The following is a 55,596-nucleotide window of genomic DNA, read 5'->3' as shown; positions in this document are numbered from 1 at the left end:
CACCGAATCACAGCGTGTGGCTGCGGTCACCATGGGCAAAACCCATGGCCTCCCAGACAGTCCCGTCAGGTATTTTTGCGAAGCCGACCACCTTGAACAGTTCGCCCATCTCGTGCTCGTGCACCAGTTTGGCGGCATGTGCTCGCTGTGCCGGCCCGCTGGCTTCCATCGCCGGACCCAGGCCGCAGTTGAACAGGAAATGCGCCTGCGGGGCGTAACCAAGGACTGCGAAACCCGCGTCCTGGCCCGCCACGGCGATGCCGGTGAAGTTGACATGTGCGGTGATGTCTTTCAGGCCCACCGCCGCAAGGGGGTCATCGTCCGCGCGGTGCAACTGGTGGCACATCACGGTGCCGCCACTGCGTTGCGGGTGGTAATACTCACTCTCGGGAAAGCCGTAGTCCAGGAAGAACGCCGCGCCCTGCGTCAGGCGCTCGGCCAGGGTCTTGATGAAAGCCTCTCCCTGGGGATGGATCTCGGTGATGTAATCGTGCGGGCCGTCGATGTCTACCGGCGGGCGCAGCGCCGTGGGGCGGTCTTGCCAGGCAAAAGCGCCATCCACGTTGACCGTCACACCGCGCTCAGACCACACGCCGTTTTGGCGCGCCAGCAATTGCACGGGCATGGCGTCGAGCACTTCATTACCCACCACCACACCTTGCATGCGGTCGGGCAAGGCATCGACCCAACGCACCTTGGGGGCAAACGCCGCCAGCTTTTCTTGCTGGCGCGCACGCAATGTGCCCGACAGATCGACGATGGTGTAGCGCTGCACAGCGTCACCCAGGGTCGTGAGCAATTGCAGCGCCAGCGCGCCAGAGCCCGCGCCAAACTCCCAGACTTCGGCTGTGCCGGTCTGCTCCATCGCCTCCTGCACTTGCGCCGCCAGGCAGTAGCCGAACAGCGGGCTGAGTTCGGGCGCGGTCACAAAGTCGCTGCCAGCCACACGTTCGCCGTTTTCCACGCTGTAGGGCATGGCGCCGAACTTGACGCTGCTGTTGGTGTAATAACCCAGCGCTGGGGTGTACAGCGCCAAGGCCATGAATTGGTCGAACCCTATCCAGCCGCCAGCCGCGTGGATGGTTTCCACGATGTGCGTATGCAGGGGGGTCGTTAAACTGTCGGTTGTTGTCGTCACCCCTCGATTGTCTCTGAATGCCGTCATCTGCAACGCGCTCCGCTGAGTCCTGTTCCTCGCTTGTAACTCCGGCGGGTGCGCCGCCACGCCGCACCGTGCTGGTCACGGGAGCGGGCAAGAGGCTGGGGCGCGAGATTGCCCTGGCCCTCGCGGCCGATGGCTGGCAAGTCGCTGTGCATTACCGTGCCTCGGCCGAAGACGCTCACAAAACAGTAGCTGATTGTGCAGCAATAGCGGGCAAAGATGGCAAATTCGACGGTTGTCGTTATGCCGCATTCCAGGCCAATCTGGAAGACGAACAAGCCATTCGCGCATTGCTGCCCCAGGTGGTGCAGAGCTTTGGCGCGGTCGACGCCGTGGTCAACAGCGCTGCGGCTTTCGAGAACGACACCGCTCAGAGCTTCAGCTTCGCCGGCATGGAACAGCACTGGCGCAGCAACACCGCCGCGCCCGTGTTGCTGGCCCAGGCGCTGCACCAGCACTTGCTGACCCGCCCCGCTGGCGCGGACGGCAGCCCGGCGCAAGGTGTTGTGGTCAATCTGCTGGACCAGAAGCTGTGGAACCTGAACCCCGATTTTTTCAGCTACACACTTTCCAAAGCGGCCTTGGAAACCGCTGGCACCATGCTCGCCATGGCGCTCGCGCCGCAGGTGCGCGTGGTGGGCGTGGCGCCCGGGTTGACGCTGACCAGCCACCTGATAGACGATGCCACCTTTGCCGAACGCCACCGCCTGTCGCCGCTGGGACGCTCTTCGACACCGGCCGATGTAGCGGCCACCGTTAAATTCGCGCTGGACAACCGCTCACTCACCGGCACCACGCTGGTGGTGGACGGCGGCCAGCACCTGATGAAGTTCGAGCGCGACTTCTCACTGATGTGATATCCCCATGATGCCGCCAAAACTGAGCGCGCTATGACCCAAGCCACCATGCAAAATTCTGCCGGCAGCCAAACACTGCACCTCACCGGGCTGCGTTTCGACGCCAACCTGGGCATTCTCGACTCCGAACGCAACGGCCCGCAGCCTATCCTGGTCAACGCCTCGCTGAACCTGGGCACCCAGCCGTTGCGCCCGCGTGACGATGACATCCACCATGTGCTGGACTACCGCAAGGTGCGCCAGATCATCATTGACGAATGCACGGCCGAGCACGTGAATCTGCTGGAAAGCCTGATAGGCAAACTGGCGCAGCGGCTGATGTTGTTGCCAGGCGTGCTGGGGGTACGCGTCAAGATCGCCAAACTCGAGATTTTTGACGACTGCGAGGTCGCCATCGAAATGGAAGCCGGGCAGTGGTAACAGCGCTTCCGCCGCACAAACTCGCGCGTCGCGCAGCGGCCGCACTGGTGTTCGGCACACTGCTCAGTACCGCCGGGGCAGCATTCGCGACGCCCGAAACCTCGGTGCGAGTGCTGACCGAAGAGTACCCGCCCTACAACTTCACCGTGGACGGCAAACTCACCGGCCTGAGCACCGAGGTTGTGCAAGCCGTGATCAAAGAGGTACAGAAAGAGACGCCACTCAAAGCGTCCTTCACCTCCATGCCCTGGGCCCGGGCCTATGAGATCGCGCAGATCGAAGAAAACGTGCTGATCTACTCGATGAACCGTGCCAAACATCGCGAGCAACTGTTCAAGTGGGTCGGTGTGGTGGCGCCCAGCGACTACTATCTCTACGCCCTGAAAAAGCGCCGACTGCAGGTGCGCAAGCTGGACGACGCCCAGACCCTGCAAGTGGGTACCGTGAACCAGGCTATAGGCGAGCAGTACCTGTTGCAGCGCGGCTTTATGCTCGGGCGCAATCTGCAGTCCAGCGCCAAATACGAACAAGGCTACGACAAGCTCAAGCTCGGGCGCATCGACCTGTGGATCATCAACGAACTTGGTGCGGCCCAAATCGCCCGCCAAGCCGGCGACAACCCGGATGAGTTGCTGGAAAAGGTGTTGTTTCTGCCGGAAGTGAGTGCCGGCAACTACCTGGCGTTCAGCCCGTCCACACCCGATGCACTGGTGGAACGTTTCAGAAAAGCGCTCGAAACCATCAAGAAAAACGGCACCTACGAAGCCATACAGAAAAAATGGCGTTAAATCGAGGCACCGCTCATTGCCCGCTTCTCACTTGGCATCACGCAAACGCTGAATCGCTTCGCTCTGCTTTATTTTGAGTTCCACAACGCCAGCCCCCGTCATCCAAGCCCCCAAAGCCTCCACCCTGGGTGTGCGGCTGGTGTTGGCGACCCTGCTGTTTTCACTGCTGTTCACCGTGGTGGTGGTGGCGGCCAGAACCTGGTCCACCTGGAAGAGCAATGTGGCCGCAATGGACGCCGAGCTGCATACCGTGGCGCAGATCTACCAGCGCACCCTGGCCAAGTCCATCTGGGACATGGACCACGAGGCGCTGGAGGCCCACTTGGCGGGCTTGTCGGAAGTGGCCTCGGTAGGCCGTGCCGTGATCACCTTCAAGGCCGGTACGCGCAAACAGGACAAACTGGAAAACACCCGCGCGGGCTGGGCCCCCTCCAGCCTGGCCCCCAGCCTGCAAATGCCTTTGATCTACGAGCCGTTTCCTGGCGGAAACGAAAAGGTGGGTGAATTTGCCCTGCTGGGCGATGAGCGCGTGTTATGGGTGCGCTTGCGCAGCGAACTTGCCGCCATGATCGTCACGCAGGTGGCGCAATCGCTGCTGCTGGCCAGCTTGATCATGCTGCTGTTTCACCGCTTGGTGACCGTTCATGTGCGCCACATTGCCAGCCATCTGGCGCAGCTGCGACCAAGCGCGCTGGGCCGCAAACTTGCGCTCAACCGCCGCATCCGGCGCCCCGATGAGCTGTCGGCCCTGGAAGCCGGCGTCAACCAGTTGCAGAGCAACGTGGCCGACTATCTGGAGCAGCAACAGCGCTTTGAAACCGAGCTGGCGGAACACCGCGACCGTCTGGCGCTGCTGGTCAACGAGCGCACGGCCGCCCTGCAGGCCAGCAACAACCGCCTGGAGAACGCCAATATTGCGCTGGAGAACCTGGTGCGCACCGATGCCCTCACGGGCCTGGCCAACCGGCGCCAGTTCGACGAAACCAAAGAAGTCGAACTGCGCCGCGCCCTGCGTACCGGCAGCCCTTTGACGCTGCTGGTCTGCGACATCGACAACTTCAAGCTCTACAACGACACCTACGGCCACGCCGTGGGCGACCACTGCCTGTGCGCCGTAGCCACCACCATTGGCAGCCACTTCGGCCGCGCGGGTGACCTGGTGGCGCGCATGGGCGGCGAGGAGTTCGTTGTGCTGCTGCCCGCCACAGAAGCGGCGCATGGCCTGCGCCTAGCCAACGAACTGCTGGCCGCCGTGGCGGCACTCGGCATCGAAAACCTCAACGCCCAGGCGGCAAAGTACATCACGCTAAGCATTGGTTTGGCCGAACTCGACCCACAGCGCGTGGACAGCGTAGACGTGTTGTTCAAGCAGGCCGATGCCGCGCTCTACCGCGCCAAATCGGCCGGACGCAACCGTGTGGCCGTACACGGGCAAGAGCTTTGAACATCGCGCCCCAAGGAAGCATCATGCCAATACCATCATTGCAACACCTCTTGTGGCGCGGGCTTTGGCTCTTGGCTGCGGGCCTGTGCCTGTTGCCCAAGCCCAGTGCGGCCCAAAACGTACATGCGGTCACGGAAACCTCCGTCTTTGTGCAGATCATCGACGGCAAGGCCGCAGGGCCGGCCACCGAAATCACCGAAAAAACCCTGCAGCTCGCTGGCCTCAAGGACTACCACATCAGCGTCTACCCCTGGGCACGCGCCTATGAAATCGCGCAAAACGAGCCCAACGTGTTGATCTACCTGCTGGCGCGCACCCCCGAGCGCGAGCCGCTGTTCCAATGGGTGGGCGAGTTTTCGCAAATTCGTTACAGCCTGTACAAACTGCGCGCCCGCACCGAGGTCAATGGCAGCACCATGGCCGCAGCGCGCAACCAGACCGTCGGTGTGATGCGCGAAGATCTGCGCCACCAGTATTTGCGTAAACAGGGCTTTACACGGCTGGTGGTGTCGTCCGTATCCTCGGAAAACTTTTCGCAGTTGATGAACAGCAAAGTGGACCTCATTCCCATGAGTGACGCTGGCGCCGCCAACCTGTGCCGTGAATTCAAGGTCGACTGCAACACCGTCCTGGAAAAACAGCTTACGCTGGACGACCTCAACATCGGCTTGTACATGGCCTACAGCAAAGGCACGGCGCCAGAGGTGGTAAGGCGCACCGCCACCGCTTTTGAGCACTTGCGCGCCAATGGCACGGTGCGCAAACTGATGGACAGTGCACCCTCAAGATAACCCGGCAAAACCCGCAAAACCGTGCAAACGGCCCTTCGCGGGATAATCGAGGTTTTCTGGACCCCGAAGAACACACCATGAGCGCCGTATGGAACGCTGACGAGGCTGCGCCCGTCACCCCTGACTTCAAGATCGAACGCGAAACCCACAAGCTGGAAAAACGCCTGTGCCGGGAGGTCGGCCGCGCCATTGTGGACTTCAACATGATTGAAGAAGGCGACAAGGTCATGGTCTGCATGAGCGGTGGCAAAGACAGCTACGGCATGCTCGACATCCTGCTCAAGCTCAAGGCCCGTGCGCCCATCCACTTCGACATCATTGCCGTCAACCTGGACCAGAAACAGCCCGGCTTTCCCGAGCACATCCTGCCCGAGTACCTGACCGCGCTGGGTGTGCCGTTCCACATTGAAAACCAGGACACCTACAGCATCGTCAAACGCGTCATTCCCGAAGGCAAGACCACCTGCGGCCTGTGCAGCCGTCTGCGCCGTGGCATCCTGTACCGCGTGGCCGACGAACTGGGTGCCACCAAGGTGGCGCTGGGCCATCACCGCGATGACATCCTGCAAACCTTCTTCCTCAACATGTTCTTCGGCGGCAAGCTCAAAAGCATGCCGCCCAAGCTGGTGAGCGACGACGGCCGCCACATCGTCATCCGCCCCATGGCCTATGTGGCCGAAAAAGACCTGGTGCGCTGGGCCGCCCACCGCCAGTTCCCCATCATTCCGTGCACCTTGTGCGGCAGCCAGGAAAACCTGCAACGCAAGCAGGTCGCCGAGATGCTGCGCGAATGGGAGAAGAAGTATCCGGGCCGGGTGGAGAACATGTTCGGCGCATTGCAAAACGTCGTGCCTTCACATTTGGCAGACGGAACCATCTACGACTTCAAGGGTCTGAAAGCGACCGGCGTGCCCGACGCTGATGGCGACAAAGCTTTTGATGGCGAATCCTTCAGCGCATCGGGTGTTGCGGGCATTCCCGGTTTGCAGGTCGTCACCCTCTAAGAGCCTGTTGACGATCTATTGGGGGCCACATATGTGGCCGCAACGGAGTCGAAAATGAAAACAGCATGCTTACTGGCTGGCGCGGCCGCCTTGCTCACCGGCTGTGCCACTGGTCCTGTGCTGGTGACCAGCGATGTGCAGAGTTTTTCCAGCCTCGCCACGCTCAGCATCCCCGCCACCTACCGCTTTGAACACCTGCCCTCACAACAGCTTGGCCAGGGTTCGGGCCAGCAACTGCTGGAGCAACTCGCCGAACCCGCACTCGCCAAGGTGGGCCTGCTGCGAGACGAGACCAAGGCCCAATACAACGTACAAGTCAGCGCCACACTCAAATCCGTGACGTTTGGCTCCGACTTCTACGCTTACCCCTACTGGGGCTATCCGCGTATGTCCATGTACTACGGTTATGGCGGCTGGTGGCCCGGTTATGGCTATGGCCCGGGCTGGGGCATGGGTGCCAACTGGGTCTACATGGACAGCTACCCGCGCGACGTTCAGCGCGAAGTCAGCGTGGTGCTGCGTGATGCAGCCTCCGGCAGCGTGGTCTATGAAACCCGCGCCAGCAACTATGGTCTTTATGGCGGTGATGGCACCGTGTTGCCGCTGATGTTCGAAGCCGCGCTCAGCGGCTTCCCGCAACCGCCGCAAGGCATTAGGCGTGTAACCGTGACACCACCACAAGCCGTGCAGCCAGCCGCGACGCCGGCACCACGCCCGGCCGCAGCCGCCTCTTCGCCGGCCTCCTAGAATCGGTGGCATGTTAGCCACCCGCATCATTGCCATTCGCCACGGCGAAACGGCCTGGAACGTGGATTCACGCATCCAGGGTCACCTCGACATTCCGCTCAACGACGTCGGGCGCGCGCAGGCCGCACGCGCCGCGGCCGCGTTGGCCGATGAGTCGGTGCAGGCGGTCTATGCCAGCGACTTGTTGCGCGCTTTTGAGACCGCTCAGGCCATCGCGCAAACCCTGGCACTGCCCGTGCAAATCGACAAAGGCCTGCGTGAACGTGAGTTCGGGGCTTTTCAGGGCCGCACCTTCGCCGAAATCGAAGCCGAAGCACCCGAGTTGGCCATGCGCTGGCGCAAACGCGAGCCCGATTTTTCGCCCGCCGGTGGCGAGTCGCTGAACCTGTTCCGCGACCGCATCCTGCAAACCGTCAATGCCCTGGCCGCGGCCCATCTGGGTGAACAAATCGTGCTGGTCGCCCACGGTGGCGTCATGGACGTGTTGTACCGCGCCGCCACCGGCCAGGGTGTGCAGGCGCCGCGCACCTGGCAGCTCAGCAACGCCGCCATCAACCGCCTGCTGTGGACACCCGACGGCCTCACCCTGGTGGGCTGGGCCGACACCCAGCACCTGGACGATCTCTCGTTAGACGAAAACGCCACCTGAACCCAAGCAATGCAAACCACTCCCCCCTGGCAAGCCGCACCGCCCGCTAGCGTAGGCCAAAACGTCTCCGAGATCGACACCCCTGCCCTTGTCGTCGATCTGGATGCCATGGAACGCAACCTCCAGCGCATGGCCAGCTTCGCCCAGCAGCACAAGATGCTGTGGCGGCCGCACGCCAAGATGCACAAAAGCGCCGCGCTGGCGCTGCAGTTGATGCAGGCCGGTGCCGTCGGTGTCTGTGTGCAGAAAACCGCCGAGGCCGAAGCCATGCTGGCCGGTGGCGTGCGCAACATCTTCATCAGCAATGAAGTTGTTTCGCTATCGAAATTGAAGCGTGTTGCGCATATTGCAGTGACGCTCGCGGCACAAAATGCTTCGAACCCACCGGGGCAACTGGCTTTGGCGGTAGACAACCCCGAAGCCCTGCGGCGCCTCGTGCAGGTGATGGCTGAAGCCCTGCCGCCAAGCGGCGCCGTGCTCGATGTCTTCATCGAGATCGACGTCGGCCAAGGCCGCTGCGGCGTAGGCTCTGCCGCCGCTGCATTGGCCCTGGCGCAAGAAATTGTGCGCCACCCGTTCCTGCGTTTTGCCGGGCTGCAGGCCTACCACGGCAAAGCACAACACCTGCGCAGCCTGGCCGAGCGCGAGGCGGCCATTGGCGCCGCCGTGCGTTTGGCCGTGGTCACACGTGCGTTGATCGAAGCCGCAGGCATTGTCGTGCCGCTGGTCACCGGTGCCGGCACCGGCACCATGGCGCTGGAAGCGACCAGCGGCGTGTATGGTGAATTACAAGCCGGCTCTTTCCTTTTCATGGACGCCGACTACGCCGCCAACGAGGCCGACCCCAGCGCGCCCACCTTTGAACACGCCTTGTTTGTCAAAAGCCAGATCGTCAGCACCAGCCCGACCCACGTGGTCTGCGACGCCGGCCACAAAAGCCATGCCATAGACTCCGGCCTGCCACGTATCTGGCCGCTGGGCCTGCCCGCGCCGCTGGACTACTTCAATGGCGGCGATGAACACGGCATCCTGCGCGCACAAACGCCCGGCGACGCCCTGCCCCAGCTAGGCGACACGGTGTGGCTGGTGCCCGGCCATTGCGACCCCACCGTCAACCTGCACGACCTGTTGGTCGGTGTGCGCGGCGGCTTGGTGAGCGGCACGGTCGAGAAGCTGATACGCGTGGATGCACGCGGCGCACTGCGCTGATGGCATCAGCCCCAGAACCACGCGTTGCCAACCCTGGCCTCGACTTGTGCGCGGCTCAGGCCTATGTCGCCTAGCTGCGCCTCCGACAAACGTGCCAAGACCTGTGTGCCACGCCTTTTCGGACGCAAGTGACGTAACCGGCGCAGGGCCCCATGCCCACATAGCGCCAGGCGGCGCAGCAGTCTTCGCACATATCCCAGCGCCAATCCTCGCGCCAGTGCACCAGGCAACCCGGCCTGCGTTGGGCTGCATTCACTCACATCTCGCGTCATCAAACCGGCTCCCTTTATCATCCAGCGCCACAGTGGCAGCGGGTGGACTTGATGATGGATTCACGCGTGCTCACGTGGAAGCCCATGTTCGTGATGCAAGTGATAAGGAATTCTTCTGGTGCTGAACCTGGACCAACTTGCCGCGTTCGTCAGCGTGGCCGATCTCGGCAGCTTTACCGCTGCGGGTGAACGGCTAGGGCTGACGCAACCGGCCGTCAGCCAACAAGTGAAGCTTCTTGAGCAGCGGCTGGCAGTGCGGCTAATCGAACGTGTGGGCCGCCGGGCGCGGCCGTCTGCGGCAGGTGTCGAGTTGCTGGCTTACGCCCGGCGCGTGCTGGCCGAATGTGCCGCGGCCGAAGAAGCGATGCAGCCCTACAAAGACGGTGCGGTCGGGCGCGTACGCATAGGCTGCGGCGGCACGGCCTCCATCCACCTGTTGCCGCGTGCGATTGCGGCAGCCAAAAAACGCATGCCTGGCCTGGAGATCATCGTGCGTGTCGGCAACACCGATGAGATGCTGCGCGAGCTGGAAAGCAATGCGCTGGATATCGCGGTAGTCACACTCCCAGCATCCGGCCGCGCACTCGAGGTTGAGCCGTTTCACGAGGACGCGTTTCTCGCGGTGGCGCCCGCTGGCAGTGTGTGGCCAGAAGGCGGCCCGGATGCGGCGTTCTTCCGAGACAAGGTGATGCTGCTTTATGAGGGCGGTAACACGCGGCGCGCCACGGACGAATGGCTTGGCACGGCGGGCCTGACAAGTGCACCCGCGATGGCGTTTGGCAGCGTAGAGGCCATCAAGGAGTTGGTGGCGGCGGGGCTGGGCTGGTCGCTGCTGCCGGCGCTGGCTTTGCAGAGCAACAGCGCCAGCCGACTCAGCACCTCGGCCCTGCAACCACCACTGGTGCGCCAGTTGGGCATGGTGCTGCGGCGCGACAAACACCTCACCAAGGGTTTGCAAGAAGTCATGTCTGCGCTGCGCGCGCAGCAGAACAGCAACAGGCGCTAAGGCGCTTCCAGCACCAGCCGAAAGCCGACCAGCGGGTAACGCGTCTGCATCGTGTTCCAGTTGCGGAACGCGGGCCGTGCGTAGAAAGCCCAGGTGTGCCAAGAGCCGCCACGGCGCACACGCACGTTGCCGTCGGCCGGGCCTTGCGGATCATCGACCGGAGATCTGGCGTAGTAGTCCTCGCCATACCAATCGGCGGTCCACTCCCAGGCGTTGCCAAGCATGTCGTACAGACCAAAAGTATTGGGCTTGAAGCTGGCCACCGGGGCGGTGAAGGCGTAGCCGTCTGACACCGGCAAGGCCTGCGCCGTCCACTTGGGCCAGTTCGGCGCGGCGCTGACATCAAAGGTATTGGCCACCTGCACCAGGGTTTTCGGGTCGTCGCCCAACGGGTAGCGGCTGCGGCTGCCGGCACGGGCGGCGTATTCCCATTCGGCCTCGGTGGGCAGGCGGTAACGACGGCCTTCGGCTTTGCTGAGCCACGCGGCCATGGCCACGGCGTCGTTCCAGCTCACGTTGACCACGGGGTGGTCGTCGCCCTGCGCAAAGCCGGGATTGCGCCACGAGTAACGTTTGTCGCGCCCTTCAAAGGCGTCGCCCGAAGCCGAGGTTTCGGCGTTGTACTGCGGGTTGTAGCCATAACCACCCGTGCCATCGGCTTCCGACTCCGGCTGGTAGCCCGAGGCCTGCAGGAAGCGCCGAAACTGGCCCACCGTGACCTCGGTCTGCCCCATGTAGAACGGCTTGGTGATGCGCACACGGTGCACCGGGCCCTCGTCGGCCAAATCGGTAAAACGCTTGGCCTCGAGTTGCGGAAAGGCTTGGGCCAGCGTGGCGGGGGTTTCGTCGCTGCCCATCAAAAACGCGCCGGCCGGCAAACGCACAAAGGGCATGCCCAGGCTGTTGTCCATCACCGGCAGCGGCCGTGTGGCACAGCCCCCCAGCGTCACGGCACACAACAGCACAACGACGGGGGCGAACTTCATGGACGCGTTCCTAATGTTTAGATCAGGGACTCTTTGTAGCAGGGTTTACCAACGCGGCGGGCGCGATCTCGGCCGCGCGCCACACGATGCGGCTGGCATGCAACGGATCGAAGCCTGGCGCACGGTTCAGCCGCACTTCGCCGCCGGGCACACGCCAGATGATCTGCGGCTGCGGTTCGTTTTCTGGACTGAGGGCATGCGCAGCCCCAAGGTCGCGCAGCAAGGCGCGCAGCGCCGTGTGGTGGCGCCACCAGGGCAGCAGCACCGTGGCTTCGCTCAAGTGACCGTCCGCCAGCAGCAAGCGCAGCTGCAGCGCCGAAACACCGTCCACCTGATCGGGTGTGGCCAGACACTCGGTTTGGCTGGGCTGGTGTTGCGCGGGCGCGCACCCCAATGGCAGGCCGTCGAAATGTGCCTTGAGTGCGGCCTCATCCATCTGCGCAGACAGTTGTGCGTATCGCATGGCGACAGGTTTCTCACCGTGGGTGAAGTGCCGGGCCACCAGAGCGACATCGTCCGCAGGTTCGGTGGGGTTCACCATGCCGCTGTGTTGCCAGACTTCAGCCCACAAGCCCAACAGCAACGCCAAGCCCAGGTAGCCCCACACGCCCAGGCGCAACAGCAGCGGGCGATTCCGCTTTGGGCTCATGGCTTCGCTCCGGCGGGCGGTGTGCTGCTTGGCGCGGTAGACCGCGCACGGGCTTGCAGCGCATTTAATTGCCGCGCAACCAGCTGCATTTCGGCGTTCAGGGCACGTAGCCGGGCAGAATCTTCGGGGTTCACCGCCAGGCTGCCATTGGCGCGGCGCAGTTGTATGTCGACGTTGGCCATCATCAGCACACACATGCGCTGCACAGCGCTAGCCAGTTGCCCCGCCGGCTCCCATTGCGGTGCGCGCAGGCGGCTCAACTGCTGCACCATGGCCTGGCATTGCGGCGTGACCACCTGGTGGGCGAAGCTCCAGTACTGCAAAGCCGTGAGTTGCCCCAGTCGGAAACGCTGGCCCTGCTGCTCCAGCGCTGCAAAGGTCTGCTGGAAACGCGGCATCACGCGGCGCAGCACCGCCTCGGCCTGCAAAGACTGCATGGGCCAAACCGCAGGCACCGGGGTGCTCAGCACCCCCATCACCAGCAGTGCGCCCGAAACCGTGGCGGCCCCCAGCGCGGCCTTGAAGCGCTGCACACGGCTCACCTGTTCGTCAAAGGGCGCAGACAAGCACAATCCCAGCAGCAGGCCGGCCACCAAACCACCGGCGTGAGCCGCGTTGTCCACACCGCTGTGCAACAAGCCCTGCATCAGCGAATACAGCACAAACAAACCCAGCCCCACCCAGATGCGCCGGTTCTCGGCCCCCGGCATACGGCGGCGGTACTGCCAACTCACGGTCAGGATGGCGCCCATCACGCCAAAAATCGCCCCCGAGGCACCGACCGACACCGCCGTTTGCGCCGAAACGTGCAGGCTGGTCACCGCACCTGCCAAACCAGCCGTGAGGTACAGCAGCAAGAACTGCAGATTGCCCAACAGGCGATTCAAAGGCCTGCCCGCCACGGCCAGCGCCAGCATGTTGAAGCCCAGGTGAGCCGCCCCGCCATGCAAGAACATCGCGCTGAACATGCGCCAGTAGTCGCCATCCACCACCACCGACGCCGCGGTATTACCGCCCCACTCGAGCAATTGCACGGTGGACGGGCGCATGGCGTTCACACCTTGGGTGAGTTGCAGCAGCCACACCCCGATGTTGGCGGCCAACATGGCAAACAAGGCCCAGGTGTGGGGTGTGATGCGGTACAAGGCATCGTCCAGCGCCACGGCGGCGCGTGCCCGGCCCACGCTGGGGGCTTCGCCAAGGCCGGCTGCGGCCCGGCGCGGTGCAATCTGCGCATGGATGGCACGCAGGGCATCACGCTGCTGGCGAACGTCGAGCAAATGCAGGCTGATCAGCGGCGTGCTTGGATTGCGCCCGGTCAAAAAAGAGCGCCGGTTGCGGCGTGTGGGCGAGGGCATCAGGTCCAGGCGCAGCACCTGGCCGAGCAACAAGCGGTCGGTTTCGGCGTCCAGCACATCGTTCCACGGCACCATTCCTTGAAATTGGGCGCCGCGAATGCCCTGGGCATCCAGCACCAGCACGGGCGCAGTGTTCAGCGCGTGGCGCACCAAAATCAGCACCGCCAAAGCCGAGGGCACCAGCACACAAACCATCACCACAAACATCCATGGGCTGTCGGTTTCACGCTGGCTCTCCAGCAGTGACCAGGTCATGGCCATACCAAACAGCGCCACCATCAACGCGCTGAACAGGCTGTTGCCGCGCAGGCGCGGCTCAAACATCAAAGCTGCGCCATCCGTGTCAGTGTCTGCGGGACGGGAAACCTCAACCATGCCGTGCTGCGGCGCAATCAACCGAACAAATCGTTGTCGGTCTTGGGCGGCGTCACGCCCAGGTGCCGGTAGGCCGCGAGAGTGGCGATACGGCCACGCGGCGTGCGCTGCAGGAAACCTTGCTGGATCAGGTAGGGCTCGATCACGTCCTCAATGGTGTCGCGCTCTTCGCCAATGCTGGCGGCGATGTTGTCCAGCCCCACCGGGCCACCGTCAAAACGCAGGATCACCGCTTCCAGAAACTTGCGGTCCATCAAGTCGAAACCTTGCGGGTCTACATCGAGCATGGCCAGCGCGCGGTTGGCCATGTCCAGCGTGATGGTGCCATTGCCTTTGACCTCGGCGTAGTCGCGCACACGGCGCAGCAGGCGGTTGGCGATGCGCGGCGTGCCACGCGAGCGCCGGGCGACTTCAAAGCCGCCATCGGCATCGATGGGCGCGTTCAACAAACCAGCACTGCGTTTGACAATGCGCGCCAGCTCCTCGGGGCTGTAGAACTCCAGCCGCGCCACGATGCCAAAACGGTCGCGCAGCGGGTTGGTCAACATGCCGGCACGGGTGGTGGCGCCCACCAGGGTGAAGGGCTGCAGGTCGAGTTTGATGCTACGTGCCGCCGGGCCTTCGCCAATCATGATGTCGATCTGGTAGTCCTCCAGCGCGGGGTAGAGGATTTCTTCGACCACCGGGCTCAGGCGGTGGATTTCGTCTATGAACAAGACGTCGTTCTTTTCCAGGTTGGTCAGCAGCGCCGCCAGGTCCTTGGGTTTTTCCAGCACCGGGCCGCTGGTCTGGCGCAGGTTCACGCCGAGTTCGTGGGCGATGATGTGGCTCAGCGTGGTTTTGCCCAGGCCGGGCGGGCCGAACAACAACACGTGGTCCAGCGCTTCTTCGCGCTTCTTGGCCGCGCCAATAAAGATTTCCAGCTGCTCGCGCGCCTTGGTCTGGCCCACATATTCGTCAAACAGCTTGGGGCGCAGCGCGCGCTCTATCGCCTCTTCGGCAGGCGACACCGGCGCGGCGGAAACCACGCGTTTGGCAGGGGGCGGAGCAAAATCGTCAGTCTGGATGGACACGGCAGAACCCGAAACCGGGCGCAAAAATAAGGGAACAAATGGCTGCCGTACGGATCCGTACGGCATGCGCCATCGACTATAGCCGTAAGGACCCTCGTCACAAATCAACACGCTACATGCCGCACGGACTCGGGCGGTCTGCGGCGTTGCGTTTCTGGCCAATAGCAAGGCTATTGGCCAGAAACGCGCCTAGCAGCCCATCCCGATCCGTACGTCCTGCCCTCGCGCTGATTTGTGCCGAGGATCCTCAAGTCTTACGCGCGGATGCCGATACAGAGTCGTAACCGGCGTCAGGGTGGCTTTGCCGCCCCATGCTTTTGGTCGGCCTTGCTTGCTGCCCCAACGTCTTTCAGAGCCCAAGCCCGCATGAAACCAACTTCTCTGCCCCTCTCCGCAAAACCGCTGCCCATCTGGCGGGCCGTGGCCTGGCTGGGTGCATCGCTGGTGGTCAGCAGCGCGGCCATGGCCGCAGACGCACCCGCCAGCGCGCCAGCACCGGCGAGCCGCATTCCCTCACCCGCCAAGCCTGTGACCGCGCCCCCCACCAGCGCCCGCAGCCAAGTCGCGGCGCCGACGGCTGCGGCCGGCACTGAAAAACCCATGTCGATTGCCGACCAGGTGCGTGCCGCGGTCGAGGAGATCAACGCCACACCACAAACGCCACCGCCCCGCAGATCGGCCATGCAAAGCCCACGGCACCGCGCCACCAACCCAGTGCCGCGCGCGCCGTCATTGGCGGTGTCGCCCTCGCCCAGCATCCAGACCACTGCAGCCGCGCCGGCACGCCCCGCAACGGGCGGCAAAAGCGCGGTACAGCCTACCCCTGTGAGCACACGCTCCAGCGTCGATGACCCAGCGCAGCAGCAGTATTTGCGTGCACGCGCCGCGGCCTTGGGCTCATTTGCCGGCACCGCCGGCGCAGCGGCGGCGGTAGGCCAACGCAGCGGCACACCGGCCATGCGCGGCAACAAACAAGAACAGGCACCGGAACTCCCCTGGGCCTACAGCGGCGACGCCGGCCCGCAAGCCTGGGCCAAGCTGAAACCCGAATTTGCCACCTGTGGCGCAGGCCAGCGCCAGTCGCCGATTGCCATCGATGACAGCACCGCCCTGGCCGGCCCGGCCGAGCCGCTGACATTGAACTACAAGGCCAGCAATGGCTCGGTGGTGCACACCGGCCGCACACTACAGGTCGATGTGCAAGGGGAGAACTTCCTGACCGTGCGCGGCACGCGTTACCGGCTGGTCAGCATGGACTTTCAGCAGCCAGCCGAAGAAATCATCAATGGCAAAAGCTTCGCCATGGGGGTGCACCTGCTGCACCGCAGTGAAGACGGCCAACAAGCCATGCTGGCGGTGCTGCTGGAGCCTGGCGAAGCCAATGCCATGATCGACCAGGTGTGGACTTATGTGCCGCTGGATGTGGCCGATCGTGTGGCCTTCCCGGCCGGCGGCCTCAACGTGGCCTCGTTGCTGCCGCAAGATCCGCGTTATTACCAGTTCTTCGGCTCGCTCACCGCCCCGCCTTGCACCGAAGGTGTGTTGTGGATGGTGATGCGCCAGCCCACCAGCTTGAGCGCCAGCCAGTTGCGCCTGTTCACGCAGTTGTTCCCGAACAATGCGCGCCCTGTGCAGCCCGTGAATGCGCGTGTGGTGCGCGCGGCGCAGTAGATTTGGCACACCCCCAGGCTACACACTGCGTGTTTTCGCCAACCCCCTTGCAGGGGGCGATGCTGGCGGCCCGGCAAGCCGGTTCCGTCGCATCCCCCAAGGGAAGCTTCGGCGCTCGTCACCGGCCTTCCAGGTCGCCAACTCTGGCAACGTGTTTACTTGGCTAATGCCTTCAAGGCGAGCTTGATGCCGTCGCTCACCCCCACATCGGCGGGCAGCGCCTTCAGCGCCAGCGCGGCTTCTTTGTCGCTATAACCCAGCGCCATCAAGGCCTGCAGGATGTCGGCCTGGGCGTCGCTGGCCGCGCCTGCATGGACGCCGATGTCTGCCCCGAGCTTGCCTTTGAGCTCCAGCAGCAGACGCTCGGCCGTCTTCTTGCCAATGCCGGGCACTTTGATCAGCCGGCCGGGCTCCTGCGTGGTGATGGCCTGGGCCAGGTCGCTCACGCCCATGCCGGACAACACACTCAAGGCCGTGCGCGGCCCCACGCCGGAGATTTTGATGAGTTGCCGAAACGCATCGCGCTCCGCGGCCGTGCCGAAGCCATACAGAATCTGCGCGTCTTCACGCACCACAAAGTGCGTCAGCAAAGTGACGCGTTCACCCACGCCGGGCAGGTTGTAGAAAGTGCTCATGGGCACATCCACCTGGTAGCCCACGCCGTTGCAGTCGATGAGCAGTTGGGGTGGATTTTTTTCGGCCAAAAGGCCTTGCAGACGTCCGATCATGGGATCCTGAGAGATGAAGATTTGGGGCAGCGGCGACAATAAGCGATAACCGGCACAGCCCATGATCGTACGACACACCTTCTCCCCCCCCAACAACAACCGCCTGGACAACCTCTGCGGCCCGATGGACAGCCATTTGCGCACCGTCGAAACGGCGCTTCAAGTGAGCATTGCGCACCGCCACGAGCAGTTCAAGATCGACGGCTCCAAGTCCCGCACCAAACAAGCCCTGGAGGTATTGCAGGCGCTGTATGAGATGGCGGTGCGCCCTATCAACCCCGAAACCGTGCAACTGATGCTCGCAGGCGACGGCGCCGGCCAAGAGGCCGACACGCCCGGCCTGCAGTCGCGCCGCGGCGAGGTGCGCGCCCGCACCAGCAACCAGGCTTCCTACCTGGATAGCATTCAGCAGCACGACATCACCTTCGGCATTGGCCCGGCCGGCACCGGCAAAACCTACTTGGCCGTGGCTTGTGCGGTCGACGCCCTGGAGCGCAGCGCCGTGCAACGCATTGTGCTCACACGCCCCGCCGTCGAGGCCGGTGAGCGTCTGGGCTTTTTGCCCGGCGACCTGAACCAGAAGATAGACCCCTATCTGCGCCCACTGTACGACGCCTTGTACGACCTGATGGGCTTTGACAAAGTGCAAAAGGCCTTTGAACGCAATGCATTGGAAGTGGCGCCCCTGGCCTTTATGCGCGGACGCACGCTGAACAACGCCTTCGTCATCCTGGATGAAGCGCAAAACACCACGCCCGAACAAATGAAGATGTTCCTCACGCGGCTGGGCTTTGGTGCCAAGGCGGTGATCACCGGCGATGTGAGCCAGATCGACCTGCCCAAAGACCAACTCAGCGGCCTGATAGACGCCGAGCGCGTGCTCAAACGCACCAAGGGCATCGCCATTTGCCGCCTGACCAGCGCGGACGTGGTGCGCCACCCACTGGTGGCGCGTATTGTGGATGCGTATGACACACGTGGCCGATCCGACCTGGAGGCCCGCGACCGCGAACTCGCCCTGGACGAGTCCGCTGTGCCGCGCCCACGCAGCCGGCGCAGCGCCACCTAAACCTATTTTGATAGCTGCCTACGCATACAAGGCAAGCACGGGAGGCTCATTTGGCATCTAAAAAATCACCGCAAAAACAGCCATCTCTGCCACAGCTGCAACTGTCGCTTCAGTTTGGCAAGTTGGCTGATGCTGCGCTACACCGCGCGGCGCTGCCGCGCACGCAAGTGGCGCGCTGGATCCGCCACGCGCTGCAGGCGAACGCAGAAATCACCGTGCGCATCGTCGACACCGAAGAAGGCCAGATGCTGAACCGCGACTACCGGCAAAAAGACTACGCCACCAATGTGCTCACCTTCGACTACAGCCAAACCCCCGTGGTCTGCGCCGACCTGGTGTTGTGCGCGCCGGTGATCGCCCGCGAAGCCGCAGAAAACGACAAGCCCTTGCAAGCCCACTACGCCCACATGCTGGTGCATGGCGCGCTGCACGCCCAGGGCTACGACCATGAAACCGGCGAAGCCGATGCCCAGGAAATGGAGGCACTGGAAATCGCCATCCTGGCCCGGCTGGGATTTGCCAATCCCTACGAAAGCCCCTGATCCGGCCCAATGGAGCAGCAATTGTTTCCATGAAAAAACATCGCAAACAATGCACCTGACATTTTTCAACGCCATGCAAAGCCACATCAGCCAATTTTTCGCAGGCGCATTGATCGCCATCAGTGCACTGGCAGCGCATGCGCAAACCCAGGCGGAAAACACCCGCGCAGGTACGGTCAAGCTGGTCAAAGGGCTGGTGCAGCTGGAGAACACCCAGGGCAGCAAGGCTTTGCTGCCAGGTGATGCCGTCAACGTTGCCGATGTGCTGACCACGGGTGCCGATGGCGCCACCAGCCTGGTTTTGCGCGACGGCAGCACTCTCATCGTCGGCCCCAGCAGCAGGCTCGAACTCAAGCGTTTCGCCTTTGACGCCACCACCCAGGACGGCAATCTGCTGGTCTCTGTGCTGCGTGGCACGCTGCGCATGATCACCGGCCTGATTGGCAAGACCCGCCCCGAGGCGGTGGAAGTCCACACGCCCACCACCATCATCGGCGTCCTGGGTACGGACTTCATCGTGCAGGCCGAGGGCGAGGTCAAGCCATGATCCGCGCCGCCGGCAAACCCAGCCCCACACAAGTCGGCATTCCTTATGCCCTCGCCGCGCTCCTAGTGCTGACACTGGTCGGCTGTGCCGCCCCGCCCACCACGGGCGTGGTGTTATTGCCGCAGGACAACGGCAGCCCCTCGGCGCTGCGCGTGACGTCTGCAGGCCAAACCCAAAAGCTCGCTCAACCCTATGCGCGGGCCACAGCGGTTCAAGGTTCGGCCATAGGCGTGGACATGACCACGGCCGAAGCCGTGGAAAAGGCTTATCCGGAGGTGTTTGCGCTGCGCCCGCCCAAGCCCCAGCGTTTTGTCATCTACTTTGCCGCCGGCGCCACCGAATTGACCCCGCAAGCGCAGCAAACCTTGCGCGAAGCGCTGGCCCTGGCGCAAAGCCGCCCTGGGGCGGACATCGTGCTCACCGGCCACAGCGACACGGTGGGCGAAGCCGCCAAAAACGATCAGTTGTCCTTGCAGCGCGCCCAGCAAATACGCGCCTTGCTGCTGCAGGGTGATCTGTTCAAGCAGTATCCGCTGGCCGCCGAGCGCATTGAAGCCACCGGCCGGGGCGAGCGTGAACTGGCCATACCCACGCCCGACAACGTGGCAGAACCGCGCAACCGGCGCGTGGAAATTCTGGTGCGTTGAGCCGCTGGCGTGCTGGCCGCACGCAGGCAAGCGGCCGCTGCCCGGCACCCGGCACCCGGTCTGAGGCCCTAGCCGGCTGAAGCCGGGCTCATCTGCATCGGAATGGTGACCGGCCCGTCGTTGACCAGATGCACCCGCATGTCGGCCGCAAACTGGCCCGTCGCCACCGTCGGGTGCGTGGCTTGGGCCTGGCGCACAAAATAATCGTATAGACGGCGCCCTTCATCCGGCACGGCCGCGCCGGTAAAACTCGGTCGGTTGCCGCCTGAACAATCCGCCGCCAAGGTGAACTGGCTGACAATCAACAGCCCACCCGCAACATCCTGCAGGCTCAAATTCATCTTGCCCGCCGCGTCGCTGAAGATGCGCAGCTTGACGATTTTGGCGAGCATCTTGTCGGCCAGCGCTTCATCGTCACCACGCTCGGCACACACCAGCGCCAGCAGGCCGGGACCAATGGCGCCCACGGTTTCACCGGCAATGTCCACACGGGCTTCCAGCACCCGCTGCAAAACAACTTTCATCTCAACTAGGGCCTGTTAACACTATGGATGGGAGACGCGTTGCGAGTCCAAAGGGCCAGCGGCGAGGCGCAAAACGCAGCCGGGGTGAACCCCGGCCAGGCTTTGCAACGATGCGGCTGGTCTTTTGGGCCGCAGCCCGAAGGGAACGTGCTTAAAAAACCGCCACTCCGCGTTGCTCTCCTAGACCAGGCGGACGCCTGGCCTTCGTCCCGCGCCTTGATTGGCGGTTTTTTAATCACGTTCGCGCTCCCATCCATAGTGTTAACAGGCCCTCGTCTCGCGTCATCAGGATGCCGCTGCGGGTGCATCCTCGTTGGTTTCTAAATAGGCTTCCACATTGGTGGGCAGCAACTGGATGGTGGCGCGCAGGCCGGGCACGTCGTGCATCAGCGCTTGCTCTACGTCCGAGCGCAACGCGGCGGCCTGGCCCAGCGTCAGGTCGGCTGGCATATGCATGTGCAAATCGACAAAACGACGCTGGCCGGACCTGCGCGTGGTCACGTGGTCGAAGCGCAGCTTGGGGCCGGCAAATCGGGCCAGCGTTTGCTGGATCTGCGCCTGCACTTCAGGCTCCAGCGCCTCGTCCATCAAGCCCTGCGACGAGCGCCACACCAGGTGCGCACCTTCACGCATGATGTTGATGGCCACGGCAATCGCCACCACCGGGTCCAGCCACAGCCAGCCAGTCCAGGCCACCATTGCAATGCCCAGCACCACGCCAGCCGAAGTCCAGACGTCGGAGAACAAATGCCGGGCATCGGCCTCGAGTGCAATCGAGCGGTGTTGGCGCGAGGCCTGCAGCATCACCCAGCCCAATACACCGTTCAGCACTGAGCTGCCCACCGACAGCGCCAGGCCCAGACCCACCTGCTCAATCGGCTGCGGCGACGCCAGGCGGTGGCTCGCCGCCCAGATGATGCCCAGCGCGGCGGCGATGATCAAAATGCCCTCGAAGCCCGACGAAAAATACTCGGCCTTGTGGTGGCCGTAAGGGTGGTCTTCATCGGCCGGGCGCTTGGCGATGGTCACCATCACCAGCGCAAAAATCGCGCTAGCCAGGTTGACAAAAGACTCCATCGCGTCAGACAACAAACCCACGGAGCCTGTGAGTTTCCAGGCCCAGGTCTTGAGCGTGATGGTCATCAGCGCCACCACCACCGAAGCCCAGAGCAGGCGCTGCGGGGTGAACCAGGAAGAAGATTTGGTGAACATCAGCAGATTGTCGCCCACCATGCACAATGCGCCCCTATGTCGAATGCATGGAAAGCAATTCAAAGCCGTGGTGGCTGGCTGCTGGCCTGGGCCGTGCTCGCCGCACTGGGCAGCGTGGCGCTGGCGCGGCAGGAGCTGGCACGTCAGCGTGAAGACTTTGAAGCCAACGCCCGCATCGCCCACCGCCTGCTGAGCCAACGTGCGGTGCAGCAGGACGCGGTGCTGGCCACACTTGCCTTGCTGCAACCGGCCAGCAGCAGCAGCGACCCTGGCGCCCAGCCCGAAAAACGTTTGTCTTCGGTGTACCCGCAGATTCTGGACGTGCAGCGCCGCGCGCCCGATCAAGCCTGGGCACAGCCTTTCTTGACCGATGCCGAGGCCAGTTCGCGCAAGGCCGGGCGTGTGGCGTTGGCATCGTCCCATCTCGACCAGGGGCGCTACTGGCTGGTGCTGGGTGCCGACCCCATCAGCTACGCCCTGCAAATCGACCTGGGCACGATGTTGCCGTGGACCGAATGGCCCATGGAGCGCGACACCAGCCCAGTACGTGTGACGCTGGAGCAAGAGCACCAGATCTACGAAGTGCAGCCCGGACACATCGGCTCGGGCGCCTTCAGCGGATGGCGCTTTGAATTCCACAAACACCTGGCCAGTGACAGCCAACCGTTTGACGTGTTTGCGCTGCGCCAGGTGGGCTGGGGCGAACTGCCCTGGGGCTGGATGCTGGGCTGGACCGCCGCCGTGACCGTGCTGTTGCTTGCGCTGCAAAACGCCATGCGCCAACGCGTCGAACGCAAGCGTGCCGAAGAGCTGCTGCGCCTGGGCCAGGTGGCGCGCCTGAACACGCTGGGCGAACTCGCCGCCGGCATGGCGCATGAGCTCAACCAACCACTGACCGCCGTGTTGGCCAACACCCAGGCCGCCAGCCGCCTGTTGAACGACGACCCGCCCGAACTAGACACCGTGCGCAGCGCCATGGCCCAAGCCATCGAACAAGCGCGGCGCGCCGCAAGCGTGGTGGGCCGGCTGCGCCGCGCGGTGGAGCGCCCCGACCTCTCGGGCCAGTTGCAACCCGTGAAGCTGCAAGACGCCGTGCGCGAAGTGCTGTATTTGCTGGAGCCCGAATGCACCCGCCGTGGCGTCACACCACAAGTGCAAAGCCCGGCTGCCGATGTGCACGTGCTGGCCGACCGCGTGGCGCTGGAGCAGATCGCCCACAACCTGCTGATGAACGCGCTGCAGGCGCTGGAGCAAACACCGGCAAGCGAGCGCACGCTCAGCGTGACCATCGCCGCCACCGAAGGCCAAGGCACGCTCAGCGTGCAAGACAGTGGCCCCGGCATTCCGGCCGACGTGTTGCCGCGCATCTTTGAGCCGTTTTTCTCCACCCGCAGTGGCGGCCTGGGCCTGGGACTGAACCTGTGTGAAAGCCTGGCCGGCAATATGGGCGGCACGCTGCTGGCCAGCAACGTTAGCCCGCACGGCGCCGCACTGCAACTGTCTCTTCCCCTCGCCAAGCCATGAGCAACACGCTGTCTCCGCTGATCCACCTCATAGACGACGATGCCGCCGTGCGCGACAGCCTGGCGCTGCTGATCAGCACCGTGGGTTTGCGTGTGCAGACCTGGGCCGACCCGCAGGCCTTTCTGGCGCAGTTTGACCGCCAGGGCATAGGCGCCATCGTGCTCGACGTGCGTATGCCCGGCATCAGCGGCCTGAGCGTGCTCGACACACTGGTGGCGCAGGCGGTAGACCAGCCGGTGATCATGCTCACCGGCCACGGCACGGTGGACATGTGCCGGCGCGCGTTCAAGGCTGGCGCGGCCGAGTTTTTGGAAAAGCCGGTGGACGATGAAGCCTTGATCGAAGCGCTGCAAAACGCCGTGCGCCAGCACGTGCGCTCGCGCGAACGGCACCAGGCCGACCGGCAGGCACGTGAGCGCTACGCGCAGTTGTCCGAGCGCGAGCGCGAGGTGCTGGGGCTCATCGTCTCGGGCCTGACGAACAAGGAGATTGGCCGCGTGCTGAGCGTGTCGCCACGCACGGTGGAAACCCACCGCGCCAACCTGTTCGCCAAGCTCGAGGCCGAGTCCTTGGCGCAGTTGATCCGCAGCTACGCGGCGTTGGCGGATGAACAGACTCCGTAGTTTTACGGAGCCTCGGGCGTAGCCGTACGCATGGGCAGATGAGGCCCCATTTTTTACAGTTCATCCACGGTTGATCGAACCGAGCCGCAACTGAAAAACACTGGAGCACACCATGACCAAGTCCCTCAAATTCGCCTTCATCGCCCTGGCCTGCGCAGCAGGTGCTGCCAACGCCCAGGCAGTGCGCACCGAGCGCAACATGTCGCTGGAGCTGGCCAACCAGATCGCCGCCACGGCCGTCGCCACCTGCGCCACCAACGGCTACGCCGTGAGCGCCACCGTGGTAGACCGCGCCGGCACTGTGCGCGCCGTGCAACGTGCCGACAACGCCGGCCCGCACACCCTGGGCGCCAGCCAGCAAAAGGCCTTTACCTCGGCATCGGCCAAGAACAACACCCTGGCCATCATGGAAATCGCGCAGAAGAACCCCGGCGCGGCCAACCTGGTGAACATCCCCGGCTACCTGCTGCTGGGCGGTGGCGTGCCCGTGAAGGTGGGCAATGAAGTCATAGGCGCTGTCGGTGTGGGCGGTGCACCCGCTGGCAACCTGGACGAGCAATGCGCCCTGGCCGCCATCGACCACGTCAAAGAATTGTTGAAGTAATAGAAGCAGAACTGAAAGGCTGACCATGCGCCCGCACACACTCGCTTCCATCCTGGCCCTGGCCATCGCTGCATGCAGCCTCTGCACCGGCATGGCAAACGCCCAGGTACCACCGAGCCCGGCGCAGGTCAGCCAATACAAAGGGCTGCACGCCGCCGCCCAGCGCGGCGATGTGGCCAAGCTGGAAAAGATCATCGCGCAAAAGGCGGACTTGAACGCCCGTGATGAACAAGGCCGCACACCGCTGCACGTCGCCGCCTTCGCCAAACAGTCACAAGTGATCAGGCTTCTAGCGCAGGCTGGTGCTGATTTGTCTGCTATGGAAAACGACAAATACGACGCCGTGACGATTGCCGCCGTAGCGGACGACGAAGCCACCCTCGCCACCTTGCTGTCGGTCGGCGCCAGCGCCAAGCTCACCACCAGCCGCTACGACGGCACGGCGCTGATTGCGGCCGCCCACCTGGGCCACGACGGTGTGGTGCGCCAGTTGATCGCCGCGGGTGCGCCGCTGGATCACGTGAACAACCTGCACTGGACGGCGCTGATCGAATCCATCGTGCTCGGCGACGGTGGCCCGCGCCACCAGCAAACCCTGCGCGCCCTGATAGACGCGGGTGCCAGCCAACAACTCACCGACCGCCAGGGCAACACGCCGCTGCAACTGGCGCGCAGCCGTGGCTACCGCGAGATGGTGGTGATGCTGGAACAAGCCAAGCGCTGAATTTTCCTGAGGGTTGATACCGGGGCGACGCTTGAAGGTGACCGCTACGATGGCCCGCGTCTAGCACCATCACTCGGAGGAAAACCAATGAAAACAAGCACCCGTGGTCTCAGCATCATCACTGCAGCCCTGCTCAGCTTGGCTGCCAACAGCGCCTTCGCGCAGGCTTCGGGCCTGAGCCGCACCATGGTCGGCAAGGCCGATGTGTCTGTGCCCGGCCGCGAAGCCGTGGTGGCCCGCGTGGAAGTTGCAGCGGGTGCCAAAGCCGGCCGGCACACCCACCCTGGTGATGAAATCAGCTACGTCACCGATGGTGAAGTGACCCTGCTGGTCGACGGCCAGGAGCCACGCAAGGTCAAAGCCGGTGAATCGTTTGTCGTGCCCGCCGGCGTGGTGCACGACGCACACAACGACTCGGCCGCCCCCGTGAAGCTGGTGGGCGTGTACGTCGTCGAGAAGGGCAAGCCGCTGGCCAGCCCTGCGCCTTGACGAAACCGGTTAAGCCAGCGTGACGCGGGCGAACTTGCGTTTGCCCACTTGCACCACGTAAATACCGGCTTCCAGCTTGAGGCCCTTGTCGCTCACCACACTCGAGTCCACCCGCACGCCGCCGCCGTCGATCAGGCGGTTGCCTTCAGACGTGGACGCGGCCAGGCCCGCCTGCTTGAGCAACTGCGCAATGCCCAAGGGTGCGCCGGACAGGCTGACCTCGGGAATTTCATCGGGCACACCGCCCTTGCTGCGGTTGATGAAATCTTGCTCGGCGGCATCTGCCGCGGCGGCCGAATGGAAACGCGCGGTAATTTCCTTGGCCAGCGCCACCTTGGCGTCCTTGGGGTTACGCCCGCCTTCGACCTCGGCCTTGAGCGCGGCAATTTCGGCCTCGCTCTTGAACGACAGCAAGGTGTACCAGCGCCACATCAACACATCAGAAATGCTCAACACCTTGGCAAACATGGTGTTCGGATCTTCGGAAATGCCGATGTAGTTGTTCTTAGACTTGGACATCTTGTCAACGCCGTCCAAACCTTCGAGCAGCGGCATGGTGAGCACACACTGCGGCTCCTGGCCATACTCCTGCTGCAGATGGCGCCCGACCAACAGATTGAACTTCTGGTCGGTGCCACCCAGCTCCAGATCGCTTTTCAAAGCCACCGAGTCGTAGCCCTGCATCAGCGGGTACAAAAACTCATGCACGCTGATCGACTGGCCGCCTTTGAAGCGGTCATGGAAATCGTTGCGCTCCATCATGCGCGCCACGGTGTAACGCGAGGCCAGCTGTATCATGCCGCGCGCACCCAGCGGGTCGCTCCATTCGCTGTTGTAGCGAATTTCGGTCTTGCTCGGGTCCAGCACCAGGCTGGCTTGTTTGTAATAGGTTTCGGCGTTGATCTTGATCTGCTCGGCCGTGAGCGGCGGGCGTGTGGTGTTGCGGCCCGAAGGGTCGCCAATCAGCGAGGTGAAGTCGCCAATCAGGAACACCACGGTGTGTCCCAGATCCTGCAGCTGGCGCATCTTGTTCAGCACCACGGTGTGGCCGATGTGGATGTCTGGCGCCGTCGGGTCCAAGCCCAGCTTGATGCGCAGCGGGGCGCCGGTGGCCTCGGAGCGCTGCAGCTTGCGTACCCAATCCTCTTGGGGAATCAGTTCGTCGCAACCGCGCAAGGACACGGCCAGCGCCTCTTTCACGCCATCGGACAGGGGCTGCGCGGCCTTTTTTGGCGATTCGGTATCCGGAGGATTCATATTGTTTCTAGGATTGTGGCAAAAAGTGTGCACAGCTATACTCTACCGTTGCTGTATTCCCTGATTTTAGTTGGCGCAGTCGGACAAGACGCCGAACCGCTGAGATCCCCAGGCGCAGCGATTTGGTTTACTTCTGTCTTTAGCGGGGAATTGCACATTGAATAACGGTCTGAAAACCGTCGGAGACCAGCTTTCCGCACTGGTGCGACGCCACCCCAAACGCGTCACCGCTCTGATTTCCACACTTTTCCTGGTGAGCACCGGGGGCGCCTATGCCGTCGCCTCACTCGGCCCGGACATGTCCGACGTGCCGGTGCGGCAGATTGTCGAGCCCGTGGCCGATCTGCCACTGCAAATCCAGGCCGATGCGCTGGATGCCCATAACTTCAACCTGTTTCGCACCGACGTCACCCGTTCCAGCGATACCGCCAAGTCCCTGCTCGCCCGCCTGGGCATTGACGATGCCGACGCGGCCGCGTTCTTGCGCAGCGATGCCAAGGCCAAAACCGCCCTGCTCGGCCGCAGTGGCAACACCGTCACCGTGGAAGGCAGCGCCACCCACAGCCTGCAAAAACTCACGGCCCGCTGGAGCGCCGGCAGTGGCGACAGCTTCCAACGCCTGGTCATCGAGAAAACACCCACGGGCTTTGCCTCGCGCGTGGAAACCGCAGCATTGACGGCGAACAGCCGTTTGGCCAGCGGCACCATCCGCAGCTCGCTTTTTGCCGCCACCGACGACGCCAGCATTCCCGACGCCATCGCCTCGCAGCTGATAGAGATTTTCTCGGGCGACCTGGACTTCCACCGCGGCCTGCGCAAGGGCGACCGCTTCTCGATTGTTTACGAAACCCTGGAAGCCGACGGCGAACCCCTGCGCGCCGGTCGCATTCTGAGCGCCGAGTTCGTCAACAACGGCAAGACCTACCAGGCCATGTGGTTCGCAGAGCCCGGCAAAAAAGGCGCTTATTACACGCTAGATGGCCAAAGCCTGCACCGTGCGTTCCTGGCCTCGCCGGTTGCGTTCTCACGCATCTCCAGCGGCTTCGCCATGCGTATGCACCCGATTCAAAACCGCTGGAAAGCCCACCTGGGCGTGGATTACGCCGCGCCCACCGGCACGGCAGTACGCACCGTAGGCGACGGCGTGGTCGAGTTTGCCGGCGTGCAAAACGGCTTTGGCAACGTGGTGTTTGTGAACCACCGCAACGCCAACACCACGGTTTACGCCCACCTGAGCCGCATCAATGTCAAGAAGGGCCAGACCGTCAGCCAGGGCGACCTGATTGGCGCCGTGGGCTCTACCGGCTGGGCCACCGGCCCGCACCTGCATTTTGAGTTTCGCGTCAACGGCATCCACCAGGATCCCATGACCATCGCCAAGCAAAATATCAATGCCGAGCCGGTGTCGACTGCAGCGCGCCCGGCGTTCAACCAACTGGCCTCGGTCATGCGCACGCAGTTGAGCGCGGGCGAAGCCGTGCGCCAGGCCAGCGCGCAATAAAGGCAGCGGGCACGCAGGCCGTGACAAGCACTGCACACCCGCCCGAGTTGTATATCGGTCTGATGTCCGGCACTTCGCTGGACGGTGTGGACGGCGTGCTGGTCGACTTTTCGGGCAGCGCCTTAAAAGTCCTTGGCCACGCCACGGGTGGTTTTTCAGAAGCCTTTCGCACCGAGTTGCTGGCCCTCAACACCCCTGGCGACAACGAATTGCACCGCGCGGCGCTGGCCGCGAATACGCTGGCCCGGCGTTACGCCGAGGTGGTGCAAACACTGCTGAGCCAAACCGGTGTTGCGGCGCATCAGGTCCGCGCCATTGGCGCCCACGGCCAGACCGTGCGCCACCGCCCGCAGGAATTCGATGTGGCCCCCGGCCAGGCCGGCGGTTATACGCTGCAACTCAACAACCCTGCACTGCTGGCCGAAAACACCGGCATTGACGTGGTGGCCGATTTCCGCACACGTGACGTGGCCGCGGGCGGGCAAGGCGCCCCCCTGGTGCCCGCATTCCACCGCCAGGTGTTCGGCCGAGCCGGCCAGGCCCTGGCGGTGCTCAACATTGGGGGCATCTCCAACCTGAGTGTGCTGCCGGCGAGTGCCAGCGCTGGCATGCTGGGCTTTGACTGCGGACCCGGCAACGCACTGATGGATCACTGGTGCCAGCAACACACTGGCCAGCCGTTTGACCGCGACGGCGCTTGGGCGGCGCAGGGCCAGGTCAACCCTGCCCTGCTGGCGCGCCTGGCGGCTGAACCCTTTCTGCATAAGCCGCCACCTAAGAGTACCGGGCGCGATTTATTCAACCCGGCGTGGTTGGCACAGCAGTTGGCCAGCCTGCCGCAAGTGTCGCCAGTCGATGTTCAAACCACATTGACCGAATTCACCGCCAGGGCATGCAGTGATTGCGTCACCAGCTACGCTTTTGACAGCAAGGTATTGATCGTTTGTGGCGGCGGCGCACTCAACCGGCAATTGATGCTGCGCTTGCAGCAGCATCTGCCGCAGGTGGCGGTGGCCTCGTCCGAGCAACACGGCCTGCCACCGCTGGAAGTCGAGGCCGCCGCCTTTGCCTGGCTGGCACGGCAAACCGTGTTACGCCTGCCCGGCAACCTGGCCAGCGTCACCGGTGCCCGCGGTGAACGTGTGCTGGGCGCGGTCTACCCGGCCTGAGCACTACCTCATTCAGGTCACGTCCCTGGGCTCGGTTTTGGGGCTGCCCACCACCGTCGTGCCGTCGGGCAACTGCCAAAAGATCCAGGCCGAGGCCATGGTCATCACGCCCATGGTGGCAAAGGTGGCGTGGAAGGCGCGCAGCGTCTGCGCGGCCCCTGCGGGCTGGAAGTAGCCGGTATAGGCCTGCAGCACAGCGCCAGCGGCCGCAACACCCATGCCAATCGCCAACATCTGCACCATAGACAACAAGGTGTTGCCGCTGCTTGCCTGCGGGCCATCCAGGTCCTTCAAGGTCACCGTGTTCATGGCGGTGAACTGCAGCGAGTTGAACATGCCAAACAGCGACAGTTGCAGCACATGCAGCCAGGTGGGCTGGCCCGGATCCATCAAGGCAAAGCTGGCCATCAGCAGGCCCACAATCACGGTATTGCCCACCAGCGTCGTGCGATAGCCCAGGCGCCTGATCAGCGGCGTCGCCACGGACTTGGTGATCATCCCGGCAATCGCCACCGGCAGCATCATCATACCGGCGCGGGCCGGTGAATAACCCATGCTGACCTGGAGCAACAACGGAATCAGGAATGGCATGCAACCACTCCCCAGGCGGCAAAACAGGTTGCCGAGCAAACCGATGCTCAGTGTGGGAATGGAGAACAGTTGGGGCGAAAACAGCGGGTCGGGCCGGCGTGCCGCGCGCAACCAATACGCCGCCAGGGCGGCCAGGCCAAACACCAGCAGCAGCATCACCGCCGCCTGCCGCAGCCCCAGATCGGACAAACCGTCGACCGCCAGGGACAGCGCCACCATGCCAAAAGCCAACAGCAGGTAACCGGCTAGATCGAAGCGTTTCACCTCCATGGCCCGGCCGTCAGGCATGTATTTCAGCGTGGCAAAACAGCCCAGCACACCGACCGGCAGGTTGATCAGAAAAATCCAGTGCCAGGTGGCGAACTCCACCAGCCAACCGCCCAGCGTGGGGCCGATCAACGGGCCGATCAGGCCCGGAATGGCGACAAAACTCATGGCCTGCAAAAAGCGCTCTCGCGGAAAGGCGCGCAGCACCGACAAACGCCCCACGGGCAGCAGTAGCGCGCCACCCAGCCCTTGCAACACACGCGCGCCCACCAGTTGCGTCAGCGAATGCGCCAGCGCACAAGCCAGCGAGCCAAAGGTGAACAGCACAATGGCGCTGATGAACACGCGCCGCGTGCCAAAACGATCGGCCAGCCAGCCGGACGACGGGATCAACATGGCCATGGTCAAGGAATACGCCACCAGCACCGACTGCATGCGCAGCGGGCTCTCGCCCAGACTGGCCGCCATCGCCGGCAGCGCCGTGTTGACGATGGTGGCGTCCAGCGTCTGCATGAAGAAGCCTATGGCCACTAGCCAGAGCAATAGTTTTTCTGATTTTTCGTCTTGCACGCTCACCCCCTTTGCTGCGCCTGAATGCCAACCTGCGTTTCCGCGCCCACGAAAAAGCCGCCCTAAGGCGGCTTTCTTCCAACAGCGTGTGGCGCCAAACTCAAGCGGAGAAGCTGGAGCCGCAACCGCAGGTGCTGGTGGCGTTGGGGTTCTTGATGACGAACTGCGCGCCCTGCAGATCTTCTTTGTAGTCGATCTCGGCGCCCACCAGGTACTGGTAGCTCATGGCGTCGATCAACAACGAAACGCCATTTTTGGTCATGGTGGTGTCGTCTTCGTTGGTGATTTCGTCAAACGTGAAGCCATATTGGAAGCCCGAGCAGCCCCCGCCCTGCACAAACACACGCAGCTTCAGGTCTGGATTGCCTTCTTCGGCAATCAGATCGGCCACTTTGGCCGCAGCGCTATCGGTGAACACGATGGGGCTGGGCATTTGGGTCTGGATATTTTCGGCAACTGCGCTCATGGGGGAAACTCCGTAATTTGTTGAAATCGTACTTCAATTTGCGTGGCGAGGTCGGCTAGCGGTTGTTTGCCGCTAACGTCAATACGGTCTTTTCCGCTGCCGTGGTCAGCGCATGTAATTGGCCTTCAATCACCGCACCCTGGTGCATCTCCAGCGCCGCGTAACGCACATCGCCGGCGATACGCGCCTTGGGCTGCAGTTCCAGCAGCACCGCTGCGTACAAAGGGCCCTCTACCCGGCCATTCACGATCACGTGGTCGGCATAGACCTCGCCCTTGACCACCGCCGTCTCAGAGATCACCAGGATGCTTGGACTGCCCTCGTTCGAGCGAATCGAGCCGTGCACTTCCCCATCGATACGCATGCCGTCGGAGAACTTGATTTCCCCGCTGATCTTGCTGCCATGGGCAATCAAACTGCGTATCGGTGGCTGCTTTTTCTTTCCGAACATCGGGAGACCTCAGTGAAAGATGAGTTGAGGGCCAATCAACATTTATTCAAGCTGTATGGCTTGCACGGCGCGGACCTGGCTACCCTCGAGCACACGGGCGGAAACGTTCTTCACCACGGCCTGGGCCGGCAAATCCGCCACACCTTCAACCCGCAGATACTGGCGCAGGTGCAAGGGCTGGCCACCCGCTGGTATGGCTTGGCTCCAGGGCAAGCCGTTCAGGGTACCGGTAAACGTCACCATCAACAAGCCCTTAAATTCCGGTGCGTTTTTGGTGGGCTGCAGCACCAGCACCTGCCAGCGCATCTGGCTGCCATCGAGCGCACCACCCAGCATTTCGGCTTGCAGGCCGCGGATCGCGATAGCGTCGCTGCCATTGGCGGGAATCAGCTTCTCGAAAAACAGCAAATCGTCACGCAACAATTGGTTGGCGGCTTCCAAGGCCTTGATTTGCGTCAGCAGGTGTTGACTGGCGGCCTTTTCAGCGGTCAGCAAACTCTGGGCGGTGTTCACCACCAACTCAGACTCGGCCTTTTCGGCGCGTAATTGCAAAACCTCATTTTGCAACCGCAAAAAAGACTCTTTGGAATAAGCCTCTAGCCCGGCGATGCGGCGGCCGAAATCAAACGCATACAGCGCAATCGCGCCACACAGGCCCAGCATCACCGCGGCCAGCATCCAACGTAGCGGCCAGGGCAAGGCACTGTGCACAGCCATGCGAGGAGCGGTGATCGTCAGGCGGCGACGCAGCAGTTTCAGGCGCATGGCTCGGTGATCCGTGATCGCGCCAAAAACAAAAAAGCCGCCGGAGAAAAATCTCGGGCGGCTTTTTGGCAAGCGGAAGACAGCACAACTGAGCTCCGGCGCAGGCCCCATCCATAAGAAGGGACTGCTGCAGACACCACAAGGCACAGGCCTCGCAACGTCTTCCGGTGTTCCATCGACTGTCCTCGCAGTCGCGAAGCTTAACGCTTCGAGAATTGCTTGCGGCGGCGAGCGGAGTGCAAGCCAACCTTTTTACGTTCCACTTCGCGAGCGTCACGGGTCACGAAACCAGCTTGGCTCAGCACGGGCTTGAGCGTTGCGTCGTAATCGATCAGGGCGCGGGTGATGCCGTGGCGGGTTGCGCCGGCCTGGCCGGATTCACCACCACCGTGCACGTTGACTTGAATGTCGAAGGTTTCGACATTGCCGGTCAGCACCAGGGGTTGCTTGGCAATCATGATCGAGGTTTCGCGGCCAAAGAAATTCTGGATGTCTTTGCCGTTGACCGTGATCTTGCCGGTACCTTTTTTGATGAACACGCGGGCGACGCTAGATTTGCGACGGCCGGTGCCATTGTTCCATTCACCAATCATCAGAATGCTCCTTAGATGTCCAACACTTTGGGTTGCTGGGCGGTGTGCGGATGTTCCGCACCGCCGTACACCTTGAGCTTCTTGATCATGGCGTAACCGAGCGGGCCCTTGGGCAGCATGCCCTTAACGGCCTTTTCCAGGGCGCGGCCTGGGTGCTTGGCTTGCATGTCACGGAAGTTGGTGGCAGTAATGCCGCCTGGGTAACCGGAGTGACGGTAGTAAATCTTGTCGAGCGGCTTGGCGCCGGTCACACGCAGTTGTGCTGCGTTGATGATGACGATGAAGTCACCGGTATCGACGTGAGGCGTGTAAATGGCCTTGTGTTTGCCGCGCAAACGGAGAGCAACTTCGCTGGCTACTCGTCCGAGGACCTTGTCGGTCGCGTCAATCACAAACCACTCGTGCACCACGTCAGCGGGTTTGGCGCTGAAGGTCTTGGTCATGAGTTTTCTCTTTAAAGAAAGTTGGTTTGGCCAACCTAAAGGGGTTGGCGTCCTGGTCTGCCCTTTTCCACGGTCGGTGTTTCTCTGAAGGAAACCTCTTAGGTGGGAGTTCAATTTCTGCCGCGGGGCGCACCAGTCGCTGCAGAACCCAGCATTATAGGGGGTTTGTCTCCGCGGCGCTAGCCCGCCGGCGGCCGAACCGTTACCATACCCGGCTATGTTCAGCTACCGCCACGCCTTTCATGCGGGTAACCACGCCGATGTGCTCAAACACACGGTGGTCATCGCCGCCCTCAAACACCTGACCCAAAAGGACACCGCCCTCGCCGTGGTCGACACCCACTCCGGCGCCGGCCTGTACCGCTTGGACGGTGACTACGCCGAAACCAGCGGCGAGGCGGCCAACGGTGTGGCGCGCCTGCAAGCACCTGCAGAAGCCGGGGCCGAGCCCCTGGCGCCCGCGCTGCAAGACTATCTGGACATGATCGCCAGCTTCAACAACAAGGGCAGCCACAAGGTCTACCCAGGTTCGCCGTTCATCATGCAGCGCCTGATACGCGAGCAGGATCGGCTCAAGCTGTTTGAATTGCACCCGACAGATGCCAAAACCCTGGCCGCCAACATCGCCCAGCTCGACGCTGGCCGACAGATCGCCGTGTTTCGCGAAGACGGTTTTGAAGGTTCGCGCAAATTCCTGCCGCCACCCAGCCGCCGGGGTTTCCTGCTGTGCGATCCCAGCTATGAAATGAAGAGCGATTACGAGCGTGTGCTGACCATGGTGGGCGAACACATGAAGCGCTTTGCCACCGGCACCTACGCCGTCTGGTACCCGATCATTCCGCGCCCCGAAGCACACGATCTGCCACGCCGCCTGAAAACCATGGCCACCAAGGCCGGCAAAAGCTGGCTGCACGCCACGCTGACGGTCAAGTCCAGCAAGATCATCACCAACACCGATGGCGAGACCATTCGCCCCGGCCTGCCCGCCAGCGGCATGTTCCTGATCAACCCGCCGCACACGCTGAAGGCTCAATTGGATGCCGCGCTGAAACAGTTGGTGGTGCGCCTGGCGCAAGACAAAAACGCCACCTCGACACTCGAATCCGGCGGCTGATCCTTCAGCGCCGCAAAAACAAAACCCGGCTGTCACCAGCCGGTTTTTTTTGTGCCTGTGCCTAGGCCGCCTTAGAAGTGGAAGTCGGCGCGGATCATAGGCGTCTTGGCCTCGGAACCCGGCACCGTGTGTGGGTTGCCGAACTTGTTGCGCCAGTATTGGTAGCCCACGCCGACACGCACGGCGTTTTTGCCCAGACCCGTAGCGCTGCCCACGTCGTACCACAGGGCCGCATCGATGTTGGTTTCAGGCGAGGTTGGGCCGCCGAACTCGTTCTTGCCCTTGGAGGCGATGTAGTTCATATAGCCTTCGAACGAGAAACCGGCACCAACCGGAATACCCCACACCGCGTTCAGCATGGGGTGCAGGTCGTAGGTGTAACGTTCGGTGATGGACTTGGGCTTGTTGCTTTCGTCCAGCAACAGGGCGCTGATGTTCAGGAAGCCGGGCACGTCGACCATCATCGTCGGGCCAATCACCAGCATGCGCTTCTTCGAGGCGTAGTTGGGGTCGTTCTTGGTGTTCAGGTCGAAGCCGGCGGTCAAACCCCAGCCACGCACCGGGCCCATGGCCAGGCTCTTGCCCGCCACCTTGCCGAAATCCAGCGTATAGCGGTAGACCAGATAGGCTTCCTGGGCATTGCTGTCGTTGCCGTCGGACATCAGGAAGTCAACGTTGAAGAAATTGCTGCCGTATTTGTTGCCGCTGACATGTGTCAGGTTCAGGATGTTCTTGGCAATGTCTTTGCTGTTGTAGGGCTCGGCAAATTTGCTGCCGTAGCGGTAGCCCATGGAGGTATCACTCCACTCTGCGGCCTGGGCTTGCTGCATACCGGAAACCGTAGCAAGCAAAGCCAGCAGACCGGCACCAAACATCTTGTTCTTCATGGGGAAAACCTTTCATTGTTGAGTTAACAAAATGTCACAATGCAAGCCCCATGCCATCCCTATTCATGTGGATATAGATGGTTATTTTCTGCAACCATCTCACCACCGGCAATTCGCACCAAAGCCGGGCGCAGAAACTTGTGGCGTCAAGCACAAGATCACAATGCGCCTCAAAATTGTGCGCAAAGTGCTCCTCGCTTCGTCTACCAATTGCCTCACCCATGCCCACCCATACGCGCCACCGCTTCGCCCTCATGCTGCTGTTCATCACACCGGCCTTCTGGTCTGTGAACTACCTGGTGGCGCGCAGCGCGCCCGGTGTGATCGAGCCACACCTGCTGGCGCTGTTGCGTTGGCTGATGGCCGGGCTGATCCTGGCCGCCGCAGGCTGGCGCGAGCTGAAGGCGCACCAGCAGCACATACGCGCCGAATGGCTGCGCTACCTGGTGCTAGGTGCCCTGGGCATGTGGATTTGCGGGGCCTGGGTCTACATCGGCGGGCGCACCACCACGGCCGTCAACATTGCCCTGATCTACACCTTGTCGCCGGTATTCATCGTGCTGTTTTCGGCGCTGTGGCTGAAAGAGGCCGTCAACGGCCGGCAGGCACTGGGCGTGGCCTTGGCACTGGGTGGCGTGTTGCATGTGATCCTGGCGGGCCAGTGGGCGGCATTGGCCAGCGTGCAATTTGTGCCCGGTGACGCCTGGATCTTCGCGGCCGCGATTGCCTGGAGCGCCTACGCCTTGCTGCTGCGCCGCTGGACCAGCCCTATCAGCGCCGGCGCGCGCCTGGCCATCATCAGCCTCAGCGGCGTGCTGGTGCTGCTGCCCTTCACCATCTGGGAGATTTGGGGGGCGACGCAGCACACCGCGCCCGTGCTCACGGCAAAAGGCCTGGGTCTGGCGCTGGCCGCCGCCATCTTCCCCGGCTGCCTGGCCTACTGGGCGTATTCCATCATCCAACGCGACCTGGGTGCCGCGCGCGCCAGCATGGTCCAGTACCTGGGGCCGCTGTATGCCGCCGGCATGGGCTGGGCGGTGCTGGGCGAAAGCCTCAAAATGCACCACGCCGTGGGGCTTGTTTTGGTCCTGAGCGGCATCTACCTGGTCACACAATTGACCAGTCCCACCAGCCGCCCCGTGACCGCAAGGCCATCCGCCCGCACCTGATAGCAGTCAACACCGACGCCCATGGACAAACATTTTCTCGCCCCGCTGTTCACACCCCAGGCCATCGTGGTCCTGGGCGGCAAGCCCGATGCGCCGGGCACACCCATGGCGCAAACCCTGGCGACATCACTGCGTGCGCAACGCTACAACGGCACGCTGAGTTTCATCGACACCCACACCAGCGGCACCTTGGCCGACCTGGCGCAGGTCAAGGCCGACCTGGCCATCATCGCCCTGCCCGCCAACGAACTGGCAGCCGCGCTGGAACTGGCGGGCCGCATCAACTGCGGCGCGGCCATGGTGTTGTGCGAAGCTGTGGCGCCGCGTCTGGCGACGGAGCTGCAGCGCATCGCCAAGCGCGACAACATCCACCTGCTGGGCCCCAACGGCCTGGGCTTTCAACGCCCGTCGCTGCAGCTCAATGCCAGCGCGGCCGGGCCTTTGGCCGCCGCAGGTCCGATTGGGCTGGTGTCGCAGTCGGGCGCGCTCACCGCGTCCATCCTCGATTGGGCGCACCAGCACGGCGTGGGTTTCTCTACCGTGGTGTCGCTGGGCCAGCAGCCTTCGGTCGACATGGCACAGGTGTTGGACTTTCTGGCGTCTGACCCACAAACCCAGAGCATCGTGGTCTATCTGGAAGGCATCAGCCACGCGCGCCGCTTCATGAGTGCGCTGCGTGCCGCCGCCAGCGCCAAGCCGGTGGTGGTGCTTAAAGCCGGCCGGCGCTCCGCCGGCAACCGTGCCGCCCTCACCCACTCGGGTGCCATTGTGGGCAGCGACGATGTGTTTGACGCCGCACTGCGCCGCGCCGGTGCCGTGCGCGTCGATTCGTTCGTGCAACTGTTCTCCGCCGCCAAATGCCTGGCCTCGCGCTACCGCCCGGTGGGGCCGCGCCTGGCGCTGATCACCAACGGCGGTGGCCCCGGCGTGCTGGCCGCCGACTGGATCACCGAGATCGGCCTGCAGCTAGGCTGCCTCACACCCGCGCAGATCACCGAGCTGCGCAGCCACGTGCCGCCGCATGCGGCGCTGGATGATTTGATCGACTTGTCGGAAGACGCCAACGCCAGCCACTTCGAACAGGCGCTGCAGGCCGCCGCCCAAGCGCCCAACATCGATGGCGTGCTGGTGGTCTATTCACCAAAGTACCACCCCAACCAGCCGCCCCGCGCCAACGCCATTGCCGAGGTGCTGGGCACGGCGCAGCGCAGCCTGGGCAAACCCTTGCTGGCATGCTGGATGGGCGAAGCCTCGGTGGCCGAAGCGCGGCGCACACTCAGCAGCGCCGGCATTCCGAACTTCCGCACGCCAGAAGCGGCCGTGGGTGCGTTTGGCAACATCGCCTCGTTCTACCAGAACCAGTTGCTGCTGCAGCAAACCCCGCCGCCGCTCTCCAGCCTGGCCAAGCCCGACGTGGAAGGCGCACGCCTGTTGATCGACGGGGTATTGGCCGAGCGGCGCAAGGTGTTGACCGAAATGGAATCGAAGGCGCTGCTCGCCGCCTTTCACATCCCGGTCACGCGCACCATACTCGCGCGCAGTGCCAACGAGGCCATGCTGATCGCCAGCCAGTTGGGTTACCCGGTGGCGCTGAAGATAGACTCGCCCGACATCAGCCACAAGTCGGACGTGCAAGGCGTGGCACTGAACATCCTGAACGCCAGCGCCGTGCGCGACACCTTCACCGAGATGATGCAGAACGTGCGCCATGCCCGGCCCGAGGCGCAGATCAACGGCATCACCATACAGAACATGTCGAACCAGCAGCGCGGGCGCGAGGTCTACATCGGCCTGGTGACGGACGACCCGTTCGGCCCCGTGATCGCGTTCGGCGCCGGCGGCACCATGATAGAGCTGATGAACGACCGCGCCATGGAGCTGCCGCCGCTGAACCAATACCTCGCGCAACGCCTGATCGCGCGCGCGCGCGTGGCCGAAACCCTGGGCGAATGGCGCGGTGCGCCGGCGGTGCACATGGACGCGCTGGAGCAGGTGCTGCTGCGGGTATCGGAAATGGTCTGTGAACTGCCGCAACTGCGCGAGATGGACATCAACCCGTTGATCGTCGACGCCTCGGGCGCACTGGTGGTCGACGCGCGCATCGTGGTGGATGACACACCGCCCTCGGCACGCAACTACCACCACCTGGCCATCCTGCCCTACCCTTCGCAGCATGAGCAAGTATGGCCGCTGCGTGGTGGCGGCGAATGCACGGTGCGCCCGGTGCACCCCAACGACGCCAGCATGCTGCAGCAGTTTGTGCGCGACCTCTCCCCCGAAAGCCGCTACTTCCGCTTTGTATCGTCCATGCACGAGCTGCCACCGGGCCTGCTGGCACGCTTCACACTGATCGACTACGACCGCGAGATGGCCTTGGTGGCGGTGGTGCGCGAGCAGCAGACCGATGCCGAGGGCGCCCTGGTCGAGACCACACGCATCGTTGGTGTGGCGCGCTACATCACCAACCCGGACCGCACCAGTTGCGAGTTCTCCCTGGCCGTGGCCGACGGCCACAGTGGCCGGGGCCTGGGTACGCGGCTGATGTTGTCCATCATCGAGTTTGCGCGCGAAAAAGGCTTGCAGGAAATGGTCGGGCTGGTGCTCACACAAAACCCGAACATGCTCAAGCTGATAAAGAACCTGGGGTTCACGGTGAAGGCATATGCCGACGATCCAGACTTCAAGCTGGTCACCTACACGCTTTGAGATTCAAAGCAAAATCAGCTGGCGACGCGCTTTAAACAAGCGCGGACAGCTATCCAGAACACAGCGCTCTAGCGGCAGCGTTAGGCCGCCAACGGCAACAGCAAACGCACACGCAAGCCCTGGGGCTGGACCAAATGCACCTCGGCACGGCCGCCATGGCGCTGGGCAATGCTTTGCACAATCGCCAGGCCCAGGCCGCAGCCGCCCGGCGCTTCGCTGGCGCGCCAAAACCGCTCGAACACCCGCGCCAGATCAGCCTGTGCCAGGCCTGGTCCGTTGTCTTCCACTTCTATACACGCCTGTTGTGGCCGGGCCGGATCCACGCTCACACGCAAGGTCACGGTGCTATGGGCGCCGGCGTATTGCAAAGCGTTGTCGATCAGATTGCTCAGCGCCTCGCGCAGCAGCAGCTTCTCGCCCAGCAAGCTCAGATGCTCCAGCCCCTCGTAGCCCAGGTCGACGCTGTGCTGCAGTGCGCGTGGGGTCCAGTCGCGGGCCACTTCGCGGGCCAGGGCGGCAGCGTCAAACGGCGTCGGCTGGATATCGGCCTCGGTGCGCGCCAGCGACAGCAATTGGTGCACCAGATGTGCGCTGCGCAAGGCACCGGCGTGCACCTTGCGCAGCCGCTCCTGCTGGGCTTGCGCATCGGTTTCGCGCAGCGCCAGCTCGGTTTGGCTGATGAGACCGGCCAGCGGCGTGCGCAGTTGGTGGGCGGCGTCGTTCAGAAAGCGTCTTTCCTGTTGCACGCTGCGTTGCACGGCATCCAGCAACTCGTTCACGGCCGTGGCCAGGGAATGCACTTCCAGCGGCGCTTGTGTCAAGGCAATCGGCGGCAGTTCGCTGAGGTTGCGCCCGGTGCGCGCGCCCACGGAATCCTCCAGCCGCTGCAGCGGCCGCAGCCCGCGCGTGATGCCGGCGGTGATCAGTGCGCCCAGCACAATGCCCAGCAACAACAAGGGCAGCAGCATGTCCGCCACCAGTTCGCGCGCGATGCGGTGCTGCACCGTCATGCCTTTGGCGATTTGCACACGCAGGCGTTGCGGGGCGTTGGCCTCGCCGTAATTCACCTCGAGCAAGGCCACACGCACGGGTTTGCCGTCCAGCTCGGAGTTGTAGAGCAAAGGCTCGCCCGGGACCGGCGTGAACTGCAGCGGCGGCGGCGGCAGGTTTTGGTTGCCCAGCACAAACTGCCCCGGGGGCGACGACACCATGTAGCTCAGTTTGTCCTTGGGGTCCTGCTCCAGCACATCTTGCGCCGCGCGCGGAAAGTCCACCAGCAGCCCCGAGCCCAGCGGCTTGACCTGCCGCGCCAGGGCTTGCAGCGATTCGGTGAGCGAGCGGTCTATGGTGCTTTCGGCGTAGCTCAGCGCGATGCGGTAGGCCAGCACGCCGCCCACCAGCCACAACAACACCTGCGGCAGCAACAGCCACAACAGCAGCACCCGCTTGAGCGAACGGCCCGGCGCGCTGGTCGGCGGCACGGATGCACCGTAGACCGGCGCCTGTATGGAGAAGTTTTGCGGCGCGGCGAGCGAAGACGCAGGCTCAGCCTCCGCAGCTCGGCCACTCATGACGGGCCTTGTTCCAGCAGATAGCCCAGGCCGCGTACGTTGCGTATGTTCAGATTCGAGTCACCAAGCTTGCGCCGCAAGCGGTGCACATACACCTCCAGCGCGTTCGAGGCCAAGGCAGCCCCGCTGCTGGGCGTGTCGGCCGGGGCGGATTGCCAGGCGGCCAGCACATCTTCGCGGCTCACCACCTGGCCGGAGTTGGCCACCAGCAAGCCCAGCAGCACCCATTCGCGCGGCGTCAGCTCCAGTGCTTCGTCGCCCAGCCAGGCGCGCGGCAGGGTGGCGTCGACGCGCAGGCTGCGCGCGCCCTGCTCGGTGATTTCCAACGAACCGCCAAACGCTGGCAGCCGCGCACGGCGCAGCATGGCTTGCAGGCGGGCCTGCAGTTCGGCCATGTCGAAGGGTTTTGTGAGGTAGTCGTCGGCGCCGGCGTTCAGGCCTTCCACACGGTCCTGCACACCATCACGCGCCGTCAGGATCAGCACCGGCAACGCGGCGAGGCGGCGGCGAATCCAGCACAGCAAGGTGATGCCGTCGATCAGCGGCAAGCCCAGATCAAGGATGACCGCGTCAAAACGCGTGGTCTCCAGCAGGCCTTGCGCCAGGGCGCCGTTGACGGCGGTGGAAACGGTGTAGCCAGCGTGCACCAATTGCGCGGCCAGGGCGTCGCGCAGCAGTTCGTCGTCTTCGGCAATCAGGAGGTGGGCCATGGTGCAAGCATAGCGCGCCTAGGACACGCCACACTCCGTAAAAGCACGTGTAGCACCCGGCAAACCAGGGGTTGGTACCATCCAAGCCAAAGGAAACTGTGATATGAAATTTGCCGGTGTTTTGTTTGATTGTGATGGTGTGCTGGTCGATTCGGAACCCATCACCAACGGTGTGCTGCGCGACATGCTCGAAGAACAGGGCTGGGTGTTGTCGGTCGAGGAATGTATGGCGGTTTTTGTGGGCAAGGCGGTGATGGACGAAGCCCACACCATTGCCGCCAACACCGGCAAACCCGTCACACCCGAATGGATGGCCGAGTTCCGTGCGCGCCGCAACCAGGGGCTGGAAGAACGCCTGCTGGCCGTGCCTTACGTGGTGCCGGCCATCGCGCAAATCCACCAGGCGTTTGATGGGCGCATCGCCTGCGCCTCCGGGGCTGACCGCTTCAAGGTGGAACTGCAGCTGGAGAAGGTTGGCCTGATGCCCTACTTCAGCGGCCGCATCTTCAGTGGCCACGAAATGCCGCGCTCCAAACCCGCACCCGATGTCTACCTGGCGGCCGCCGCCGCGTTGGGTGTGGACGCCAAACGCTGCGCCGTGGTGGAAGACACCGTGACCGGCGCCGCCGCCGGCCTGGCCGCAGGTGCCACGGTGTTTGGTTATTGCCCCAGCAGCGTGGGCCACAGCGGCGTGCAGGCCATGCGCGAGCTGGGGGTGGCGCAGGTGTTCACCGACATGCGGGAACTGCCGGAGTTGCTCGCCGCCCAGGCCCATTAAGCGGCTTCGACGGACTTGCGAAATGCGCCTGGCGGCTGGCCGGTCCAGGCGTGGAAAGCCCGCGCAAAACTCTTTTCGTTCTGAAAACCCACCGCCAGCGCCACTTTCTTCAGCGGCATGGCGCTTTGGCGCAGCAGCACGGTGGCGTGTGCCAACCGGGCTTCGTTCTTCAGCGCCAAAAGCGTCGTGCCCTCGGCCAACAACTGGCGGTGCAGCGTGCGCACCGAGATATTGAGCTGGTGCGCCAAGGCTTCGGCGGCGCTTGTGCTGTCTTGCCTTAGCAGCGTGCGCACCTGGGCCGCCAGTTGCCGGGTGCGGCGGTAAGGGCGCACGGTGAGCGACACCGCTCGGCGCAGCATCGCCCGCGTGGCGGCTTCGTCGCGCACCAGCGGCAACGCCAGGTGGTCGCTGGCGAAGCTGAAGCCCGCCGCAGAGGTATTGAAATGGATGTGTGCGCCGGGAAACAGCAGCGGGTAGACCTCGGCATGCGCCGGCGCCGTGAAGGGGAAACTCGCCTCCTGCAGCAAGATACGTGTATCGACCGCCCAGCACGCAAAACCGTGCACGCTGCGCAGCAGGGTCACCAGGCAGAACTCGGGCAGCGGCTTGGCTGAGGTGTGGTGGATCTGCAGATGGGCCACACCGTCGGCAAGGTGCAACTGCAGCATCACGTCGTCGACCAGCAGATGTAAATGCCGACACCAGCGCTGCAAGGCCACACCCAGGTTGGGCGCGCTCAGGCTGGCGCGGCACAGCAGGCCGTAGCTGCCCCACGGCAGGGGCCGGCTGAACCAGGCCAGCGCTTCGTCGTCCAACTCCTGCATGGCGCTGGCCGATAGCAGTTCAAATTGTGCAGCGGTGACCCGGCTGGCAGGGTTGGCAAGCATCTTTGGCGTAATTTGTGCCGCCTCCAGCACCCGCTGCGGGCTTTTTCCATAGGCCACATACGCTTGTAATACGCCATGAACGAATGCCATTGGCGTGGCGGCAGTGCGCGATGGACGGGGAGTAGTGGTTTTGTTGGATGGCATGATTTGCAACCATTTTGGCGTGAAATGCGCTGCCGTGTGGTTTAAGGTTAGGTTAAACAGCACACTCAATCAGAGGTGTGAGAGGAGACAGCTTCATGACCCCGCAAGTCCTGAGCCGCAGCTACGACCGCGGCACCACCGATGTGCCCCTGATGGAACAAACCATAGGCGACTTTTTCGACGCCATGGCAGCACTTCATCCAGCCCGCGAGGCCTTGGTGTGTGTGCACCAGGGCCTGCGTTACACCTATGCCCAATTACGCAACGCAGCCGACCAGCTGGCCAGCGCCCTGCTCGCCAGTGGTTTGGCGCATGGCGACCGCGTGGGCATCTGGTCGCACAACAACGCCGAATGGGTGTTGCTGCAATTGGCCACGGCCAAGGTCGGGCTGGTGCTGGTCAACATCAACCCGGCCTACCGCACGTCCGAGCTGGAATACGCGCTGAACAAGGTCGGCTGCAAAACGCTGGTGACGATGGCGCGTTTCAAGACCAGCGACTACCTGGGCATGTTGCGCGAGTTGGCCCCCGAGTTGGCTGGAGCAAACCCCGGCGCCCTGCAATCAAAGCGCCTGCCCGCGCTGCGCCAGGTGGTGTGGATAGACAGTCCGGCCGACATGCAACACCAGCCCGGCATGCAACGTTTCTCGGCCCTGATGTCCCAGGGCCGCGTGGGCGACCCAGCGGTTGCGACAGCACAGCGCCAATGCCGGGCCACCGACCCGATCAACGTGCAGTTCACCAGCGGCACCACCGGCTTTCCCAAGGGCGCCACGCTAACACACCGCAACATACTGAACAACGGCTTCTTCATAGGCGAATGCATGAAGCTCACACCGGCCGACCGGCTGTGTATTCCGGTGCCGCTGTACCACTGCTTCGGCATGGTGCTGGGCAACCTGGCCTGCCTGACGCATGGCGCGACCATCGTCTACCCTAACGATGGCTTTGACCCGCTGACCGTGCTGCAGACCGTGCAGGACGAAAAGTGCACCGGCCTGCACGGCGTGCCCACCATGTTCATTGCCGAACTGGACCACCCGCGCTTCAAGGAGTTTGATCTGTCGACGCTGCGCACCGGCATCATGGCCGGATCGCCATGCCCCACCGAGGTCATGAAACGCGTGGTGAGCGACATGCATTTGTCCGAGATCACCATCGCCTACGGCATGACGGAAACCAGCCCGGTCAGTTGCCAGAGCTCGACCACCACGCCGCTGGCGCGCCGCGTCTCCACCGTGGGCACGGTGCAGCCGCATCTGGAGGTGCAGATCATCGATCCGGCCACCGGCGAGATCACCGCGCCGGGCGTGTCGGGCGAGTTGTGCACGCGTGGTTATTCGGTGATGCACGGCTACTGGGGCGACCCGGCCAAAACCGCCGAGGCGATTGATGCCGAAGGCTGGATGCACACCGGCGACCTGGCGACCATGGATGCGGAGGGCTACGTCAACATCGTCGGCCGCATCAAGGACCTGGTCATCCGTGGCGGTGAAAACGTCTACCCGCGCGAGATCGAAGAGTTTTTGTACCGCCACCCGCAGATCCAGGACGTGCAGGTGGTCGGTGTGCCGGATGCCAAATACGGCGAAGAGTTGTGCGCCTGGATCATTGTGCGGCCCGGCCAAACACTTTCAGAAGACCAGGTGCGCGACTTCTGCAAGGGACAGATCGCCCACTACAAGGTGCCGCGTTACGTGCGTTTTGTGAGCGCCTTCCCTATGACCATCACCGGCAAGATCCAGAAGTTCCGCATCCGCGAGCAGATGCAGGACGAGCTGGGCTTGAGCGCCGCCCAAACGGCTTGACGCGGCTCCCGCATGTCACAGCCCGCCGTTTTGCGAATGTGTGCCTTGCAGGTGTTTGCGTACCGACACCTCGGCCAGGTCCACCTCTTGCACCAGTTCACGCAAACTGTGGTCGTTGATGCGGTGCACACGGCGCAGACGGTACAACTCGGCGCGCTCGGCTTGCAGGCAACGCAGGCGCAAAGCCATCTCCAGCCGGTGCTCGCGCTGCATTTCAGCGGCGCTGGTGGCCTCGGGTGTGTGGGCTTCGATGCGGCGGTGGTATTCCAAAGCGATACGCGTGGCGACCTCGGCGTACTCCACATCGTCGTGCAGGCTGGCCCGGGGCCATGTGGTCTCGCTGGCATCCATGGATTCCATGGTTTCGACCGCGGCTTGTGCCGCCAGCACCCGCGCCTCACGCATCTCGCGCTGGCGTGGCGCGTCGGCCTCGTCGGGCTGGTGGCGCAGCAACAAGGGCAGGCCCACCACGGCCACCAGCAAGGTCAGCACAATGCTGCCGCTGGCCATGAAGACCAACAACTCGCGGCCGGGAAACGGGCTGCCATTGGCCAGCACATGCGGGATAGACAAAGCACCCGCCAGTGTGATGGCACCGCGAATGCCCGCCAGAGTGGCCACAGCCACCAGGCGCGGCGTGGGTTGGCTGACCTGGCGCCCACGCCGCCGCGCCGTGTGCATGGAACGCCGCACCGCCACACTCATCCACAACCAGCGCAAGCCCAGCAGCACCAGGGTCACGGCCACCACCTTGCCCAACAAAGACCAGGCACCGCCTGGATGGTCTTGCAGGCCATCACCGATGATGGCGGGCAACTGCAAGCCCAGAAGCAGGAAGATCATGCCGTTGAAAGTCGACTCAATGATGTTCCACGCGCTTTGCTGCTGCATGCGTTCGGCCACATGTTCGCTGCGCTCAAGGTCGGCAAAATTGATGGTGATGCCGCAGGCCACGGCCGCCAGGATGCCCGAGACACCCAGGCGCTCGGCCAGCGTGTAGGTGGCAAATGGCAGCAGCAGCAACAACACCACGATGTGCAGAATGGCGTCTTCGGGCAGCCGGCGCGTGACCACCTGGCGCAGCCGCACAAACAGCCAGGCCAGGGCGGCCCCCACCGCCACGCCGCCGAGCGCCATCCACACCAGGTCCATGCCAGCCGCGCGCAGCGAGAACACGCCGGTGAGCGTGGCCACGACGGCAAACTTCAAGGCCACCAGGCCCGAGGCATCGTTGAACAACGACTCACCCTCCAGAATGTGCTGCAGCTCGGCCGGCAGGTGCAGACGCCGGGTGATGGCCGAAACTGCCACGGCGTCGGTAGGCGACAACACTGCGCCCAAGGCAAAGGCGACCGAAAGCGGCATGCCTGGTATCAGCCAATGCACAAAGTAGCCCACCCCCAACACGGTGACCAGCACCAGTCCGAACGACAGCGTGAGTATGGGACGGCGCAGCCGGTACAACTCGCGCTTGGGAATGCGCCAGCCGTCGGCAAACAGCAGCGGCGGAATGAACAGCAGCAGAAACACCTCCGGGTCCAGCTTGACGTGCAGCCCATGGTGCGGCAAGGTCACGATCGCGCCCAACGCAATCTGCAGCAGCGGCAAAGGTGCGGCGGGCAGCCATTGCGCAACCAGGCCCGACAGGGCACCGAGCATCAACAGCAACGAGACCAGTTCAACGGTGGACATGGATTTAAAACACGGGCAGTGGCAAAAGCTGGGGCTTGTTTTATAGCGCGCCGGCTGGTCGGCAGGGATGTTGGCCACGCTAAAGATACACAAACACTTTGTAAATTAGCCCCTAGAATTGACGTTTACGTAAACGTCAACTCCACAACACCGATGGCCTGTGGATACACCACGCTGAAACCGTCGTCAAATCCGCATTCGCGCCACCGGGCGTCATAAAGAGAAAAGGAAGTCGCATGCCTGCACTGGAGACAAAACTCAACCCGCGCTCGGCCGAGTTCCAGGCCAACGCCGCCGCCATGGCGTCTCTGGTGGAAGACTTGCGCGCCAAGACCGCGCAGGCTGCGTTAGGCGGCGGTGATGCGGCGCGCGCCAAACACACGGCACGCGGCAAACTGTTGCCGCGTGAACGTGTGCAAATGCTGCTCGACCCGGGCACACCTTTCCTCGAACTCTCGCCCCTGGCCGCACTTGGCATGTATCCCGACCGTGACGGCAGCGACAGCGCGCCCTGCGCAGGTGTCATCACCGGCATAGGCCGCGTGGCTGGCATGGACTGTGTGATCGTCTGCAACGATGCCACGGTGAAAGGCGGCACCTATTACCCGCTCACGGTGAAAAAGCATTTGCGTGCGCAGGAAGTGGCGCAGCAAAACCGCCTGCCGTGTATCTACCTGGTCGACTCGGGCGGCGCCAACCTGCCCAACCAGGACGACGTGTTTCCCGACCGTGACCACTTCGGCCGCATCTTCTTCAACCAGGCGAACATGAGTGCGCTGGGCATTGCGCAGATCGCCGTGGTCATGGGCAGTTGCACGGCAGGCGGCGCCTACGTGCCGGCGATGAGCGACGAGTCCATCATCGTCAAGAACCAGGGCACGATCTTTTTGGGCGGCCCGCCGCTGGTGAAGGCTGCCACGGGCGAAGTGGTCAGCGCCGAAGACCTGGGCGGCGGCGACGTGCACACACGCCTGTCCGGCGTGGCCGACCAACTCGCGCAGGACGACATGCATGCATTGGCGCTGGCCCGCGCCTCGGTGGCCAACCTGAACAAAACCAAGGTGCACGAGCAGGCGCTGACAACCGCCGTGGCGCCGAAGTTCGATGCCCAAGAACTGTATGGCGTGATCCCCACCGACACGCGCAAACCCTTTGACGTGCGCGAGATCATCGCGCGCATTGTGGACGGCAGTGTGTTCGACGAATTCAAGGCGCGCTACGGCACCACGCTGGTCACCGGCTTTGCGCGTATTGAAGGCATGCCGGTGGGCATCATCGCCAACAACGGCATTCTGTTTTCCGAGTCGGCCTTGAAGGCCACACACTTCATCGAGCTCTGCTGCCAGCGCAAGATTCCCTTGGTGTTTTTGCAGAACATCACCGGCTTCATGGTGGGCCGCAAATATGAAAACGAAGGCATTGCGCGCAACGGCGCCAAGATGGTGACCGCCGTGGCCACCGCCAACGTGCCCAAGTTCACCGTCATCATCGGCGGCAGCTTTGGCGCCGGCAACTACGGCATGTGTGGCCGCGCCTACTCGCCGCGTTTCTTGTGGATGTGGCCGAACGCACGCATCTCCGTCATGGGCGGTGAGCAGGCGGCCGGTGTGCTGGCCACGGTGAAGCGTGACGGCATTGAGGGCAAAGGCGGCAGCTGGAGCGCTGCGGAAGAAGAGGCTTTCAAAGCCCCGATCCGCCAGCAATACGAAGAACAAGGCCACCCGTATTACGCCACCGCCCGCCTGTGGGACGACGGTGTAATAGACCCAGCCGATACACGCCGTGTGCTGGCGCTGGGCTTGAGCGCGTCATTGAACGCGCCTATTCCCGAAGCGAAGTTTGGTTTGTTCCGGATGTGACGGCTGGATCAAGCTGAAGCCGCGTACATGAAGATCCACGTAGTGCATCTGATGCTGGGTTCCCTGATGTTGTGGGGGATGGGCCAGGCCCATGCCGCCTTGCGGGAAGAGCAGCTTGACGTGCCTGTGCGGGTGCAGAACATGTACGGAAAAGAGGTCGCACAGAACATCAAGGTGACGGTTTTTTCAGACGACGCGCAGCCCAGACCCATGCCTGTTCTGGTCTTGAACCATGGCCGTGCGGTCGAGGCTGAAGGGCGTGCCAAGCTGGGACGTGCACGTTTCGTCAGCGCTGCCCAGTATTTTGTGCGGCGCGGCTTTATCGTCGCCGTGCCCACACGTGTGGGTTATGGCGTGAGTGGCGGCGAAGATGTAGAAGACTCCGGACCTTGTGGCCGAAAAAATTACCCACCGGGGTTTGCCGCAGCGGCGGATCAGATCCTGACCGTGCTGGCCAGCGTGCAGCAGCGGCCGGATGTGGACCCGGAACATGCCGTGGTGGTGGGGCAATCCTTTGGCGGCACATCGGCTGTGGCGATTGCTGCGAAGAATCCTCGGAGCGTGGTGGCCAGCATCAACTTTGCCGGCGGTGGTGGTGGCAACCCCAAGACCAGGCCGGGGCAGCCCTGTGCTGCACAGCAGCTGGGATCCATGTTTCGCAACTTCGGCGAAACCGCCCGGGTGCCGATGTTGTGGATCTACACCGAGAACGATCAGTTCTTTGGCGCGAGCTTGCCCAAGGAATGGTTTGATGCCTATTTAGGTGCGGGAGCCAAGGCCGATTTCGTGCAGTTCCCGCCCCATGGAGAGGATGGCCATCAGTTGTTCAGCCGATTTCCCGAGGTTTGGCAACCCAAGGTTGGCGCGTTTCTGGACCAACTCGGCTTCAAACCAGTCCCCACCCTAGCAATACAGCACAACAAATGACTTCAGCCCTCACCCTCACCCACAGCGGCACCGTGGCCACCGTCACGCTGAACCGCCCAGACATCCGCAACGCCTTCAACGACGAGGTGATTGCCGAGCTCACACAAGTCTTCACCACACTAGGCCAACGCGAAGACGTGCGCTGCATCGTGCTCGCAGCCGTTGGCACGGCCTTTTGCGCCGGCGCCGACCTGAACTGGATGCGCCGCATGGCCGACTACAGCCGCGCGCAAAACCTGGCGGATGCGGGTGCGCTGGCCGAGATGCTGCGCGTCATCGCCGAGTGCCCCAAGCCCACCATCGCGCGGGTGCAGGGCGATGTCTACGCCGGTGGCCTGGGCCTGGTGGCCGCGTGCGACATGGCGGTGGCGGTGGACAGCGCAGGCTTTTGCTTGAGCGAGGTGCGCATTGGCTTGATCCCCGCGACGATCAGCCCCTACGTGGTGCGCGCTATGGGGGCACGTGCGGCGCAGCGTTACTTCTTGACGGCCGAGCGCTTCGACGCCGCCGTGGCCCTGCGCCTGGGCCTGGTGCACGAAGTGGTGGCGGCTGATGCGCTGGATGCCAAGGTGGCCGAACTCGCCAAGGCGGTGTGCAACGCCAGCCCGGCAGCCGAGGCGGCGTGTAAACAATTGCTGCGTGATGTGACGGGTAGAGAGATTGATGCAGCGCTGATTGCACAGACGGTAGAGGGCATTGCCGACATCCGCGCCAGTGCCGAGGGCCGTGAGGGTGTGCAGGCATTCCTGCAAAAGCGCAAGCCGGACTGGCTAAACCCCTGAACCCACAGCTGCCAACGCGCCCCCAACCTCGATGCCCATGGAACAACTCTGGACCCACATCATTGAATGGCTGCACGGCCTAGGCCTGCACCTCGATGGCGACAGCGCACGCCAAGTGACGCAGGGCGCGGGTGCCTTGGCCGATGCGGTCGGCAGCGGTGTGGCGCAGGCCACCTCCGGCCTGGACATGCCAGGCCTGCTGGCGCTGGCCGCTGCTTTGGGTTGGGCGAGTGGTTTCAGGCTGTATGCGGTGGTGTTTCTGGTGGGCTTGATGGGCGCTGCTGGTGGGCTGCCCTTGCCACCCGGTCTGCACATTTTGCAAAGCCCTGTGGTGCTGACCGTCAGCGGTGTGATGCTGTTTGTGGAGTTTTTTGCCGACAAGATTCCATGGCTTGACAGTGTCTGGGACACGATTCACACCGTCATCCGTATTCCTGCCGGCGCCTTGTTGGCCGCCGGTGTGTTTGGTGCCGATAACGCGGCCATGGCTGTGGCTGCGGGCCTGTTGGGCGGCTCACTCTCGGCCACCGCGCTGGCCACCAAGATGACCACACGCGCGGCGGCCAACACCTCGCCCGAGCCGTTCTCCAACTGGTTGCTGTCGTTCTTTGAAGACGGCTTGGTGGTGGCTGTGGTGTGGCTCGCCACGCAACACCCGTTGGCGTTTGGCGTGGCGCTGGTCATCGTGTTGGTGTTGTCGCTGCTGCTGCTGATGGTGTTGATCAAGTTCTTGCGCATGGTGCTGCGCGGTGTGTCGTCCTTTTTTCATGGCTCTGTGAAGGTAGCTTAGATGTTTAAAAAAATCCTGATCGCAAACCGCGGTGAGATCGCCTGCCGAGTGGCAGCGACCGCGCGACGTATGGGTGTGAAAACCGTGGCGGTGTTCTCTGACGCTGATGCCAACGCCAAACACGTGGCGGCTTGTGATGAAGCCGTGGCCATCGGTGGTAGCGCCCCGAAAGACAGCTATCTGCGTTGGGAGCGCATCATCGAAGCCGCGCGCGCCACGGGCGCCGAAGCCATACACCCGGGCTACGGCTTCCTGTCCGAGAACGAAGACTTTGCCAATGCCTGCGCGGCGGCGGGCCTGGTGTTCATTGGCCCACCAGCGTCCGCCATCTTGGCGATGGGCCTGAAGGCCGAGTCCAAACAACTGATGGAAAAGGCCGGTGTGCCCCTGGTGCCCGGTTACCACGGTGCCGACCAGGACCCGGCGCTGCTGCAGCGCGAGGCCGACCGCATGGGTTACCCCGTGCTCATCAAGGCCAGTGCCGGTGGTGGCGGCAAAGGCATGCGTGCGGTCGACAAGGCAGAAGACTTTGCGGCGGCGCTGGCCTCGTGCAAACGCGAAGCCATCAACAGCTTTGGCGACGACGCGGTGTTGGTCGAGAAGTACGTACAACGCCCGCGCCACATCGAGATCCAGGTGTTTGGCGACACCCACGGCAACGTTGTCTATCTGTTCGAGCGTGATTGCTCGGTGCAGCGGCGCCACCAAAAGGTGCTGGAAGAAGCGCCCGCGCCCGGCATGACCCCGGCCATGCGCCAACAAATGGGCGAAGCTGCCGTGGCCGCCGCACGCGCGGTCCACTACGTGGGCGCCGGTACGGTCGAATTCATCGTTGAACAAAAGCCCAATGGCGAGATGCAGTTCTTCTTCATGGAGATGAACACGCGCCTGCAGGTGGAACACCCGGTGACCGAAGCCATCACCGGGCTCGACCTGGTGGAGTGGCAACTGCGCGTGGCCTCGGGCCAGAAGCTGCCGCTGGCGCAAAACGAGCTGCGCATACACGGCCACGCCATAGAGGCGCGCATCTGCGCCGAGAACCCCGACAACCAATTCCTGCCCGCCACCGGCACCTTGGCGGTGTACCGCAAGCCTGCCTGCGCCAGCTTCGAGCGCGCCCCGGTGCGTGTCGACGACGGTGTGCGCGAGGGTGACGCCATCAGCCCGTTTTACGACTCCATGGTGGCCAAGCTCATCGTCCACGGCAACACCCGTGAAGAGGCGCTGGCGCGGCTGGACGCCGCTTTGGCGCAAACCCATATCGTGGGCCTGGCGACCAATGTGCAGTTCCTGCGCCACGTGTTGCGCAGCGAATCGTTTGCCAAGGCCAACCTCGACACCGCGCTTATCCCGCGTGAAGAGGCGGTGTTGTTCCACCAGGAGCGTGTGGGCTTGAGCCTGGCCGCTGCGGCGGCTGTGGCACACACACTGCTGAACGAAGAGGCCGCTGCCGCCAGCCAAGCCGCTGGCTGGCGTGACCCCTGGAGCCAACGCGACGGCTGGCGCAACGCCGGTTTCAACACACGCCGCTTCGCATTCGAATTCCATGGCCGGGCCGTGGCCGCCGAGCTGGGTTATCTGCACGATGGCGCCTACCATTTGCGTGTGGACGAGTTTGCCGGCCCGCTGCAATTCAAGAAGAACCCACAAGGCGGCGTGGTGCTCGACTACTTGGATGGCCACCACACGCTGCAGGTCGACCGCCTGGGCGACACACTCCACGTCTTCGCGCCGCACGGTGCCACGCAGATCGAGCTGATCGATCTGCTGGCCCACGCCGGTGAAACACACGGTGAAGGCGGCCGCCTCACCGCCCCCATGCCGGGCAAGATGGTGTCGTTTGCGGTGCAGGCGGGCGACACGGTCAAAAAAGGCCAGCCGCTGGCGGTGATGGAGGCGATGAAGATGGAGCACACCATTGCCGCCCCCGCCGATGGTGTGGTGGCGGAGTTGCTGTTCGCCCCAGGTGACCAGGTGCCAGAAGGCGCGGAGTTGCTGAAAATTCAAAATACATAGCGTGCCCCGCAGCGCCGCAGGGCTTTAGCGGTGGTTTAGACTTGAATTTTCAGAACACCAGAAAGTAGTGCATGCGCATCGTCTTCAGTTGTACCGGAACCAAGGCCGAACCCTGGCTGCGAAGCCTGCGCATGGCCTTGCCAGACGCCCAGATCGAGGAATGGGCCCCTGGCGCACCACAGGCGGACTACGCCGTGGTATGGGCGCCGCCGCAAACCTTGCTGGACGAACAGCCCAAGCTGAAAGCCATGTTCAACATCGGCGCCGGTGTGGATGCGCTCATGCGTTTGCGTTTGCCAGCCGACCTGCCCATCGTCAGGCTGGACGACGCGGGCATGTCGGTGCAAATGGCCGAATACGTGTGCCACGCCGTTATCCGCCACTACCGCGAGTTGGATGTGTGTGAAGTGGACGAAGCGCGCCAGCGCTGGAGCTACCACCCACCGCGTCTGCGTTCGGATTTCTCGGTGGGCATCATGGGCCTGGGTGTGCTGGGTGAACGTGTGGCCAAGGCCGTGGCCGCGTTTGAGTTTCCGGTCAACGGCTGGAGTCGCAGCCCAAAGAGCATCGACGGTGTGCGTTGCTTCCACGGCCAAGACCAGTTCCATGATTTTTTGGCGGCCACGCGTATCCTGGTGTGCCTGGTGCCGCTGACGCCCGACACCGTGGGTGTGCTCAACCGCGACAGCCTGGGCCGTTTGAAGCCCGGCGGCTACGTCATCAACGTGGCACGCGGCGCGCATGTGGTCGATGAAGACCTGATCGCCCTGGTCGACAGCGGCCATCTGGCGGGCGCCACGCTGGACGTGTTCCACACCGAGCCGCTGCCGCCCGAGCATCCGTATTGGCAACACCCGAAGATCACCGTCACCCCGCACACCTCGGCGCGCACCGAGCGCGAACTCAGCATTGGCCAGATCGTGCAGAAGATCCAGGCGCTGGAGCGCGGCGAAAAGATCGCCGGCGTGGTGGATCTCGGCAAGGGCTATTAGATCGTCAACACGTTCTTGGGCGCACGCCCAAGACACTCAAAGGATTTGAAATGGCACTCCCCACCCGCGTCAAACTGGTCGACGTAGGCCCGCGCGACGGTCTGCAGAACGAAAAACAACTGGTGCCGGCTACGGTCAAGATCGAGCTGGTGCACCGCCTGCAGGCCGCTGGGCTGAAGGAGATCGAGGTCACCAGCTTCGTCTCGCCCAAGTGGGTGCCGCAAATGGCCGACAACCTGGAAGTGATGGCCGGCATCCAGCGCCAAAGCGGTGTGCGTTACTCGGTGCTGACACCCAACCTCAAGGGCTTTGAAGCCGCCGTGGCCGCCCGGCCCGATGAGATCGTGGTGTTTGCCGCCGCCAGCGAAGCCTTCAGCCAGAAGAACATCAATTGCTCGATTGCCGAGAGCATTGAGCGTTTTGCGCCCGTGGTCGAGGCCGCGCGTGCGGCCGGCATTTTTGTGCGCGGCGCCATGAGCTGCTCTGTGGGCTGCCCCTACGAGGGCGACATCGCGCCCGAACGTGTGGCCTACCTGGCGGGGCTGATGAAGGGCATTGGTGTGCAACACGTGGGTGTGGCCGACACCATTGGTGTGGGCACACCGCGCAAGGTGCAACGCGCCATGGAAGCCACGCTGCAGCATTACGCGCTGGACGAGGTTTCCGGCCACTTCCACGACACCTATGGCCAGGCCCTGGCCAACACCCTGGCCACGCTGGAGATGGGTGTTTGGCAATACGACACCTCGGTGTCCGGCCTGGGCGGCTGCCCGTTTGCCAAGGGCGCGACCGGCAACGTCGCCACAGAAGACGTGGTCTACCTGCTGCACGGCATGGACATCGACACCGGCATAGACCTGCAAAAGCTGATCGATGCCGGCCAGTACATCAGCGAACACTTGGGGCGAAAATCAAGCTCCCGCGCCGCCACAGCTTTGCTGAACAAGCGCACGTCGTAGAACCTGTTCACGCTCTTGAATTTTTGAAGGCCTGATGA

The 55,596-nt window shown here is 63.3% G+C and carries 55 protein-coding genes (1 of these 55 only partly in view); 34 read left to right on the top strand and 21 right to left on the bottom strand.

Annotated features, from left to right (window positions below; translation table 11 throughout):
* Together ACFQ95_RS15840 and ACFQ95_RS15835 are read right to left on the bottom strand one after the other, a co-directional pair.
* Positions 1-11, bottom strand: the beginning of a protein-coding gene (locus ACFQ95_RS15840) for a DUF2905 domain-containing protein (protein WP_422832506.1). 184 nt of this gene lie to the left of the window's left edge; 11 of the gene's 195 nt are visible here — the first part of the coding sequence; the start codon lies at positions 9-11; the stop codon falls past the left edge of the window.
* Positions 8-1,165: a class I SAM-dependent methyltransferase gene (locus ACFQ95_RS15835; protein WP_422832504.1), complete on the bottom strand. Its 1,158-nt coding sequence runs from the start codon at positions 1,163-1,165 to the stop codon at positions 8-10. Before ACFQ95_RS15835 ends, ACFQ95_RS15840 begins: the two co-directional genes overlap by 4 nt.
* Here ACFQ95_RS15835 and ACFQ95_RS15830 point away from each other — a divergent pair.
* The 10 genes from ACFQ95_RS15830 (at position 1,156) to ACFQ95_RS15785 (ending at position 10,349) form a co-directional block, all read left to right on the top strand.
* A complete protein-coding gene (locus ACFQ95_RS15830) occupies positions 1,156-2,019 on the top strand; it encodes an SDR family oxidoreductase (RefSeq protein WP_422832502.1) in 864 nt (287 codons plus the stop codon). The genes ACFQ95_RS15835 and ACFQ95_RS15830 overlap by 10 nt on opposite strands.
* Before the next feature lie 48 nt (positions 2,020-2,067).
* The gene (locus tag ACFQ95_RS15825) at positions 2,068-2,439 is read left to right on the top strand and encodes a dihydroneopterin aldolase (RefSeq protein WP_422832500.1); all 372 of its coding nucleotides are present in this window, start codon (positions 2,068-2,070) and stop codon (positions 2,437-2,439) included.
* Positions 2,433-3,227, top strand: coding sequence for a substrate-binding periplasmic protein (locus ACFQ95_RS15820; protein ID WP_422832498.1), 795 nt, complete (start codon positions 2,433-2,435; stop codon positions 3,225-3,227). The genes ACFQ95_RS15825 and ACFQ95_RS15820 overlap by 7 nt, the downstream gene beginning before the upstream one ends.
* 73 nt (positions 3,228-3,300) lie before the next feature.
* The gene (locus tag ACFQ95_RS15815) at positions 3,301-4,671 is read left to right on the top strand and encodes a GGDEF domain-containing protein (protein WP_422832496.1); all 1,371 of its coding nucleotides are present in this window, start codon (positions 3,301-3,303) and stop codon (positions 4,669-4,671) included.
* Positions 4,672-4,694: 23 nt separating this feature from the next.
* Complete coding sequence (locus tag ACFQ95_RS15810) at positions 4,695-5,462, top strand: substrate-binding periplasmic protein (RefSeq protein ID WP_422832494.1); 768 nt, start codon at positions 4,695-4,697, stop codon at positions 5,460-5,462.
* Positions 5,463-5,539: 77 nt separating this feature from the next.
* Entirely contained in the window at positions 5,540-6,466 is a 927-nt protein-coding gene (ttcA, locus tag ACFQ95_RS15805) for a tRNA 2-thiocytidine(32) synthetase TtcA (protein ID WP_422832493.1), read from the top strand.
* Between the two features lie 54 nt (positions 6,467-6,520).
* Positions 6,521-7,213 (top strand): DUF4136 domain-containing protein, encoded by a 693-nt coding sequence (locus ACFQ95_RS15800; RefSeq protein WP_422832492.1) that lies wholly within the window; start codon positions 6,521-6,523, stop codon positions 7,211-7,213.
* 10 nt (positions 7,214-7,223) lie between these two features.
* Entirely contained in the window at positions 7,224-7,862 is a 639-nt protein-coding gene (locus ACFQ95_RS15795) for a histidine phosphatase family protein (protein ID WP_422832491.1), read from the top strand.
* A gap of 9 nt (positions 7,863-7,871) precedes the next feature.
* Positions 7,872-9,071, top strand: coding sequence for a DSD1 family PLP-dependent enzyme (locus ACFQ95_RS15790; protein ID WP_422832489.1), 1,200 nt, complete (start codon positions 7,872-7,874; stop codon positions 9,069-9,071).
* A 390-nt stretch (positions 9,072-9,461) separates the two neighbouring features.
* Positions 9,462-10,349 (top strand): LysR family transcriptional regulator, encoded by an 888-nt coding sequence (locus tag ACFQ95_RS15785; protein WP_422832488.1) that lies wholly within the window; start codon positions 9,462-9,464, stop codon positions 10,347-10,349.
* Here ACFQ95_RS15785 and ACFQ95_RS15780 read toward each other — a convergent pair.
* From ACFQ95_RS15780 to ruvB, 4 genes are all read right to left on the bottom strand, one after another.
* Positions 10,346-11,335 carry a formylglycine-generating enzyme family protein gene (locus ACFQ95_RS15780; protein WP_422832487.1) on the bottom strand — a complete coding sequence of 330 codons (990 nt, stop codon included), beginning with the start codon at positions 11,333-11,335 and terminating at the stop codon, positions 10,346-10,348. The two genes, ACFQ95_RS15785 and ACFQ95_RS15780, sit on opposite strands and share 4 nt — an antisense overlap.
* Positions 11,336-11,357: 22 nt before the next feature.
* On the bottom strand, positions 11,358-11,984 hold the full coding sequence (locus ACFQ95_RS15775) for a hypothetical protein (protein ID WP_422832485.1): 627 nt from the start codon (positions 11,982-11,984) through the stop codon (positions 11,358-11,360).
* Positions 11,981-13,666 carry a rhomboid family intramembrane serine protease gene (locus ACFQ95_RS15770; RefSeq protein WP_422832483.1) on the bottom strand — a complete coding sequence of 562 codons (1,686 nt, stop codon included), beginning with the start codon at positions 13,664-13,666 and terminating at the stop codon, positions 11,981-11,983. The genes ACFQ95_RS15775 and ACFQ95_RS15770 overlap by 4 nt, the downstream gene beginning before the upstream one ends.
* 68 nt (positions 13,667-13,734) lie before the next feature.
* Positions 13,735-14,790 carry a Holliday junction branch migration DNA helicase RuvB gene (gene ruvB / locus ACFQ95_RS15765; RefSeq protein WP_422832481.1) on the bottom strand — a complete coding sequence of 352 codons (1,056 nt, stop codon included), beginning with the start codon at positions 14,788-14,790 and terminating at the stop codon, positions 13,735-13,737.
* A gap of 366 nt (positions 14,791-15,156) precedes the next feature.
* Here ruvB and ACFQ95_RS15760 point away from each other — a divergent pair, with 366 nt between their 5' ends.
* The gene (locus tag ACFQ95_RS15760; RefSeq protein ID WP_422832480.1) at positions 15,157-16,461 is read left to right on the top strand and encodes a carbonic anhydrase family protein; all 1,305 of its coding nucleotides are present in this window, start codon (positions 15,157-15,159) and stop codon (positions 16,459-16,461) included.
* A 155-nt stretch (positions 16,462-16,616) separates the two neighbouring features.
* Here ACFQ95_RS15760 and ruvA read toward each other — a convergent pair whose 3' ends face one another.
* Positions 16,617-17,189 (bottom strand): Holliday junction branch migration protein RuvA, encoded by a 573-nt coding sequence (ruvA, locus tag ACFQ95_RS15755; RefSeq protein WP_422832479.1) that lies wholly within the window; start codon positions 17,187-17,189, stop codon positions 16,617-16,619.
* Between the two features lie 61 nt (positions 17,190-17,250).
* Between ruvA and ACFQ95_RS15750 the strand changes: the two genes are divergently transcribed.
* From ACFQ95_RS15750 to ACFQ95_RS15735, 4 genes are read left to right on the top strand one after another with little or no spacing between them, the layout of a single operon-like run.
* Positions 17,251-18,258, top strand: coding sequence for a PhoH family protein (locus ACFQ95_RS15750; RefSeq protein ID WP_422832478.1), 1,008 nt, complete (start codon positions 17,251-17,253; stop codon positions 18,256-18,258).
* A 50-nt stretch (positions 18,259-18,308) separates the two neighbouring features.
* Complete coding sequence (gene ybeY, locus ACFQ95_RS15745; protein WP_422832477.1) at positions 18,309-18,800, top strand: rRNA maturation RNase YbeY; 492 nt, start codon at positions 18,309-18,311, stop codon at positions 18,798-18,800.
* A 49-nt stretch (positions 18,801-18,849) separates the two neighbouring features.
* Complete coding sequence (locus ACFQ95_RS15740) at positions 18,850-19,347, top strand: FecR family protein (RefSeq protein WP_422832476.1); 498 nt, start codon at positions 18,850-18,852, stop codon at positions 19,345-19,347.
* A complete protein-coding gene (locus tag ACFQ95_RS15735) occupies positions 19,344-19,994 on the top strand; it encodes an OmpA family protein (RefSeq protein ID WP_422832474.1) in 651 nt (216 codons plus the stop codon). The genes ACFQ95_RS15740 and ACFQ95_RS15735 overlap by 4 nt, the downstream gene beginning before the upstream one ends.
* 68 nt (positions 19,995-20,062) lie before the next feature.
* Here ACFQ95_RS15735 and dtd read toward each other — a convergent pair whose 3' ends face one another.
* Both dtd and ACFQ95_RS15725 read right to left on the bottom strand, forming a co-directional pair.
* On the bottom strand, positions 20,063-20,518 hold the full coding sequence (dtd, locus tag ACFQ95_RS15730; RefSeq protein WP_422832473.1) for a D-aminoacyl-tRNA deacylase: 456 nt from the start codon (positions 20,516-20,518) through the stop codon (positions 20,063-20,065).
* 285 nt (positions 20,519-20,803) lie between these two features.
* Positions 20,804-21,730 (bottom strand): cation diffusion facilitator family transporter, encoded by a 927-nt coding sequence (locus ACFQ95_RS15725; protein ID WP_422832472.1) that lies wholly within the window; start codon positions 21,728-21,730, stop codon positions 20,804-20,806.
* Between the two features lie 36 nt (positions 21,731-21,766).
* Here ACFQ95_RS15725 and ACFQ95_RS15720 point away from each other — a divergent pair, with 36 nt between their 5' ends.
* The 5 genes from ACFQ95_RS15720 (at position 21,767) to ACFQ95_RS15700 (ending at position 25,694) form a co-directional block, all read left to right on the top strand.
* Entirely contained in the window at positions 21,767-23,254 is a 1,488-nt protein-coding gene (locus ACFQ95_RS15720; protein ID WP_422832471.1) for a sensor histidine kinase, read from the top strand.
* Positions 23,251-23,877 carry a response regulator transcription factor gene (locus ACFQ95_RS15715; protein ID WP_422832469.1) on the top strand — a complete coding sequence of 209 codons (627 nt, stop codon included), beginning with the start codon at positions 23,251-23,253 and terminating at the stop codon, positions 23,875-23,877. The genes ACFQ95_RS15720 and ACFQ95_RS15715 overlap by 4 nt, the downstream gene beginning before the upstream one ends.
* 112 nt (positions 23,878-23,989) lie before the next feature.
* A complete protein-coding gene (locus ACFQ95_RS15710; RefSeq protein ID WP_422832467.1) occupies positions 23,990-24,481 on the top strand; it encodes a GlcG/HbpS family heme-binding protein in 492 nt (163 codons plus the stop codon).
* 25 nt (positions 24,482-24,506) lie between these two features.
* Positions 24,507-25,205 (top strand): ankyrin repeat domain-containing protein, encoded by a 699-nt coding sequence (locus ACFQ95_RS15705; RefSeq protein ID WP_422832465.1) that lies wholly within the window; start codon positions 24,507-24,509, stop codon positions 25,203-25,205.
* Between the two features lie 87 nt (positions 25,206-25,292).
* Positions 25,293-25,694 (top strand): cupin domain-containing protein, encoded by a 402-nt coding sequence (locus tag ACFQ95_RS15700; protein ID WP_422832463.1) that lies wholly within the window; start codon positions 25,293-25,295, stop codon positions 25,692-25,694.
* Between the two features lie 9 nt (positions 25,695-25,703).
* Here the strand turns inward: ACFQ95_RS15700 and tyrS are convergent, their stop codons facing one another.
* Positions 25,704-26,951 (bottom strand): tyrosine--tRNA ligase, encoded by a 1,248-nt coding sequence (tyrS, locus tag ACFQ95_RS15695; protein ID WP_422832461.1) that lies wholly within the window; start codon positions 26,949-26,951, stop codon positions 25,704-25,706.
* Between the two features lie 157 nt (positions 26,952-27,108).
* Between tyrS and ACFQ95_RS15690 the strand changes: the two genes are divergently transcribed.
* Both ACFQ95_RS15690 and ACFQ95_RS15685 read left to right on the top strand, forming a co-directional pair.
* The gene (locus tag ACFQ95_RS15690) at positions 27,109-28,452 is read left to right on the top strand and encodes a peptidoglycan DD-metalloendopeptidase family protein (protein WP_422832459.1); all 1,344 of its coding nucleotides are present in this window, start codon (positions 27,109-27,111) and stop codon (positions 28,450-28,452) included.
* A gap of 20 nt (positions 28,453-28,472) precedes the next feature.
* On the top strand, positions 28,473-29,621 hold the full coding sequence (locus ACFQ95_RS15685; protein WP_422832458.1) for an anhydro-N-acetylmuramic acid kinase: 1,149 nt from the start codon (positions 28,473-28,475) through the stop codon (positions 29,619-29,621).
* Between the two features lie 12 nt (positions 29,622-29,633).
* Here the strand turns inward: ACFQ95_RS15685 and mdtD are convergent, their stop codons facing one another.
* The 6 genes from mdtD to rplM all read right to left on the bottom strand — a co-directional run bounded on the left by mdtD (position 29,634) and on the right by rplM (position 33,767).
* Positions 29,634-31,049 (bottom strand): multidrug transporter subunit MdtD, encoded by a 1,416-nt coding sequence (gene mdtD, locus ACFQ95_RS15680; protein WP_422832599.1) that lies wholly within the window; start codon positions 31,047-31,049, stop codon positions 29,634-29,636.
* Positions 31,050-31,149: 100 nt separating this feature from the next.
* Positions 31,150-31,515 carry an iron-sulfur cluster insertion protein ErpA gene (erpA, locus tag ACFQ95_RS15675; RefSeq protein ID WP_422832457.1) on the bottom strand — a complete coding sequence of 122 codons (366 nt, stop codon included), beginning with the start codon at positions 31,513-31,515 and terminating at the stop codon, positions 31,150-31,152.
* Positions 31,516-31,570: 55 nt separating this feature from the next.
* Entirely contained in the window at positions 31,571-31,966 is a 396-nt protein-coding gene (locus ACFQ95_RS15670) for a bactofilin family protein (protein ID WP_422832455.1), read from the bottom strand.
* Positions 31,967-32,008: 42 nt separating this feature from the next.
* A complete protein-coding gene (locus ACFQ95_RS15665) occupies positions 32,009-32,731 on the bottom strand; it encodes a hypothetical protein (protein ID WP_422832454.1) in 723 nt (240 codons plus the stop codon).
* 200 nt (positions 32,732-32,931) lie between these two features.
* Positions 32,932-33,324: a 30S ribosomal protein S9 gene (gene rpsI, locus ACFQ95_RS15660; protein ID WP_422832453.1), complete on the bottom strand. Its 393-nt coding sequence runs from the start codon at positions 33,322-33,324 to the stop codon at positions 32,932-32,934.
* Between the two features lie 11 nt (positions 33,325-33,335).
* The gene (gene rplM, locus ACFQ95_RS15655) at positions 33,336-33,767 is read right to left on the bottom strand and encodes a 50S ribosomal protein L13 (RefSeq protein ID WP_422832451.1); all 432 of its coding nucleotides are present in this window, start codon (positions 33,765-33,767) and stop codon (positions 33,336-33,338) included.
* A 217-nt stretch (positions 33,768-33,984) separates the two neighbouring features.
* Between rplM and ACFQ95_RS15650 the strand changes: the two genes are divergently transcribed.
* The gene (locus ACFQ95_RS15650) at positions 33,985-34,881 is read left to right on the top strand and encodes a 23S rRNA (adenine(2030)-N(6))-methyltransferase RlmJ (RefSeq protein WP_422832450.1); all 897 of its coding nucleotides are present in this window, start codon (positions 33,985-33,987) and stop codon (positions 34,879-34,881) included.
* Between the two features lie 71 nt (positions 34,882-34,952).
* Here ACFQ95_RS15650 and ACFQ95_RS15645 read toward each other — a convergent pair whose 3' ends face one another.
* Positions 34,953-35,768, bottom strand: coding sequence for an outer envelope protein (locus ACFQ95_RS15645; RefSeq protein WP_422832449.1), 816 nt, complete (start codon positions 35,766-35,768; stop codon positions 34,953-34,955).
* A 221-nt stretch (positions 35,769-35,989) separates the two neighbouring features.
* On the opposite strand from ACFQ95_RS15645, the gene ACFQ95_RS15640 reads away from it, so the two are divergent.
* Both ACFQ95_RS15640 and ACFQ95_RS15635 read left to right on the top strand, forming a co-directional pair.
* Complete coding sequence (locus ACFQ95_RS15640; RefSeq protein ID WP_422832448.1) at positions 35,990-36,937, top strand: DMT family transporter; 948 nt, start codon at positions 35,990-35,992, stop codon at positions 36,935-36,937.
* 21 nt (positions 36,938-36,958) lie between these two features.
* Positions 36,959-39,643: a GNAT family N-acetyltransferase gene (locus ACFQ95_RS15635; protein WP_422832447.1), complete on the top strand. Its 2,685-nt coding sequence runs from the start codon at positions 36,959-36,961 to the stop codon at positions 39,641-39,643.
* A gap of 80 nt (positions 39,644-39,723) precedes the next feature.
* Here the strand turns inward: ACFQ95_RS15635 and ACFQ95_RS15630 are convergent, their stop codons facing one another.
* Positions 39,724-41,214: a sensor histidine kinase gene (locus ACFQ95_RS15630; RefSeq protein WP_422832445.1), complete on the bottom strand. Its 1,491-nt coding sequence runs from the start codon at positions 41,212-41,214 to the stop codon at positions 39,724-39,726.
* Complete coding sequence (locus tag ACFQ95_RS15625; RefSeq protein ID WP_422832443.1) at positions 41,211-41,924, bottom strand: response regulator; 714 nt, start codon at positions 41,922-41,924, stop codon at positions 41,211-41,213. Before ACFQ95_RS15625 ends, ACFQ95_RS15630 begins: the two co-directional genes overlap by 4 nt.
* A gap of 103 nt (positions 41,925-42,027) precedes the next feature.
* Between ACFQ95_RS15625 and ACFQ95_RS15620 the strand changes: the two genes are divergently transcribed.
* Positions 42,028-42,702 (top strand): HAD family hydrolase, encoded by a 675-nt coding sequence (locus tag ACFQ95_RS15620; protein WP_422832441.1) that lies wholly within the window; start codon positions 42,028-42,030, stop codon positions 42,700-42,702.
* Here ACFQ95_RS15620 and ACFQ95_RS15615 read toward each other — a convergent pair.
* Complete coding sequence (locus ACFQ95_RS15615; protein WP_422832439.1) at positions 42,699-43,679, bottom strand: AraC family transcriptional regulator; 981 nt, start codon at positions 43,677-43,679, stop codon at positions 42,699-42,701. The genes ACFQ95_RS15620 and ACFQ95_RS15615 overlap by 4 nt on opposite strands.
* A gap of 149 nt (positions 43,680-43,828) precedes the next feature.
* Between ACFQ95_RS15615 and ACFQ95_RS15610 the strand changes: the two genes are divergently transcribed.
* Positions 43,829-45,541, top strand: coding sequence for an AMP-binding protein (locus tag ACFQ95_RS15610; RefSeq protein ID WP_422832437.1), 1,713 nt, complete (start codon positions 43,829-43,831; stop codon positions 45,539-45,541).
* Positions 45,542-45,556: 15 nt separating this feature from the next.
* Here the strand turns inward: ACFQ95_RS15610 and ACFQ95_RS15605 are convergent, their stop codons facing one another.
* Positions 45,557-47,233: a Na+/H+ antiporter gene (locus tag ACFQ95_RS15605; protein WP_422832435.1), complete on the bottom strand. Its 1,677-nt coding sequence runs from the start codon at positions 47,231-47,233 to the stop codon at positions 45,557-45,559.
* Positions 47,234-47,469: 236 nt separating this feature from the next.
* Between ACFQ95_RS15605 and ACFQ95_RS15600 the strand changes: the two genes are divergently transcribed.
* The 7 genes from ACFQ95_RS15600 to ACFQ95_RS15570 all read left to right on the top strand — a co-directional run bounded on the left by ACFQ95_RS15600 (position 47,470) and on the right by ACFQ95_RS15570 (position 55,558).
* Positions 47,470-49,092, top strand: coding sequence for a carboxyl transferase domain-containing protein (locus tag ACFQ95_RS15600; RefSeq protein WP_422832434.1), 1,623 nt, complete (start codon positions 47,470-47,472; stop codon positions 49,090-49,092).
* Positions 49,093-49,119: 27 nt separating this feature from the next.
* Positions 49,120-50,019: an alpha/beta hydrolase family protein gene (locus tag ACFQ95_RS15595; RefSeq protein ID WP_422832432.1), complete on the top strand. Its 900-nt coding sequence runs from the start codon at positions 49,120-49,122 to the stop codon at positions 50,017-50,019.
* Positions 50,016-50,801 carry an enoyl-CoA hydratase/isomerase family protein gene (locus ACFQ95_RS15590; protein ID WP_422832430.1) on the top strand — a complete coding sequence of 262 codons (786 nt, stop codon included), beginning with the start codon at positions 50,016-50,018 and terminating at the stop codon, positions 50,799-50,801. Before ACFQ95_RS15595 ends, ACFQ95_RS15590 begins: the two co-directional genes overlap by 4 nt.
* A gap of 37 nt (positions 50,802-50,838) precedes the next feature.
* Positions 50,839-51,591, top strand: coding sequence for a DUF4126 domain-containing protein (locus tag ACFQ95_RS15585; RefSeq protein ID WP_422832428.1), 753 nt, complete (start codon positions 50,839-50,841; stop codon positions 51,589-51,591).
* Complete coding sequence (locus ACFQ95_RS15580; RefSeq protein ID WP_422832426.1) at positions 51,592-53,607, top strand: acetyl/propionyl/methylcrotonyl-CoA carboxylase subunit alpha; 2,016 nt, start codon at positions 51,592-51,594, stop codon at positions 53,605-53,607.
* 71 nt (positions 53,608-53,678) lie between these two features.
* Complete coding sequence (locus ACFQ95_RS15575; RefSeq protein WP_422832424.1) at positions 53,679-54,599, top strand: 2-hydroxyacid dehydrogenase; 921 nt, start codon at positions 53,679-53,681, stop codon at positions 54,597-54,599.
* Between the two features lie 50 nt (positions 54,600-54,649).
* Complete coding sequence (locus tag ACFQ95_RS15570) at positions 54,650-55,558, top strand: hydroxymethylglutaryl-CoA lyase (RefSeq protein WP_422832422.1); 909 nt, start codon at positions 54,650-54,652, stop codon at positions 55,556-55,558.
* Positions 55,559-55,596: the final 38 nt, after the last annotated feature.

It is taken from the genome of Variovorax sp. HJSM1_2 (assembly GCF_049316285.1).
GTDB lineage: Bacteria > Pseudomonadota > Gammaproteobacteria > Burkholderiales > Burkholderiaceae_C > Rhodoferax_B.
This window is presented reverse-complemented; position numbering and strand designations above follow the sequence as displayed.

Excerpts from the sequence above, each read along its gene's own strand:
- ACFQ95_RS15625 (WP_422832443.1), bottom strand. The coding sequence starts at position 41,924 with ATGGCCCACCTCCTGATTGCCGAAGACGACGAACTGCTGCGCGACGCC.
- ACFQ95_RS15635 (WP_422832447.1), top strand. The coding sequence starts at position 36,959 with ATGGACAAACATTTTCTCGCCCCGCTGTTCACACCCCAGGCCATCGTG.
- ACFQ95_RS15620 (WP_422832441.1), top strand. The coding sequence starts at position 42,028 with ATGAAATTTGCCGGTGTTTTGTTTGATTGTGATGGTGTGCTGGTCGAT.
- ACFQ95_RS15715 (WP_422832469.1), top strand. The coding sequence starts at position 23,251 with ATGAGCAACACGCTGTCTCCGCTGATCCACCTCATAGACGACGATGCC.
- rplM (WP_422832451.1), bottom strand. The coding sequence starts at position 33,767 with ATGACCAAGACCTTCAGCGCCAAACCCGCTGACGTGGTGCACGAGTGG.
- ACFQ95_RS15670 (WP_422832455.1), bottom strand. The coding sequence starts at position 31,966 with ATGTTCGGAAAGAAAAAGCAGCCACCGATACGCAGTTTGATTGCCCAT.
- ACFQ95_RS15605 (WP_422832435.1), bottom strand. The coding sequence starts at position 47,233 with ATGTCCACCGTTGAACTGGTCTCGTTGCTGTTGATGCTCGGTGCCCTG.
- ACFQ95_RS15760 (WP_422832480.1), top strand. The coding sequence starts at position 15,157 with ATGAAACCAACTTCTCTGCCCCTCTCCGCAAAACCGCTGCCCATCTGG.
- ACFQ95_RS15610 (WP_422832437.1), top strand. The coding sequence starts at position 43,829 with ATGACCCCGCAAGTCCTGAGCCGCAGCTACGACCGCGGCACCACCGAT.
- ACFQ95_RS15775 (WP_422832485.1), bottom strand. The coding sequence starts at position 11,984 with ATGAGCCCAAAGCGGAATCGCCCGCTGCTGTTGCGCCTGGGCGTGTGG.
- ACFQ95_RS15590 (WP_422832430.1), top strand. The coding sequence starts at position 50,016 with ATGACTTCAGCCCTCACCCTCACCCACAGCGGCACCGTGGCCACCGTC.
- erpA (WP_422832457.1), bottom strand. The coding sequence starts at position 31,515 with ATGAGCGCAGTTGCCGAAAATATCCAGACCCAAATGCCCAGCCCCATC.
- ACFQ95_RS15570 (WP_422832422.1), top strand. The coding sequence starts at position 54,650 with ATGGCACTCCCCACCCGCGTCAAACTGGTCGACGTAGGCCCGCGCGAC.
- ACFQ95_RS15600 (WP_422832434.1), top strand. The coding sequence starts at position 47,470 with ATGCCTGCACTGGAGACAAAACTCAACCCGCGCTCGGCCGAGTTCCAG.
- ACFQ95_RS15630 (WP_422832445.1), bottom strand. The coding sequence starts at position 41,214 with ATGAGTGGCCGAGCTGCGGAGGCTGAGCCTGCGTCTTCGCTCGCCGCG.
- ruvA (WP_422832479.1), bottom strand. The coding sequence starts at position 17,189 with ATGATCGGACGTCTGCAAGGCCTTTTGGCCGAAAAAAATCCACCCCAA.
- ACFQ95_RS15770 (WP_422832483.1), bottom strand. The coding sequence starts at position 13,666 with ATGTTTGAGCCGCGCCTGCGCGGCAACAGCCTGTTCAGCGCGTTGATG.
- ACFQ95_RS15795 (WP_422832491.1), top strand. The coding sequence starts at position 7,224 with ATGTTAGCCACCCGCATCATTGCCATTCGCCACGGCGAAACGGCCTGG.
- ACFQ95_RS15640 (WP_422832448.1), top strand. The coding sequence starts at position 35,990 with ATGCCCACCCATACGCGCCACCGCTTCGCCCTCATGCTGCTGTTCATC.
- ACFQ95_RS15780 (WP_422832487.1), bottom strand. The coding sequence starts at position 11,335 with ATGAAGTTCGCCCCCGTCGTTGTGCTGTTGTGTGCCGTGACGCTGGGG.
- ttcA (WP_422832493.1), top strand. The coding sequence starts at position 5,540 with ATGAGCGCCGTATGGAACGCTGACGAGGCTGCGCCCGTCACCCCTGAC.
- ACFQ95_RS15835 (WP_422832504.1), bottom strand. The coding sequence starts at position 1,165 with ATGACGGCATTCAGAGACAATCGAGGGGTGACGACAACAACCGACAGT.
- ACFQ95_RS15735 (WP_422832474.1), top strand. The coding sequence starts at position 19,344 with ATGATCCGCGCCGCCGGCAAACCCAGCCCCACACAAGTCGGCATTCCT.
- ACFQ95_RS15615 (WP_422832439.1), bottom strand. The coding sequence starts at position 43,679 with ATGGCATTCGTTCATGGCGTATTACAAGCGTATGTGGCCTATGGAAAA.
- ACFQ95_RS15650 (WP_422832450.1), top strand. The coding sequence starts at position 33,985 with ATGTTCAGCTACCGCCACGCCTTTCATGCGGGTAACCACGCCGATGTG.
- ACFQ95_RS15810 (WP_422832494.1), top strand. The coding sequence starts at position 4,695 with ATGCCAATACCATCATTGCAACACCTCTTGTGGCGCGGGCTTTGGCTC.
- ACFQ95_RS15645 (WP_422832449.1), bottom strand. The coding sequence starts at position 35,768 with ATGAAGAACAAGATGTTTGGTGCCGGTCTGCTGGCTTTGCTTGCTACG.
- ACFQ95_RS15800 (WP_422832492.1), top strand. The coding sequence starts at position 6,521 with ATGAAAACAGCATGCTTACTGGCTGGCGCGGCCGCCTTGCTCACCGGC.
- ACFQ95_RS15740 (WP_422832476.1), top strand. The coding sequence starts at position 18,850 with ATGCACCTGACATTTTTCAACGCCATGCAAAGCCACATCAGCCAATTT.
- ACFQ95_RS15720 (WP_422832471.1), top strand. The coding sequence starts at position 21,767 with ATGTCGAATGCATGGAAAGCAATTCAAAGCCGTGGTGGCTGGCTGCTG.
- ACFQ95_RS15750 (WP_422832478.1), top strand. The coding sequence starts at position 17,251 with ATGATCGTACGACACACCTTCTCCCCCCCCAACAACAACCGCCTGGAC.
- ACFQ95_RS15710 (WP_422832467.1), top strand. The coding sequence starts at position 23,990 with ATGACCAAGTCCCTCAAATTCGCCTTCATCGCCCTGGCCTGCGCAGCA.
- ACFQ95_RS15595 (WP_422832432.1), top strand. The coding sequence starts at position 49,120 with ATGAAGATCCACGTAGTGCATCTGATGCTGGGTTCCCTGATGTTGTGG.
- ACFQ95_RS15580 (WP_422832426.1), top strand. The coding sequence starts at position 51,592 with ATGTTTAAAAAAATCCTGATCGCAAACCGCGGTGAGATCGCCTGCCGA.
- ACFQ95_RS15585 (WP_422832428.1), top strand. The coding sequence starts at position 50,839 with ATGGAACAACTCTGGACCCACATCATTGAATGGCTGCACGGCCTAGGC.
- rpsI (WP_422832453.1), bottom strand. The coding sequence starts at position 33,324 with ATGATTGGTGAATGGAACAATGGCACCGGCCGTCGCAAATCTAGCGTC.
- ACFQ95_RS15705 (WP_422832465.1), top strand. The coding sequence starts at position 24,507 with ATGCGCCCGCACACACTCGCTTCCATCCTGGCCCTGGCCATCGCTGCA.
- ACFQ95_RS15700 (WP_422832463.1), top strand. The coding sequence starts at position 25,293 with ATGAAAACAAGCACCCGTGGTCTCAGCATCATCACTGCAGCCCTGCTC.
- ACFQ95_RS15790 (WP_422832489.1), top strand. The coding sequence starts at position 7,872 with ATGCAAACCACTCCCCCCTGGCAAGCCGCACCGCCCGCTAGCGTAGGC.
- ACFQ95_RS15825 (WP_422832500.1), top strand. The coding sequence starts at position 2,068 with ATGCAAAATTCTGCCGGCAGCCAAACACTGCACCTCACCGGGCTGCGT.
- ACFQ95_RS15725 (WP_422832472.1), bottom strand. The coding sequence starts at position 21,730 with ATGTTCACCAAATCTTCTTCCTGGTTCACCCCGCAGCGCCTGCTCTGG.
- tyrS (WP_422832461.1), bottom strand. The coding sequence starts at position 26,951 with ATGAATCCTCCGGATACCGAATCGCCAAAAAAGGCCGCGCAGCCCCTG.
- ACFQ95_RS15575 (WP_422832424.1), top strand. The coding sequence starts at position 53,679 with ATGCGCATCGTCTTCAGTTGTACCGGAACCAAGGCCGAACCCTGGCTG.
- ACFQ95_RS15665 (WP_422832454.1), bottom strand. The coding sequence starts at position 32,731 with ATGCGCCTGAAACTGCTGCGTCGCCGCCTGACGATCACCGCTCCTCGC.
- dtd (WP_422832473.1), bottom strand. The coding sequence starts at position 20,518 with ATGAAAGTTGTTTTGCAGCGGGTGCTGGAAGCCCGTGTGGACATTGCC.
- ACFQ95_RS15830 (WP_422832502.1), top strand. The coding sequence starts at position 1,156 with ATGCCGTCATCTGCAACGCGCTCCGCTGAGTCCTGTTCCTCGCTTGTA.